The 54,253-nt window shown below is 65.5% G+C and carries 60 protein-coding genes; 22 read left to right on the forward strand and 38 right to left on the reverse strand.

The features are described 5' to 3' along the window. Positions 1–507: 507 nt before the first annotated feature. The 8 genes from I6N89_RS19780 to I6N89_RS19815 all read right to left on the reverse strand — a co-directional run bounded on the left by I6N89_RS19780 (position 508) and on the right by I6N89_RS19815 (position 7,601). Positions 508–1,719, reverse strand: coding sequence for a 3-hydroxybenzoate 6-monooxygenase (locus tag I6N89_RS19780; protein ID WP_207020161.1), 1,212 nt, complete (start codon positions 1,717–1,719; stop codon positions 508–510). Between the two features lie 75 nt (positions 1,720–1,794). Further along, positions 1,795–3,057, reverse strand: a complete 1,263-nt coding sequence (locus I6N89_RS19785; protein WP_207020162.1) for a TRAP transporter large permease — start codon at positions 3,055–3,057, stop codon at positions 1,795–1,797. Next, positions 3,054–3,548, reverse strand: a complete 495-nt coding sequence (locus I6N89_RS19790; RefSeq protein WP_207020163.1) for a TRAP transporter small permease — start codon at positions 3,546–3,548, stop codon at positions 3,054–3,056. The genes I6N89_RS19785 and I6N89_RS19790 overlap by 4 nt, the downstream gene beginning before the upstream one ends. Beyond that, complete coding sequence (locus tag I6N89_RS19795) at positions 3,545–4,534, reverse strand: TRAP transporter substrate-binding protein (RefSeq protein WP_207020164.1); 990 nt, start codon at positions 4,532–4,534, stop codon at positions 3,545–3,547. The genes I6N89_RS19790 and I6N89_RS19795 overlap by 4 nt, the downstream gene beginning before the upstream one ends. A gap of 45 nt (positions 4,535–4,579) precedes the next feature. Next, entirely contained in the window at positions 4,580–5,227 is a 648-nt protein-coding gene (gene maiA, locus I6N89_RS19800) for a maleylacetoacetate isomerase (RefSeq protein WP_207020165.1), read from the reverse strand. After that, entirely contained in the window at positions 5,224–5,919 is a 696-nt protein-coding gene (locus tag I6N89_RS19805) for a fumarylacetoacetate hydrolase family protein (RefSeq protein WP_207020166.1), read from the reverse strand. Before I6N89_RS19805 ends, maiA begins: the two co-directional genes overlap by 4 nt. A 36-nt stretch (positions 5,920–5,955) precedes the next feature. Further along, the gene (locus I6N89_RS19810) at positions 5,956–6,519 is read right to left on the reverse strand and encodes a maleylpyruvate isomerase N-terminal domain-containing protein (protein WP_207020167.1); all 564 of its coding nucleotides are present in this window, start codon (positions 6,517–6,519) and stop codon (positions 5,956–5,958) included. 2 nt (positions 6,520–6,521) lie between these two features. Beyond that, the gene (locus I6N89_RS19815) at positions 6,522–7,601 is read right to left on the reverse strand and encodes a cupin domain-containing protein (RefSeq protein WP_207020168.1); all 1,080 of its coding nucleotides are present in this window, start codon (positions 7,599–7,601) and stop codon (positions 6,522–6,524) included. Between the two features lie 161 nt (positions 7,602–7,762). Here I6N89_RS19815 and I6N89_RS19820 point away from each other — a divergent pair, with 161 nt between their 5' ends. After that, entirely contained in the window at positions 7,763–8,260 is a 498-nt protein-coding gene (locus I6N89_RS19820; protein ID WP_207020169.1) for a MarR family winged helix-turn-helix transcriptional regulator, read from the forward strand. Here the strand turns inward: I6N89_RS19820 and I6N89_RS19825 are convergent. Then, positions 8,257–9,117, reverse strand: a complete 861-nt coding sequence (locus tag I6N89_RS19825) for an SDR family oxidoreductase (RefSeq protein ID WP_207020170.1) — start codon at positions 9,115–9,117, stop codon at positions 8,257–8,259. The two genes, I6N89_RS19820 and I6N89_RS19825, sit on opposite strands and share 4 nt — an antisense overlap. A gap of 137 nt (positions 9,118–9,254) precedes the next feature. Here I6N89_RS19825 and I6N89_RS19830 point away from each other — a divergent pair, with 137 nt between their 5' ends. Then, on the forward strand, positions 9,255–9,740 hold the full coding sequence (locus tag I6N89_RS19830) for a transglycosylase SLT domain-containing protein (RefSeq protein ID WP_207020171.1): 486 nt from the start codon (positions 9,255–9,257) through the stop codon (positions 9,738–9,740). A 6-nt stretch (positions 9,741–9,746) separates the two neighbouring features. On the opposite strand, the gene I6N89_RS19835 is transcribed toward I6N89_RS19830, so the two are convergent. The 5 genes from I6N89_RS19835 to I6N89_RS19855 all read right to left on the reverse strand — a co-directional run bounded on the left by I6N89_RS19835 (position 9,747) and on the right by I6N89_RS19855 (position 16,380). Next, positions 9,747–10,997, reverse strand: coding sequence for a PAS domain-containing protein (locus I6N89_RS19835; protein ID WP_207020172.1), 1,251 nt, complete (start codon positions 10,995–10,997; stop codon positions 9,747–9,749). 107 nt (positions 10,998–11,104) lie between these two features. After that, positions 11,105–12,295, reverse strand: coding sequence for an ABC transporter permease (locus tag I6N89_RS19840; protein ID WP_207020173.1), 1,191 nt, complete (start codon positions 12,293–12,295; stop codon positions 11,105–11,107). A 4-nt stretch (positions 12,296–12,299) separates the two neighbouring features. After that, positions 12,300–13,937: an ABC transporter permease gene (locus I6N89_RS19845; protein WP_207020174.1), complete on the reverse strand. Its 1,638-nt coding sequence runs from the start codon at positions 13,935–13,937 to the stop codon at positions 12,300–12,302. Between the two features lie 111 nt (positions 13,938–14,048). Then, positions 14,049–15,155, reverse strand: coding sequence for an extracellular solute-binding protein (locus I6N89_RS19850; RefSeq protein WP_207020175.1), 1,107 nt, complete (start codon positions 15,153–15,155; stop codon positions 14,049–14,051). A 121-nt stretch (positions 15,156–15,276) separates the two neighbouring features. Further along, a complete protein-coding gene (locus tag I6N89_RS19855; protein ID WP_207020176.1) occupies positions 15,277–16,380 on the reverse strand; it encodes an ABC transporter ATP-binding protein in 1,104 nt (367 codons plus the stop codon). Between the two features lie 418 nt (positions 16,381–16,798). Between I6N89_RS19855 and I6N89_RS19860 the strand changes: the two genes are divergently transcribed. From I6N89_RS19860 to I6N89_RS19875, 4 genes are all read left to right on the forward strand, one after another. Then, a complete protein-coding gene (locus I6N89_RS19860) occupies positions 16,799–17,995 on the forward strand; it encodes a M24 family metallopeptidase (protein WP_207020177.1) in 1,197 nt (398 codons plus the stop codon). Between the two features lie 11 nt (positions 17,996–18,006). Then, positions 18,007–19,161, forward strand: a complete 1,155-nt coding sequence (gene argE / locus I6N89_RS19865; RefSeq protein WP_207020178.1) for an acetylornithine deacetylase — start codon at positions 18,007–18,009, stop codon at positions 19,159–19,161. Continuing rightward, positions 19,158–19,796, forward strand: a complete 639-nt coding sequence (locus tag I6N89_RS19870; protein ID WP_207020179.1) for a GntR family transcriptional regulator — start codon at positions 19,158–19,160, stop codon at positions 19,794–19,796. Before argE ends, I6N89_RS19870 begins: the two co-directional genes overlap by 4 nt. 70 nt (positions 19,797–19,866) lie before the next feature. After that, entirely contained in the window at positions 19,867–20,253 is a 387-nt protein-coding gene (locus tag I6N89_RS19875; protein ID WP_207020180.1) for a hypothetical protein, read from the forward strand. 21 nt (positions 20,254–20,274) lie between these two features. Here I6N89_RS19875 and I6N89_RS19880 read toward each other — a convergent pair whose 3' ends face one another. Both I6N89_RS19880 and ribA read right to left on the reverse strand, forming a co-directional pair. Beyond that, positions 20,275–20,775: a L,D-transpeptidase family protein gene (locus tag I6N89_RS19880; protein WP_207020181.1), complete on the reverse strand. Its 501-nt coding sequence runs from the start codon at positions 20,773–20,775 to the stop codon at positions 20,275–20,277. Between the two features lie 73 nt (positions 20,776–20,848). Further along, the gene (gene ribA, locus I6N89_RS19885) at positions 20,849–21,943 is read right to left on the reverse strand and encodes a GTP cyclohydrolase II (protein WP_207020182.1); all 1,095 of its coding nucleotides are present in this window, start codon (positions 21,941–21,943) and stop codon (positions 20,849–20,851) included. 155 nt (positions 21,944–22,098) lie between these two features. Between ribA and I6N89_RS19890 the strand changes: the two genes are divergently transcribed. Continuing rightward, positions 22,099–22,785 carry a response regulator transcription factor gene (locus I6N89_RS19890; RefSeq protein WP_207020183.1) on the forward strand — a complete coding sequence of 229 codons (687 nt, stop codon included), beginning with the start codon at positions 22,099–22,101 and terminating at the stop codon, positions 22,783–22,785. Between the two features lie 458 nt (positions 22,786–23,243). Here I6N89_RS19890 and pnp read toward each other — a convergent pair whose 3' ends face one another. Beyond that, the gene (gene pnp / locus I6N89_RS19895) at positions 23,244–25,397 is read right to left on the reverse strand and encodes a polyribonucleotide nucleotidyltransferase (protein WP_207020184.1); all 2,154 of its coding nucleotides are present in this window, start codon (positions 25,395–25,397) and stop codon (positions 23,244–23,246) included. 191 nt (positions 25,398–25,588) lie between these two features. Continuing rightward, positions 25,589–25,846 carry a DUF6525 family protein gene (locus tag I6N89_RS19900; protein WP_328805906.1) on the reverse strand — a complete coding sequence of 86 codons (258 nt, stop codon included), beginning with the start codon at positions 25,844–25,846 and terminating at the stop codon, positions 25,589–25,591. Positions 25,847–26,062: 216 nt separating this feature from the next. Between I6N89_RS19900 and I6N89_RS19905 the strand changes: the two genes are divergently transcribed. After that, entirely contained in the window at positions 26,063–26,557 is a 495-nt protein-coding gene (locus I6N89_RS19905; protein ID WP_207020185.1) for a DUF3280 domain-containing protein, read from the forward strand. Between the two features lie 82 nt (positions 26,558–26,639). Here the strand turns inward: I6N89_RS19905 and rpsO are convergent, their stop codons facing one another. The 3 genes from rpsO to I6N89_RS19920 all read right to left on the reverse strand — a co-directional run bounded on the left by rpsO (position 26,640) and on the right by I6N89_RS19920 (position 28,699). After that, the gene (gene rpsO / locus I6N89_RS19910; protein WP_076701546.1) at positions 26,640–26,909 is read right to left on the reverse strand and encodes a 30S ribosomal protein S15; all 270 of its coding nucleotides are present in this window, start codon (positions 26,907–26,909) and stop codon (positions 26,640–26,642) included. Between the two features lie 186 nt (positions 26,910–27,095). Next, positions 27,096–28,088 carry a calcium-binding protein gene (locus tag I6N89_RS25795; protein WP_207020186.1) on the reverse strand — a complete coding sequence of 331 codons (993 nt, stop codon included), beginning with the start codon at positions 28,086–28,088 and terminating at the stop codon, positions 27,096–27,098. A 77-nt stretch (positions 28,089–28,165) separates the two neighbouring features. Next, a complete protein-coding gene (locus I6N89_RS19920; protein ID WP_207020187.1) occupies positions 28,166–28,699 on the reverse strand; it encodes a DUF1643 domain-containing protein in 534 nt (177 codons plus the stop codon). Positions 28,700–28,807: 108 nt separating this feature from the next. On the opposite strand from I6N89_RS19920, the gene I6N89_RS19925 reads away from it, so the two are divergent. Beyond that, positions 28,808–29,773 (forward strand): threonine ammonia-lyase, encoded by a 966-nt coding sequence (locus I6N89_RS19925; protein WP_207020188.1) that lies wholly within the window; start codon positions 28,808–28,810, stop codon positions 29,771–29,773. Positions 29,774–29,893: 120 nt separating this feature from the next. Here the strand turns inward: I6N89_RS19925 and I6N89_RS19930 are convergent, their stop codons facing one another. The 5 genes from I6N89_RS19930 to cls all read right to left on the reverse strand — a co-directional run bounded on the left by I6N89_RS19930 (position 29,894) and on the right by cls (position 33,909). Further along, complete coding sequence (locus I6N89_RS19930; protein ID WP_076701529.1) at positions 29,894–30,097, reverse strand: Trm112 family protein; 204 nt, start codon at positions 30,095–30,097, stop codon at positions 29,894–29,896. Further along, a complete protein-coding gene (locus I6N89_RS19935) occupies positions 30,094–30,738 on the reverse strand; it encodes an LON peptidase substrate-binding domain-containing protein (protein WP_207020189.1) in 645 nt (214 codons plus the stop codon). The genes I6N89_RS19930 and I6N89_RS19935 overlap by 4 nt, the downstream gene beginning before the upstream one ends. A gap of 26 nt (positions 30,739–30,764) precedes the next feature. Then, on the reverse strand, positions 30,765–31,682 hold the full coding sequence (trxA, locus tag I6N89_RS19940) for a thioredoxin (RefSeq protein ID WP_207020190.1): 918 nt from the start codon (positions 31,680–31,682) through the stop codon (positions 30,765–30,767). Between the two features lie 119 nt (positions 31,683–31,801). Further along, positions 31,802–32,473 (reverse strand): endonuclease/exonuclease/phosphatase family protein, encoded by a 672-nt coding sequence (locus I6N89_RS19945; RefSeq protein ID WP_207020191.1) that lies wholly within the window; start codon positions 32,471–32,473, stop codon positions 31,802–31,804. A 14-nt stretch (positions 32,474–32,487) separates the two neighbouring features. Next, on the reverse strand, positions 32,488–33,909 hold the full coding sequence (gene cls, locus I6N89_RS19950) for a cardiolipin synthase (RefSeq protein WP_207020192.1): 1,422 nt from the start codon (positions 33,907–33,909) through the stop codon (positions 32,488–32,490). 519 nt (positions 33,910–34,428) lie between these two features. Between cls and I6N89_RS19955 the strand changes: the two genes are divergently transcribed. Both I6N89_RS19955 and I6N89_RS19960 read left to right on the forward strand, forming a co-directional pair. After that, positions 34,429–35,109 (forward strand): hypothetical protein, encoded by a 681-nt coding sequence (locus tag I6N89_RS19955; protein ID WP_207020193.1) that lies wholly within the window; start codon positions 34,429–34,431, stop codon positions 35,107–35,109. Further along, on the forward strand, positions 35,106–35,249 hold the full coding sequence (locus I6N89_RS19960) for a hypothetical protein (RefSeq protein ID WP_207020194.1): 144 nt from the start codon (positions 35,106–35,108) through the stop codon (positions 35,247–35,249). The genes I6N89_RS19955 and I6N89_RS19960 overlap by 4 nt, the downstream gene beginning before the upstream one ends. 181 nt (positions 35,250–35,430) lie before the next feature. Here I6N89_RS19960 and I6N89_RS19965 read toward each other — a convergent pair whose 3' ends face one another. From I6N89_RS19965 to I6N89_RS19985, 5 genes are all read right to left on the reverse strand, one after another. Then, positions 35,431–36,219, reverse strand: coding sequence for an exodeoxyribonuclease III (locus I6N89_RS19965; protein WP_207020195.1), 789 nt, complete (start codon positions 36,217–36,219; stop codon positions 35,431–35,433). A gap of 92 nt (positions 36,220–36,311) precedes the next feature. Further along, entirely contained in the window at positions 36,312–37,550 is a 1,239-nt protein-coding gene (locus I6N89_RS19970; RefSeq protein ID WP_207020196.1) for a Hint domain-containing protein, read from the reverse strand. Between the two features lie 148 nt (positions 37,551–37,698). Beyond that, on the reverse strand, positions 37,699–38,601 hold the full coding sequence (locus I6N89_RS19975) for a DMT family transporter (RefSeq protein ID WP_207020197.1): 903 nt from the start codon (positions 38,599–38,601) through the stop codon (positions 37,699–37,701). Positions 38,602–38,693: 92 nt separating this feature from the next. Further along, positions 38,694–39,233, reverse strand: a complete 540-nt coding sequence (locus I6N89_RS19980; protein ID WP_207020198.1) for a pseudouridine synthase — start codon at positions 39,231–39,233, stop codon at positions 38,694–38,696. After that, positions 39,227–39,688: a nucleoside deaminase gene (locus I6N89_RS19985; protein ID WP_207020199.1), complete on the reverse strand. Its 462-nt coding sequence runs from the start codon at positions 39,686–39,688 to the stop codon at positions 39,227–39,229. Before I6N89_RS19985 ends, I6N89_RS19980 begins: the two co-directional genes overlap by 7 nt. Positions 39,689–39,766: 78 nt before the next feature. Here I6N89_RS19985 and I6N89_RS19990 point away from each other — a divergent pair, with 78 nt between their 5' ends. The 8 genes from I6N89_RS19990 to I6N89_RS20025 all read left to right on the forward strand — a co-directional run bounded on the left by I6N89_RS19990 (position 39,767) and on the right by I6N89_RS20025 (position 47,053). Next, complete coding sequence (locus I6N89_RS19990) at positions 39,767–40,591, forward strand: pseudouridine synthase (protein WP_207020200.1); 825 nt, start codon at positions 39,767–39,769, stop codon at positions 40,589–40,591. A gap of 113 nt (positions 40,592–40,704) precedes the next feature. Then, entirely contained in the window at positions 40,705–40,905 is a 201-nt protein-coding gene (locus I6N89_RS19995; protein ID WP_207020201.1) for a hypothetical protein, read from the forward strand. A 24-nt stretch (positions 40,906–40,929) separates the two neighbouring features. After that, on the forward strand, positions 40,930–41,778 hold the full coding sequence (locus I6N89_RS20000; RefSeq protein ID WP_207020202.1) for a hypothetical protein: 849 nt from the start codon (positions 40,930–40,932) through the stop codon (positions 41,776–41,778). 174 nt (positions 41,779–41,952) lie between these two features. Continuing rightward, positions 41,953–42,852 (forward strand): 5-bromo-4-chloroindolyl phosphate hydrolysis family protein, encoded by a 900-nt coding sequence (locus I6N89_RS20005; RefSeq protein ID WP_207020203.1) that lies wholly within the window; start codon positions 41,953–41,955, stop codon positions 42,850–42,852. A gap of 37 nt (positions 42,853–42,889) precedes the next feature. Further along, a complete protein-coding gene (locus I6N89_RS20010; RefSeq protein WP_207020204.1) occupies positions 42,890–44,092 on the forward strand; it encodes a toxic anion resistance protein in 1,203 nt (400 codons plus the stop codon). Between the two features lie 3 nt (positions 44,093–44,095). Beyond that, on the forward strand, positions 44,096–45,076 hold the full coding sequence (locus tag I6N89_RS20015; protein ID WP_207020205.1) for a DUF2927 domain-containing protein: 981 nt from the start codon (positions 44,096–44,098) through the stop codon (positions 45,074–45,076). Continuing rightward, positions 45,076–45,753 carry a DUF6338 family protein gene (locus I6N89_RS20020; RefSeq protein ID WP_207020206.1) on the forward strand — a complete coding sequence of 226 codons (678 nt, stop codon included), beginning with the start codon at positions 45,076–45,078 and terminating at the stop codon, positions 45,751–45,753. Before I6N89_RS20015 ends, I6N89_RS20020 begins: the two co-directional genes overlap by 1 nt. Positions 45,754–45,919: 166 nt before the next feature. Further along, positions 45,920–47,053, forward strand: coding sequence for an SPFH domain-containing protein (locus tag I6N89_RS20025; RefSeq protein WP_207020207.1), 1,134 nt, complete (start codon positions 45,920–45,922; stop codon positions 47,051–47,053). A 33-nt stretch (positions 47,054–47,086) separates the two neighbouring features. Here I6N89_RS20025 and I6N89_RS20030 read toward each other — a convergent pair whose 3' ends face one another. Together I6N89_RS20030 and I6N89_RS20035 are read right to left on the reverse strand one after the other, a co-directional pair. Then, positions 47,087–47,374, reverse strand: a complete 288-nt coding sequence (locus I6N89_RS20030; RefSeq protein WP_207020208.1) for a cupin domain-containing protein — start codon at positions 47,372–47,374, stop codon at positions 47,087–47,089. Further along, on the reverse strand, positions 47,361–47,963 hold the full coding sequence (locus I6N89_RS20035; protein ID WP_328805907.1) for a hypothetical protein: 603 nt from the start codon (positions 47,961–47,963) through the stop codon (positions 47,361–47,363). Before I6N89_RS20035 ends, I6N89_RS20030 begins: the two co-directional genes overlap by 14 nt. 129 nt (positions 47,964–48,092) lie before the next feature. Here I6N89_RS20035 and I6N89_RS20040 point away from each other — a divergent pair, with 129 nt between their 5' ends. Beyond that, positions 48,093–49,178, forward strand: coding sequence for a TFIIB-type zinc finger domain-containing protein (locus tag I6N89_RS20040; RefSeq protein WP_207020209.1), 1,086 nt, complete (start codon positions 48,093–48,095; stop codon positions 49,176–49,178). Between the two features lie 92 nt (positions 49,179–49,270). Here the strand turns inward: I6N89_RS20040 and I6N89_RS20045 are convergent, their stop codons facing one another. After that, entirely contained in the window at positions 49,271–49,684 is a 414-nt protein-coding gene (locus tag I6N89_RS20045) for an Hsp20/alpha crystallin family protein (RefSeq protein ID WP_207020210.1), read from the reverse strand. A gap of 133 nt (positions 49,685–49,817) precedes the next feature. Between I6N89_RS20045 and I6N89_RS20050 the strand changes: the two genes are divergently transcribed. Then, positions 49,818–50,717, forward strand: coding sequence for a carbohydrate kinase family protein (locus I6N89_RS20050; RefSeq protein ID WP_207020211.1), 900 nt, complete (start codon positions 49,818–49,820; stop codon positions 50,715–50,717). Beyond that, complete coding sequence (dtd, locus tag I6N89_RS20055; RefSeq protein WP_207020212.1) at positions 50,714–51,157, forward strand: D-aminoacyl-tRNA deacylase; 444 nt, start codon at positions 50,714–50,716, stop codon at positions 51,155–51,157. The genes I6N89_RS20050 and dtd overlap by 4 nt, the downstream gene beginning before the upstream one ends. A gap of 87 nt (positions 51,158–51,244) precedes the next feature. Here the strand turns inward: dtd and I6N89_RS20060 are convergent, their stop codons facing one another. From I6N89_RS20060 to I6N89_RS20075, 4 genes are all read right to left on the reverse strand, one after another. Continuing rightward, positions 51,245–52,198 carry a 2-hydroxyacid dehydrogenase gene (locus tag I6N89_RS20060; protein WP_207020213.1) on the reverse strand — a complete coding sequence of 318 codons (954 nt, stop codon included), beginning with the start codon at positions 52,196–52,198 and terminating at the stop codon, positions 51,245–51,247. Continuing rightward, a complete protein-coding gene (locus tag I6N89_RS20065; protein ID WP_076701428.1) occupies positions 52,195–52,533 on the reverse strand; it encodes a tRNA-binding protein in 339 nt (112 codons plus the stop codon). Before I6N89_RS20065 ends, I6N89_RS20060 begins: the two co-directional genes overlap by 4 nt. After that, the gene (gene proC, locus I6N89_RS20070; RefSeq protein ID WP_207020214.1) at positions 52,526–53,341 is read right to left on the reverse strand and encodes a pyrroline-5-carboxylate reductase; all 816 of its coding nucleotides are present in this window, start codon (positions 53,339–53,341) and stop codon (positions 52,526–52,528) included. The genes I6N89_RS20065 and proC overlap by 8 nt, the downstream gene beginning before the upstream one ends. A gap of 164 nt (positions 53,342–53,505) precedes the next feature. After that, entirely contained in the window at positions 53,506–54,006 is a 501-nt protein-coding gene (locus tag I6N89_RS20075) for a YbjN domain-containing protein (protein WP_076701420.1), read from the reverse strand. Positions 54,007–54,253: the final 247 nt, after the last annotated feature.

Consider the following 54,253-nt stretch of genomic DNA (forward strand, 5'->3'; position numbering starts at 1 on the left):
GAAAATCGCGGCGGCTGATTTGTGGTTAAGGCCGGTCAGTGAGGCGGCGCGATCAGCGGTGATATCGGTTGCGAAGAGGCGCAGAAGATCCCGGAACTTTCTCTCCGAAATTCTCCCCCGAAATAGATACCGGTTTTTCTGAGACATGAGAGCACCTTAGCATACTCTCAGAACACCTCAGCTGGAATAGACCCTTTCAGAAAATCAGAAGCACGACCTAAGCCGGGCCCAGCGGCTGCCCGGGGGATGCCGCACTGACGATCTGAACCCCTTGATTTATCCCGACCAAGTCCGAATGACCTCGAAACGAAGCACGGGTTTCACCAAAGCGGCAGCCCGCCCGGACGGGCAGCCGCTGGGCCCGCCTCTCGGCGTTTGCTTGCAAACGCCTGCCAGCAACACATCGCTTTGCGATGTGTGAGAGGCGGCGCTGCGCGCCTTGTTCCGGGCCAAGGGCACCGTTCAAACGTAGGGTGGGCAATTTGCCCACCCACCGCACCACAACGCTCAGCGCTTGTGCGTCTCCGCCGAGACCGCGCCTTCCAGCCCGGTGGAGCCATAGAGCCAGTCGACGATATCGTACCAGTTCTCCGGCGATTTCGCACTCATCACCGCGTTGCGCAGCTCTGCGTGGGCGCCGGCGGGGTGATAGACATGCTGGCCGATCTCACGCGATTGCAGCTGCACCCGCGCGGTGCGCAGCTCGCGCAGATCCTGATAGGTGCTGAACGCCGTGCCAAGATCGTCATAGGTTTCCATGCAGTGGGCGAGCGCTACCGCGTCCTCCATCGCCATACAGGCGCCCTGTGCGAAATATTGCAGCATCGGGTGCGCCGCATCGCCCAAGAGCACCACGCGCCCGTCGACCCAGTTCGACACCGGATCGCGGTCGCAAAGCACCCAGCGCTTCCAGTTCTGTCCCCGGTCGATAATCTGGCGGGCCACTGGCGCCACATGCTCGAAGCCCAGCTTCACCTCCTCATGGGTGACGCTGACACCCGCCTCGGGCGAGGGTGCGTCGTTGTGATAGGTCACCACGAGGTTGAACTGCTTCCAGCCCTTCAGCGGGTAATGCACGATATGGCATTTCGGCCCCGCCCAAAGCGTCGCCGCGTTCCAGCGCAGATCCTCGGGCATGTCCTCGGTGGGGATCACCGAGCGATAGGTGGTGTGGCCCGAGACGCGCGGCGCACCGTCGCCCACCACCCGCTTGCGGATGTTCGACCACAGCCCGTCGGCGCCCACCAGCATATGGCCGGTGACCCGCTCTCCGTCGGCGAGGATCGCCGTGGCAGTGCTGCCGTCCTGATCGTAATCGACCACCTCGGCGGAGGTGCGCAGCTCGACCAGAGGATGCGCCTCGCAAGCGCGCAGGAAGACCGCATGCAGATCGCCCCGGTGGATCACCGCGTAGGGGTTCTTGAACCGCGCGCGGAAATTGTCGTCGAGCGGGATGCGGGTGATCTCGGTGCCGGCGATGGCGTCCATAAGGCGCAGATTGTCGATGTAGACGGCCATCGCGCGCGCCTCGTCGCCGACGCCGAGATAATCGAACGCGTGAAAGGCGTTGGGGCCAAGCTGAATGCCGGCGCCAATCTCACCCAGCTCGGGCGCGCGCTCCAGCACCAGCGAGCGAAAGCCCTTCTGCGCGAGGCCGATGGCGGTGGCGAGCCCGCCGATACCGCCGCCGGCGATCAGGATGGGAAGGTCTTGGGTCATGACAAATCTCCTCTGTTCGGCCAGGACGGGTCCGGGCCGGAGTTTCTTCGGTCGGGGGGGTTGGGGTGGTCCGCCCTAGAACGGGTGGACCATCCAGGGGATAAGGATCACGGACAGGATAACGAGCACGGTCGCCAGCACATAGGGCACGACCAGCCGCGACAGGGTGAGGATAGGCACCTTCGACAGCGCCGCTGCGATATAGAGTCCGGTGCCCACCGGCGGGGTCAGCAGGCCCAGCACCAGCGTGAGGCTCATCATCACGCCGAACTGGATCGGGTCGATGCCGTATTGCCCGACAGCCACCGGCAGCAGGATCGGCGTCAGGATGATCAGCGCCGCGATGCCATCGAGGAACATGCCCACAGCGGTCAGCGCAACCATGATCAGCAGCATGAAGACGATGGGATCGTCCGACAGCGAGGTGATGAAGGCCGCCACCGCCTGCGGGATCTGGTTATAGGTCAGCACCCAGCCAAAGATTTTGGCCGCCATGATCAGGAACAGAACGATAGCCGAGTTGACGACCGTGCGGTCGATGATCACCGGGATGGATTTCAGCGGAAGCTCTCGGAAGATCAGCCCGCCGAAGATCAGCGCCACCACGATGGCCGCAGCCGCACTTTCGGTCGGGGTGAAGATGCCCGCCGAGATACCGCCCACGATGGTCAGCGGGATCAGCATGGTGGCCAGCCCCGGCAGCGTCGCCTTCCAGCGCGGGATGTCGGGCAGGCCCGATCCCGCCGCCAGCGGGTTGTGATTGCGCCCGGCCTGCCACATGGCAATCGACACCATGAAGACGAAGAGCATCAGCCCCGGCATGATGCCCGCGGTGAACATCTCGGCAATCGAGACCTGCGCGATCACGCCATAGATGATGAACACCATGGAGGGCGGAATGATCGGCCCGAGCAGGCCCGCCGAGGCGGTGAGCCCCGCCGCATAGCCGCGCTTGTAGCCGTCGCGCTCCATCTCGGGCACCACGACGCGGCTCATCACCGCCATCTGCGCGGTGGCCGAGCCCATGATCGCCGCCAGCGCCAGGTTCGAGATCAGGTTCACGATGACCAGATTGTGCGGCACCCGTGTCAGCCAGACCCGCACCGCGAGAATGATCCGCCGCGTCAGCCCGCTTTCGTTCATGATCTCGCCCAGAAGAACAAAGAGCGGAATGGCCAGCAGGTCGAAATTCTCGACCGAGCCGAAGGCGATCTGCGGGATCGCCGAAAGGATCGCCACATTGCCCGAAAACGCCACGAAGGCGAGGGTGGCCCCGATCAGCACGAAGGCGATGGGCATGCCGATGAGCATCAGCCCGAGAAAGACACCGCCGGTCACGCCAGCCTCCCCGTCAGCTTGCCGATGGACTCCGCCAGATGGCCCAGCACATGGATGAGCGCGGTGGCGCAGAAAATCGGAAAAATGTAAAAGAACGGCGCCTTGGGCCAACCGGTGGTGATGATCTGCTCGAACTCGACGGCGGGCGAGCGCACCCAGCCGATGCCTGCGTTCAGCAGGATCGCCAGCATGCCCGCGATCAGCGCCCAGACCAGCGCGTCGATCCAGGGCTGCGCCACGCGGGGCAGCCTGTCGACCAGCAGCGTCACGCCGATCTGCGCCTTGTCGCGGATCGAGATCGAGACCGCCACCAGCGTCAGCCAGACCAGCAGGATCGCCGCCAGCTCCTCGGCATAGACGATGGGTTTGCCGGCGAGATAACGCATCGCCACATTGACCACGATCAGCCCCACAAAGAGGATGACAAGGGCCCGGCTGGCCCAGCGTTCCAGCCGGACCAGCCCGCCCGAAAGAGCGGGAAGGAAGTTCACTCGCTTTGCTCCGCGTCCACTTCGCTCTGGAATTCGGCGATGAGCGGATATTGCGCAAAGCTCGCCTGCACTGCCTCGTCGGCAGCGGCGAAGGCGCTCTCGCCGTCTTCGAGATGCAGGATCTCCAGCTTGCCTTCGAGCGAGGCGAGGTTGCTCTCCTCCGCCGTCACTTGGCTCTCCGAGCCCCAGGCCAGCGCCTCGTCCACGACCTCCTGGAAGGCCGCCTTCTGCTCATCGCTGAGGCTCATCCACGTCGGGTTGGAGACCATCATCACCGCCGGGAAGGCCATGTGGTTGGTGATCGTCAGCCCCTTGGCCACCTCGTCGAACTTGAGGCCCACGAGCGCGTCGAGGTCGATGTCGATGCCGTCGAGCAGGCCGGTTTGCAGCGCCTGATAGACCTGGGTGAGGTTCACCGGGGTCGGCACCGCGCCGACCTCGCCCCACCAGACTTTCATCGCCGGGAAGGGCACGATGCGGATCTTCTTGTCCGCCAGATCCTCGACCGACGCGGCGGGCGCGTCCTGCATCAGGATGTGGCGCATGCCGGCAAAGGTGTAGCCCACGCCGTGCAGGTTGGCGCGTTGCAGCTCTTCCAGCATCTTTTGCGCGGCGGGCAGATCGGCGGCGGCCTGCGCCTCGGTCACGTCGGCAAAGAGATGCGGCGTGAACCAGCCCTGCATCGAAGGCGCGCGCAGGCTTGTGATGGCGGCGGTCATCAGACCGGCATCCAGAAGCCCGGCGGAGAGCTGCTGGAACATCTCCTGTTCCGAGCCGAGCTGGCCGGCAGGAAACACGGCAACGGTCAGATCGCCATCGGTGGCCTCGGGCAGCTTTTCGGCGATGCGGTTGGCGACCTTGGTCCAGACGTGGCTCGGGGGCGTGATCAGCCCCATGCGCAGCTCGCGTGCCTGCGCCGCGCCGGCGGCCACGGAGGCCATCAGCGCGCCGACAAGCGCGGATTTGGTGAATTTCGCGAAGATCATGGAAGCTCCCCCTTCTTCGTGACGGTAAAACAGCGTGGCCTGAAATCAGGCCTCGCTGTCGGGTTGGGTCTTTGGATGCGCATCGGCAAAGGCCGCCAATGCGTTGCACGCCTCGGTGATGCGGTTGACATTGCTCAGCCCCGAGATGTCGACCTTGAACCGCGCGGCGGAAAACACCTGCGGCACCAGGCAGATATCGGCCAGCGAGGGTGTCTCGCCAAAGCAGAAGGTGCTTTGCGGACGGCCCGCCAACAGCGCCTCACAGGCGTTGAGCCCGTCGGCGATCCAGCGCCCGCACCAGGCATCCAGCACGTCCTGATCGGCGTTGAACTCCGCCTTGAGGTAATCGAGCACGCGCAGGTTTTGCAGCGGGTGCACATCGCAGGCGATGACCTGGGAAAAGGCCCGGACCAGCGCGCGCAGGTCCGGATCCTCGGGCACCAGCCTGGCGCCCGGTTTGGTCTCGTCCAGCCATTCGATGATCGCCAGCGACTGGGTGAGGCGGAAATCGCCCTCCTGCAACGCCGGCACCAGCGCCTGCGGGTTCAGCGCGCGGTATTCGGGCGTCTTCTGCTGCCCTCCATCCTTGCGCAGATGCACCGAGGTGAAATCGTACTCGATCCCCTTCAGATTGAAGGCGATGCGGCAGCGATAGGCGCTGGAAGACCGGAAATAGCCGTGGAAGTGGATCATTCCGCCGCACCGATGGTCAGCTTGATCGGGTCCAGCCCGTCGACGCCGCCGGTGATCACATCACCCGCCACAACCGCGCCCACACCCGCCGGCGTGCCGGTCATAATCACGTCGCCCGGTTGCAGGTGGTAAAAGCCCGAGAGGTGCGAGACGATCTCGTCCACCTTCCAGATCAGATCGTTCAGCGTGGCCTCCTGCTTGGTCTCGCCATTTACTTCGAGATGGATCTTTTGCGGGCCGAGCGCCTCGAAATCGGCGGCTTTGGTGATCGGCGCGAAGACGGCGGATTGCTCCACATCCTTGCCCAGATCCCAGGGGCGCTGCTTGGCACGGGCGGCGAGTTGCAGGTCGCGCCGAGTCATGTCGAGCCCGCAGGCATAGCCGTAGATCGCCTTGGCCGCCTCGGCGGTATCGGCTTTGAAGACCGGCGCGCCGATGGCGATCACCAGTTCCATCTCGTAGTGGAAGTTCTCGGTGCCCGGCGGATAGGGGATCTCGGTATCGGTCGCCTGCGTCGTCAGCGCCGATTTGGTGAAGTAGAACGGCGCCTCGCGGTCGACCTCGACCCCCATCTCGGCGGCGTGGGCGGCGTAGTTGCGGCCAACGCAAAAGATGCGGTGAACGGGGTATTCGGCGCTTTCTCCCTTGACCGGTACGGTGGGCCAGGCGGGAGAAGAGAAGAGATTGGTCATGCGTCGTTTCCTTTTGAATTCAGATATTTGCCCAGATCATTCCGGGCGCAGAACGGGCGGCAGGTCGCGCATCCGCGCGCCGTTGCCCAGATCAAGCGCACTCTGCCAGAGCATCCGGGCGCGTTCCATCGCCGTTGCGCGCAACGGGCGCGGGTTTCCATCCGCGCCGGCGCCCTCCAGATCCCAGCCAGCGCCGGGAAGATCGCGCCAGACCACATCGAGATGTACGGCGGAATGGTCGAAGAGATGGCGCAACGCGCGCGGCGGCAGCGTCGCTCCAAGGTCGAGATCCTCGAGCGCGTCCCATTCGGGATCGCGCAGCGGCGGGATCTCTGTGCCGGCGGCTGCGGCCTCGGCCTGACGCGAGATCGCCCGTGCCTGATAAGAGACCGCACAGATCACATGCGCCCGCGTTTTGCCCGCCACCTGCGACGGCGCATAAAGCGCCGCATCGTCCAGCTCATTGAGCTTGCGGGCGAAATAGGCGGTGCCGCTGCGCGCCAGCGCGAGATCCTGCGCCGGCGCCTCGGACGCGTCGTAACGCGCGCCAAGGCCCTGACGCTGGCGCAGGGCGTCCCGCGCCTCGTCGAGCGTGCTCATGCTTACCCCGCGTCTTCGATCTGCGTGCGGTCGAAATGCAGCCGCTCCATGATCGGCGCATCCGAGAAACGGAACAGGTCGAAGGAGGTCTCCGCCTGAAGCGACCACGGCACCCAGGAGGGGATGACGAAGATATCGCCCTTCTCGACCTTGTGCTCGGTGCCGCCCATGACGATGGCGCCCTTGCCCTCGAAGACCTGGAAGACCGTGGAACCGACCTCGCGCCGCAGCGCCGTTTCGGTGCCCGCGCGCAGTCGGTGGAACTCGGCCCGGATGGTCGGCATCACGTCGCCGCCGGTGGTCGGGTTCACATAGCGGATCGCCGCGTGGCCCTGTTCGATCGTGGCGGGATGCCCCTCCTCTTCCAGCAGCAGCTGCTGGGTGAGCGCCGCATCGGTATATTCCCAGCGATAGGCACCGATGGGCGAAGACACGGTGTTCTGAAGCTGCGACAGCGGGCGCAGGCCCGGGTGGCACCAGAGCCGCTCGCCGCGCGAATAGTTGGGCGTGGCATAGTCGGTCACCCGGTCGGAGCCGAACTCGAAAAAGCCCACATCCATCTGATAGGAGAACGGGATATCCAGCCCGTCGATCCAGGCCATCGGCGCATCCAGCTCATTGTGGTGCCCGTGGAAGTTCCAGCCCGGCGTCAGCAGGAAATCGCCGCGCGACATGCGCACCGGATCGCCGTTGACCACGGTCCAGACGCCTTCTCCCTCGACGACGAAGCGGAAGGCGTTCTGCGAGTGGCGGTGTTCGGGGGCGGTTTCCTTGGGCCCGAGATACTGGATCGCGCACCACAGCGTTGGCGAAATGTAAGCCTCGCCGCCGAGCCCGGGGTTGGCGAGCCCGATGGCGCGGCGCTCGCCGCCACGACCCACCGGCACCAGATCGCCCGAGGCCTGCGCCAGCGGGTAGAGATCAGACCATTTCCAGACATGGGCCACCGCCTTGGGGCGCGGATGGCGCGGCATCAGATCGCCGGTCTGGGTCCAGAGCGGGTTCAGATGCTGGGCTTTGAAATCGGCGTAGAGCTGGCGCAGCTCCGGGCTGTCGACAGGCTGCATGGCGTCGGCGTCCATCGGTTCCTCCCTTCGGATGACTCGCATTCTTTAATAGGTAGTATGCGTATCATGTTGCCTCTGTCAATAATGATAAGTACACTTCTTATATTTACACCACCTCCCCGATTTGCCCGGCGCCGTCGCTTGTCGGGTCAAGCGGGTTCGGATAGGGACGACATATGGTGCATGTTTACGATCTGCCCGGACACCTGATCCGCCGCCTTCACCAGATCTCGGTTTCGGCCTTCGCCAGCGAGGCGGCGGCGGAGGGAATCGAGCTGACCCCGGTCCAGTTCGCAGCGCTGAGTATGCTGGCCGAGTATCCCGATATCGACCAGGCGACGCTGGCCGGGCTTGTCGCCTATGACCGCGTGACTCTTGGCGGCGTGGTGAACCGGCTGGAGGCGCGCGGCCTGCTGGAGCGCAAGGTCAGCGCCACCGACCGGCGGGCGCGGCAGATGCGGGTGACCGAGGCCGGGCGGCAGCTGGTGCGCGACGCCCTGCCCGCCATCAAGCGCACGCAGGAGGTGATCCTCAAAGATCTGAACGCCGAGGAGCGCGAGACGCTGCTCGGCCTGCTGCGCAAAATGGCCGATGCCAATAACGGGCTGAGCCGGGCTCCGTTGCGGCTGATAGCCGGAAAGCCCCCCTGCGACGAGCCGGACGAAGCGCCCTAGGCCGGCCCCTCTTCGTCCAGCAGCGCCCGCAGCCCCGCGCGATAATCGGGATAGAGCAGCTCCACCCCGAGCGCCTGCTTGATGCGGCGATTCGAGACACGCTTGTTCTCGGCATAAAAGCTGCGCGCCATCGGGCTCATCTCGGCGGTGTCGAAATCCTCCACTGGCGGTGGCGCGACGCCCAGCAGCTCGGCGGCGTAGAGCAGCACATCCTGCGGCGGCGCCGGATCGTCGTCGCAGAGGTTGTAGGCGGTGCCGGGCGCGGGATGCGCGATGGAGGCCTCGAGCACCTGGGCGATATCGTCGACATGGATGCGGGAGAACACCTGTCCCGGCTTGACGATGCGCCGCGCGGTGCCGCGCCGCACCTTGGCGAAGGGGCCGCGCCCGGGGCCGTAGATCCCCGCGAGGCGGAAGAGGTGCAACGGCAGATCGGGGATCGCCTGCCACGCCGCCTCTGCCTCCGCGCGCGCCCTGCCCCGCGCCGTGCCCGGGCTCAGCGGTGTCTCCTCATCGACCCAGCCGCCATCCTGATCGCCGTAAACCCCTGTGGTGGAAAGATATCCCGCCCAGTCCAGCACCGGCGCCCGCCGCGCGACGGCATCGCCGCAGAGCCGCAGCGACGGGTCGCCCTCGGCATCCGGCCCGGCGGAGATCAGCAGATGACTCGCCCGCTCCAGCGCCGCGTCGACCTGCGCGCGCTCCCACAGGACCGGCTCGATCCCCTGTTCGCGCAGTTTGCCGGCCTTTTCCGGATCGCGGGTGGTGCCGAGAATGGTCCAGCCCTGCGGCAAAAGCCGTTTTGCGAGCGCCTGGGCGGAATAGCCGTGACCGAGGGAGAGAAGCGTCTGTGTCATGGCGCCAAACTGGGCGGCGGCGGCGGGATTTGCAAGCGGCTGGCGCTGAGCGGGGAAGCGCGCATACGGGCGTGCCGGGATAGGCATGGGAGCCGTCTTGCGCTATCGCAGGATCATGTGCCCGTGAGAGACCTCCGATGATCCGATACACCCGACGTGCGAGCCTGGTTCTTTGCCTCGGCGCGCTTGCAGGCTGCGGCGCCCGCCGCAGCGATCCCGAAATCGCCACGTCGGGCCGTTTCGACCCGCCGCTCTATCCCAACGAGACGCCGGCGCTGCGGGCAAAGATCAACAGATGGGCCGATCACTATGAGGTGCCCCGGAAACTGGTGCATCGTCTGGCGATCCGCGAAAGCACCCACAACCCCGCAGCCCGAAACGGCCCCTATTACGGGCTGCTGCAAATCCTGCCCCAGACCGCACGGACGATGGGCTTTCGCGGCAGCGCGCCGGAATTGCTGGATGCGGATACCAACCTGAAATATGGCGTGAAATACCTGCGCGGCGCCTGGCTGCTATCCGATGGCAGCCATGACGAGGCCATCGGCTGGTACGCGCGCGGCTATTACTACGAGGCCAAGCGCCGGGGCATGCTGGTCGAGACCGGGCTGCGCGCCGCCTGACCCAGCTCAGGTCATCGCGCGCAGCATCGCCGTGTTGGACTGGATCACCGTGTTCAGTTCGACGATCTTGGCCAGCCGTGCCTCGATCTCGTCCTGCCCGGCGTCGAGCTGATCGACGATCCCCGAGAGCGAATCCCCCGAGCCGTTGAGCGCCGCGCTTTCGATCTTGCACATCATGCGGGTCGAGCTGAGACCGGTCACATAACGCTTCATGTCGAGCACGCTGCGACCGAGCCTGGTCGCCTCCGTCTCGAGCACTTTCAGCGCATCGGCAGCAAGCTTGTTAAAGGTTTCCGCCTCTTTCTGAAGGGTCTGGCGATCCTCCGTCAGCGCGCTGCTGTCCTGCGCGCCCTTGATATCCTCTTCGAACAGTGCCGACATCTCGCTTTGCATGATCGCGGCACAGACCATGAACTGCCCCTTCTGGATCGTCTCGCGCATCCGCACATAGGTGCTTTCCTTGCCATCGACAAAGTCGCGCACCCAGCTCGCCATCTCGTCGAGCATGGAGCCGTAGTTGACCGAAATGGCACTGATCGGGCCGCCGGCGTTTTCCAGCCGCGAGGCGAGAATACGCATATTCATCGGCACGGTGCGGATCGCCTTGATGATCTCGGTCATCTCGTCGGTTTCCTGTCTGATCTGGATGATCGTCCGCACCATGGTCAGGAAACGCTGCTGGCGCTGATCCAGCGTGGCCCCGATCTGCTTGGCGCGCTCTTCCATCTCGAGCGACAGGGCCGCCGACATGAAGGCGTCGTAATGCTCGAACCCGTGATCGGCGAGTTGGGCGAGCAGCGCCTCGGCGCTTTTGGCCGGCGATACACCCTCCTCGTTCTCGGCGCGGCGCAGTTCGGCATAGATCTCGCGCACCTTGGCGAAAAGCTCGGTATGCGGTTTGACGCGTACCGACAGATAGCCACCTGGAATCGGCCAGGCCACGGCCAGAACCCAGTAGTGCCGCCCGTCCTTGGCCCGGTTCTTGACATAGGCGGCCACCTGCTTGCCGCTTTTCAGCCGCTCCCAATAGAGATGAAACACCCCCTTTGGCATATCGGGGTGGCGGACGAGCTTGTGAGGGGCGCCCTTCAGCTCTGTCCAGCCATAGCCGGAGATGCGGCGGAAAACGGAATTGCCCTCGATGATGACCCCGCGTTCGTCGGTACGCGAGTAGAACAGGTTGGAGGCATCAAACGGAACCTCACCGACCGCACTGCTGCGGGTCGACGAGATGAGGTGAGAATCGTGTTGCGACATCGGGGCCTCGTGCTGTGCCGGGAGCGGCGTTCGCCCCGACCATGCACCCTCCACCCTTTCCAAATCCTCAACGCGGGCGGCATTCTCCGCCCGCGTTGAGGATTATGTCAGCCCGGGCTCAGGCCGCGCAGCCGCTCGGAGCGACGCCGCAGCATCTCGACCGAGGCCAGAAGCAGGATCGAGATACCGACCAGGATCGTCGCCGCGGCGAGGATCGTCGGCGAAATCTGCTCGCGCAGGCCGGTGAACATCTGCCAGGGCAGCGTCTGCAATTCGGCGGAACCGATGAACAGCACCACAACCACCTCGTCGAACGAGGTGATGAAGGCGAAGAGACCGCCCGAGATCACGCCGGGCAGAATGAGCGGCATCTGCACCCGGAAGAAGGTGGTGACCGGATCGGCGCCCATATTCGCCGCAGCCCGGGTCAGCGAGCGGTCGAAGCCCACCAAGGTCGCGGTCACGGTGATGATGACGAAGGGAATGCCCAGCACCGCGTGCGCCAGTACGACGCCCCAGTAGGTGCCGACGATGCCGATCTTGGAGTAGAAGAAATACATCCCGGTGGCGGAGATGATCAGCGGCACGATCATCGGCGAGATCAGGATCGCCATGATGGCGCGCTTGCCGGGCACATGGGATTGCGACAGGCCGATGGCCGCCAGCGTGCCGAGGCTCACCGAGATGATCGTCGCGACGGGCGCGATCAGCAGCGAGTTCTTCACCGCGCGAGTCCATTCCGGGTTGGTCAGGAAGTCGCGGTAATGGCGCAGCGAATAGCCGTCGGGATCGAAGCGCAGCATCTCGGGGGTGAAGGTGAAGAAGTTCTCGGCATTGAAGCTGAGCGGCATCACCACGAGGATCGGCGTGATCAGGAACACGAAGATCGCGCCGCAGATCACCCGGAATCCGTAATGCCACAGCACCTGCCCGGAGGTGAGATAGGGCACCAGCTTGGCCCGGTAGCGGCCAAAGCCGATCCAGTAGGCGAACCAGCCGAAGAACCAGCCGAAGAGCAACCCGACCACCGCACCGGGCAGCGCGCCCAGCAGGTAGCCTGCGATGGCGAACAGCGCGACCAGCCCCCAGCGGGCGGCTTTTTCGCTGTCTTCGCCCAGCAGCGATACGGCCACGAAGCCGATCGCCGCCATGATGATCGCGCCGGCCAGGATGCCGAGCAAGACAGAGCCGTTGGCGGCGCCGACGAAGACACCGGCAAAGGCGCCTGCGGCGGCCAGCACAGGAAGGGTGAAGGAGAGGGGCTTTTCGCCCACGGGTGTGAGGATCACTTCGTTCATGGCCTTACCCCAGCTTCACGTTGTCGATGCCGACGATCTTGTCGTAGGCCCAGTAAAGGATCAGCACCACCGCCAGCAGGATCGTGCCCAGCGCCGCCGCAAGGCCCCAGTTGAGCGAGGACGAGATGTGATAGGCGATCCGGTTCGAGATGAACGTGCCGGTGGTGCCGCCGACGATCTCGGGGGTGATGTAGTAGCCGATGGACAGGATGAAGACGAGGATCGAGCCCGCGCCGATGCCCGGCACCGATTGCGGGAAATAGACCCGCCAGAAGGTCGTCCAGTTGGTGGCGCCGAGCGATTTGGAGGCACGCACGTAGGAGGTGGGGATCGTCGACATCACCGAATACATCGGCAGGATCATGAAGGGCAGCAGGATGTGGGTCATCGCAACGATGGTGCCGAACTGGTTGTTGATCATGGTCAGCCGCGCATCGTCGGCCACCAGCCCCAGCCAGACCAGCACGTCGTTTATGACGCCCTGCTGTTGCAGCATCACCTTCCAGGCCGAGGTCCGCACCAGCAGCGAGGTCCAGAACGGCAGCAGCACCAGGATCATCAGCAGGTTGGCCGAGCGCATCGGCAGGTTCGACAGGATATAGGCGACCGGATAGCCCAGCAGAATGCAGCTGAAAGTGATCACCAGCGACATGAACAGCGTGCGCTGGAAGAGCAGCATATAGATGCGCTCGTTATCGGGCCGCGCTTCGGCGCCGTCCGGCGTGAGCTGCATGTCGATGGAGTTCAGGAAATAGCCCGAGGTATAGTCGGGGCTGTAAAGCTTGATGGTGCGCCAGATATCCGGCTGGAGCCAATCCTCGTCGATCTCTTCAAAGCCATCGCGGAAGGAAACGGTCTCGAACTCCGGGCTGTCGACCAGCGCGTCGGCGGCCTGGAGCATCTCGGCACGCGGGCCGGAATAGCCGCTCATATCACCCGCCGCGAGATCCTGATAGAGCGCGGTATGCACTGCCGACCAGGGCTCTTCGTCGAGCAGGTTGTTGTTCTCTTCGCGCTGCTGGAATTCCGCAAAGATCGCGTATTCGCGCGATGCGGTGGGCAGCAGGTCGGCGATGCCGTCGCGCAGCTCGAACCCGGGCTGGCGGCCTTCTTCGTCCCAGCCCTGCTGTTCGGAAAGCCAGTCGGGATCGCCCATGAGTTCGGCCCAGGGCAGTGCCTCGTCCCAGTCGCCGTTCAGGTCCTCGAACTGGTCCTGATAGACCTCGCCGATATCGTCAAGCCCGCGGCCCGATTTGCGGAACAGCGAGGAGGCGCCGGTCTGCTCGTAGTTCAGACGCGTGCCGAGGCGGGTATGTTCCTTGCGCTCGGCGGCGAGGAAAATGTCGAAATAGGCGGCCTCGAAGGCCGCATCGGAGGGGAGCCCTTCGCCGTCCCAGTCGCCGAGAGTGGCGGTGGTCTTGGGCAGCGTGTCCGACACGATCTGGTTTTCGACCGAGCGGAACAGCATATCCGCGATCGGAGCGATGAACGTGATCAGCACGAAGAGCAGCAGCGGTGCGATCAGCATCAGCGCGCGCATCTTCTGCATGCGCAGGGCGCGGGCCAGGCTTTTCTTTAGCGGCGTGCCGTCTGCGGCCAGCATCGGGCCGGACTTGCTGCCGTCTCCGGTTGCGTCGGTCATGGTGTCCCCGTTTGTTGTTTGGACCACGATCTCTTCGGATCGCCGTGGGACGGGCGCCGCCGCCCATCCCGGAAGCCGAAGGGGCGGGCCGAAGCCCGCCCCCGAAAGCTTTTACTGCGCCAGCCAGGCCTGGAACTTCGCGTCGATATCGTCGCGATAGTCGGCCCAGAACTCATAGTTGTAGAGCAGCGTGTTGGAGGCGTTCTCCGGATCGGTCGGCATGTGCGGAGCCATGGCGATGCCAAGCTCTTCATGATCGCCGACCAGCGGCGCCGAGGACTGACGTGCCGGACCGTAGGAGATGTACTTGGCCTGATCCGCCAGACGCTGGGTGTCGGTGGCGAAGTAGACGAAGTCCTTCACGCGGGCCAGCGCCTCGTCCGACAGACCGGTCGGGATGATCCAGCCGTCGAGGTCGAACACCTGCATGTCCCAAAGCATGCCCACCGGCTGGTCCTGCTCTTCGATCACCGAGAACAGACGGCCGTTATAGGTCGAGCCCATCACGACTTCGCCGTCGGCGAGCAGCTGCGGCGTGTCGGCACCGGCCGACCACCAGACCACCTGGTCCTTGATGGTGTCGAGCTTGGCAAGCGCCTGATCCTGGCCTTCCGGGGTTTCCAGAACGTCGTAGATCTCGTCCTTGGCCACGCCGTCGCAGTAAAGCGCCCATTCCATGTTGTTGATCGGACGCTTCTCGAGCGAACGCTTGCCCGGATAGGTTTCCAGGTCGAACAGCGCGCAGATTTCGGTCGGCGGGGTGTCACCCACGAGGTCGGTACGGTAGCCGACGGTGGTGGAGTACACGATCTGCGGAATGAAGCAGTCCGACACGATCATGTCGCCGAAATCGTCCTCGGCCGAGGTGCCGTCGGGCGCCGGGGCCAGCAGATCGTCGGGATCGTATTCCATCGCCAGGCCCTCGTCGCACAGGCGCATGGCGTCGGCGGCCACAACGTCGACGAGATCCCAGGTGATGTTGCCCGCTTCGTTCATGGCGCGCAGCTTGGCCACAGCCTCGTTCGAGCTTTCATCCCAGGAGATGCTGACATCCGGATGCTCTTCCAGATAGGGCTTTGCATAGGCCTCGTCCTGGCTGCTTTGATAGGCGCCGCCCCAGGACACGAGCGTCATGCTGTCGGCCATCTCCTGCGCGGCCACCGCACCGGCGGCAACGGTGAGCGCCGTCGATGCCAGAAGGGTTTTGGTCAGTTTCATTGGTTACTCCCTTTTCAACCCGTTGTCGTCAGAGACCGGGCCCCGGGTGTCGGCGCCGGCTCCGTTGCGTATGCCGCGGCGCAGATCGGCAGCGATCCTGCGCCGCAAGACACGCTTTAACCTAAAGCGCGTCGAGCGCCCGGCAATCCTGCGGAAGCCAGCCGATCTCGATCTCTTCGCCCGGCTTCAGCCGCACCTGGTCGGGGGCGTTGCGGGTTTTGATAACGAATTCGTCATTGCCGGCAACGCTCAGACGGGTGCGGAAGATGTCGCCCATATAGATGAACTCGAGCACCTTGGCCTTGAGCGTATGGGCACCTTCCTGAAGGCGATCCTTGTTGACCTCTACCCGTTCGGGCCGGATCGAGACACGGGTGCGTTCGCCCACCTCGGTGACATTCACCGGCTGCGCGTCGATCATCTCGCCACCGTCCAGCTTGACGGTGCAGGTATCGCCCTTGATCTCGGTGATCACGCCTTCAAGCGTGTTGTTCTCGCCGATGAACTGCGCCACGAAACTGTTCTGCGGCGCTTCGTAGAGCTCATCCGGCGGCGCCAGCTGCTGAATGCGGCCGTCGTTGAACACGGCAACGCGGTCCGACATGGTCAGCGCCTCGGTCTGGTCGTGGGTCACGTAGACCACGGTGATGCCCAGCTTATGCGCCAGATCGGTGATCTCGAACTGCATCTTCTCGCGCAGCTGCTTGTCGAGCGCGCCGAGCGGTTCGTCCATCAGCACCAGCTCGGGCTCGAAGACCAGCGCGCGCGCCAGTGCGACCCGCTGCTGCTGGCCGCCGGAAAGCTGTGCCGGGCGGCGGCCGCCAAAGGCACCCATCTCGACCATGTCGAGCGCCCGCTTGACCTTGGCCTCGCGGTCGGATTTGCCGATCTTGCGCACCTCCAACGGGAACGACAGGTTCTCGGCAATGGTCATGTGGGGGAACAGCGCGTAATTCTGAAAGACCATCCCGATGCCGCGCTTATGAGGCGGGATGTTGTTGATGCTGACCCCGTCGAGCTTGATCTCGCCATAGGTGGCGGTCTCGAACCCCGCAAGCATCATGAGGCAGGTGGTCTTGCCCGATCCGGACGGCCCCAGCATGGTCAGGAACTCGCCCTTGGGCATGGTTAGGTTCAGATCCTTAACGACGAGCGTCTCGCCGTCATAGCTTTTCTGAACGCGCTCAAAGGCAACGAATGCGTCGCTTGTCCCGGTATCTGGCAAATCCGGCTCCCCGTTTCTGTCTCGCGGATTATCCCCGCTGTCTTGCGACCAGACTAAACCCCGTCAGCCGACGTGTTGCAACAGCCTAGAGGCAATACCAACGCTATCGCCGCCAACACGGGAAACCCGGGCACAAAAACGGCACTTTTCAGACGAAAGCGCCACTCAGCACACGACAATCGGGAAAAAAACCTGCGCATTCTTTACGAAGCGACGCCACGTCAACACGGATTTTACAGAGTTTTCGGCGGCAGAATCGTGAAAAACATCGGGTTTTAACCTCAAGGGTGCACAACTTCTCAGCAGAGGCGACGTTTTTCAGCACTCAGCTCTGCGAGCGACGCCGAATGTCGGTTTTTGACAGCCCCAGTTGTGCACAAGTGGATAGCTGGGGCGAAGACACGACCGGAGACTCGCTATGCGCCAGCACCGATTCCAGAAAGATCTGCCGTTCAGCGAAACGGAATACGAGCGCCGCCTGGCGCTAACCCGTGCTGCCATGGAGCGCGCCGGGATCGAGGTGCTGCTGCTCACCGACCCCGCCAACATGGCGTGGATCACCGCCTATGACGGCTGGTCCTTCTATGTCCATCAGGGCGTGCTTGTGTTCCCCGATGCCGATCCGGTCTGGTGGGGCCGCAACCAGGACACCAACGGTGCCATCCGCACCGTCTGGATGGGCGACGACCGGGTGATCGGCTATGCCGACAACTATGTGCAGTCGACCGAGCGCCACCCGATGGAGGATCTCGCCCAGCGCCTCATCGGCATGGGTCTGGAGGGCGCGCGGCTCGGCGTCGAGATGGAGAATTACTATTTCTCCGCCAAAGCCTATCAGTCTCTCGCTGCCGCCCTGCCCGATGCCACGCTGATCGACGCCACCGCGCTGGTGAACTGGCAGCGCGGCATCAAATCCGCCGAAGAGATCGCCTTCATGCGCAAGGCGGCAAAGATCTCGGAAAAGATCGTCGACGGGTTGCTGGAGCGGGTCGAGCCGGGTGTGCCGAAACACCAGGTGGTGGCCGAGATCCAGCGCGACGCGATCCTCGGCGTGGGCGATGACTGGGGCGATTACGCCTCCATCGTGCCGCTGCTGCCCTCGGGCTCCGACGCAGCCGCCCCGCACCTGACCTGGGACGGGCGCCCCTTCAACAAGGGCGAGGCCACGTTTTTCGAGATCGCCGGCTGCTACCGCCGCTATCACACGCCGTTCTGCCGCACGATCTTTCTCGGCGAGCCGCCGGAGATCTTCCGCAGCGCCGAGGCCGCGCTGGTCGAGGGGCTGGAGGCCGGGCTGGAAGCCGCCCGCGCCGGCAACCGCGCCTGCGACATCGCCGATGCGCTGGCCGCGCCGCTGGAGCGCGCTGGCATCGAACGCGGCGCGCGCTGCGGCTATCCGATCGGCCTCTCCTACCCGCCGGACTGGGGCGAGCGCACCATCTCGATCCGCTCCGAGGACGAAACCGTGCTGCAACCCGGCATGACCTTTCACTTCATGCCAGGCCTCTGGATGTCCGACTGGGGGCTGGAAATCACCGAATCCATCCTGATCACCGAGAACGGCCCGGCGGAATGCTTCTGCGACCGCCCGCGCCAGATGTTCGTCAAACCGTAAAGGACACATCTATGCTGAAAGAGACCGAAGCCCTTCTGGCCGAACTCATCTCCTTCCCCACCGTGTCGAGCGACAGCAATCTCGACATGATGGCGTGGATGGCCAACCGGCTTGAACATCACGGCGCCAAGGTAGAGCTGTTTGCCGACGCCAGCGGCGCCAAGGCTAACATGTTCGCGACCATCGGCCCGGACGTGCCGGGCGGCGTGGTGCTGTCGGGCCATTCCGACGTGGTGCCGGTCACCGATCAGGTCTGGCATTCCAACCCGTTCCAGCTCACCGAGCGCAACGACCGGCTGCATGGGCGCGGCGCCTGCGACATGAAGGGCTTCATCGCCGCCGCCGTCGCCATGGCCGACCCGCTGGCCGAAACCCCGCTGAAGCGCCCGGTGCATCTGTGCTTCACCCATGACGAGGAAGTGGGCTGCATGGGCGCCCGCGCGCTGGTGCCCGAGCTGGAAAAGCGCGGCTATGCACCCCGCATGGCCATTGTCGGCGAGCCCACGGACATGCGCATCATCGAGGGTCACAAGGGCTGCTGCGAATATACCTGCCGTTTCCACGGGCTGGAGGGCCACGGCTCGGCGCCCGAGCGCGGGGTGAACGCGGTCGAATACGCGGTGCGCTATGTCACCCGGCTAATGGCGCTGGCCGAGCAACTGAAAACCCGCGTGCCGGCGAATTCGCGCTTCGATCCGCCCTGGACCACGGTCAATGTCGGGCGGCTCTATGGCGGTGTCGCGCATAATGTGATCCCCGGCTTTGCCGAGGTCGACTGGGAAATGCGCCCGGTACAGGCCTCTGACGCCGGTTTCGTCAAGGAGGCGCTGCACGCCTATGTCGAGACCGAGCTGCTGCCCGCCATGCGCAAGGTGAACCCCGCCGCCCGCATCGAGACCCAGGTGATCGGCGAGGTCGCCGGGCTGGAACCGCTGCCCGAGAACGCCGCCCGCGATCTGGTGGCGCAGCTCACCGGCAACGACGCCTGCGACGTGGTGCCCTTCGGCACCGAGGCGGGGCTCTTCCAGGAGATGGGCATGTCGGTCGTGGTCTGCGGCCCCGGCTCGATCAAGGAGGCGCACAAGCCCGACGAATACGTCTCGCGCGATCAGCTCTCGCAATGCCTGACCATGCTGGAGGGCGTGGCGCGGAGCATCGCGGCGTGAGCGGCGCGGCGCGGCGGTTCCAGCGTCTGCACGCGGAACTGCGCGCCCGCATCTGCCTGCTCGATTACCCGCCGGGCACGCTGCTGTCGGAAACCGCGCTGGCCCAGGAATTCGGCACTTCGCGCACACCGCTGCGCCGGGTGCTGGCGCGGCTCGAGGACGAGGGGTTGGTCGAAAGCCGCCACGGCGTCGGCACGCTGGTGACCGATGTCGAGATCGGCGAGATGGCGCAGGTCTATGCGCTGCGGCTGGAGCTGGCTCAGCTCGCCGGCACGCTCGACCCGCTGCCGGTGACGCCCGAAATGCTCGATGAGGTCGAGCGCTTCGTCGGTCGAGGCGAGACGCTGCTGGCCGCGCCGGAGCCGCGCGGCTTTGCCCAGCTCAATATGGAATATCACAGCTTCGGCCTCTCGCTCACCGGCAACGCGGCGCTGCGCGAGATGACCGAACGACTCTATTTCCGCACCGCGCGGATCTGGCTGAAATCCATCCCGCATATGGATCTGGCCGACGAATGCGCAATCTTTCTCAGCGAGATGCGCGAGACACAGACGGCGCTGCGTGCCGGCGACACTCAGGCCGCCGCCCTCATCCGCCGCGCCCATATCTCGATGAGCGTGCGCCGGATGTCGTAAGCCTGATCTATCGCTTGCCCGGCGCCGCATTCGCGGCAATTCTCCAGAGGACACGAGAAAGGGTGTGTATATGCGAGTCCTGCCAATCGTCGCCGCGCTGCTGCTCTCCGCCGGCACCGCAAGCGCTGAATTTGCCGTTTCCTTCAACTGGGGCGACATCCCGCTTTGTACGAACGGGCGGCCCAACCGGGTCGGCTCTCCGGCCTTCACGATCAAGGATCTGCCCGCCGGGACGACCTCGGTCGAGTTCCGGCTCAAGGATCTAGACGTACCGAGCTACAACCACGGTGGCGGCAAGCTCAAGATCTCCGGCAGCGGCCAGCTGCCTTTCGGCGCGTTCAAATACAAAAGCCCCTGCCCGCCCGGCGGCAGCCACACCTATGAATGGACCGCAACCGCGAAGGCGGGAAACAAGGTCGTGGGCATGGCCAAGGCCCGGCGCGCCTATCCCGAATAGCCCGGCGGAACCGGCAGCGCCTTACCCCGCCATGGTCTCCGGCACGATGAGCCGGGTGCCGGGGGCAGCCAGCACCGCGATCTGGCGCAGATGATCGCGGCGGAACGCGATGCAGCCCTCTGTCGGAAAGCCCGGCCTCCGCCACTGGTGCAGAAAGATCGCCGAGCCGCGCCCCGGCACCGCGTCAGGCCAGTTCCAGTCGGTCAGCAGCACGATATCATAGAGCGGATCGGCACGGCGCATGCACTCGTGACTGGGCGCATAGGGCGCGCGCACCAGCGTGTTATAGGCGGGATCGCCGGCATCGTCGGACCAGAGATCGCCGGGAAGGATCGGATCGGCCCAGGGCGCGGGCCGCGCCACCCGGTCGGGCCGGTAGAGCGTACCGACAATGCGGTGCGCGCCCACCGGCGTTGCCCCGTCGCCCTCGCGCTTGTCGGCACGGATCCCGCCGCGCCCGATGGAGCAGGGCCAGACCCGCCCGGCGAACCGCAGACCCAACGATGTCAGAACCATCTCCATAGAAACCTCCGTAGGGTGGGCAATCTGCCCACCTTGCGTTTGTTCTTGAGAATCGGTGGGCAGATTGCCCACCCTACAGCAGATGCCCCGATTTCGCCGCCTTGGTGGCAAGGTAATGCGCGTTGAAGGCGGTCTTGCCCACCTTCAGCGGCACCCGCTCGGCGACGGCGATGCCCGAACGCTCCATCATTGCAAGCTTGTTGGGGTTGTTGGTCAGCAGCCGCACCGCATTGAACCCCATTCGCCGCAGGATCTCGGCCGCCAGCCGGAAATCGCGCTCATCGTCTTCGAAGCCCAGCCGGTGATTGGCCTGCACCGTGTCAAAGCCCTGATCCTGCAACGCATAGGCACGCATCTTGTTGGCAAGCCCGATCCCCCGCCCTTCCTGGTTGAGATAGAGCAGCACGCCCGCGCCCTCCTCGCCCATCCGTGCCAGCGCCGCATGCAGCTGCGGGCCGCAATCGCATTTCAGCGAGCCCAGCACATCGCCAGTGAAACAGGCCGAATGCAGCCGCGCCAGCACCGGCTTGTGACGGTCCGGGCGGCCCACCTCGACGGCGTAATGCTCCTCGGAGCCGTCCGCCGGACGGTAGATGTGCAGCCGCGCATTCTCGGTCGTCTCCAGCGGCACCCGGGCCGAGACCACATGATCGAGATTGGACAAGAGAAGCATCGAGGGCGCCGCCGCAACCCCGTCGACCAGCGTCAGGTTCTCGCGCATCGCCACGCCCATCGGCGCCTCCAGCGGCAGCACCAGCGCCGCCGGCAAAAGCCGCGCGGATTTCGCCAGCCCGATGGCCAGCCGGTGCAGCGCCACATCGCCACCGCGCCGCTCCTTCAGCGGGCCTTTCATCGGCATCGACAGATCGTCCGCCGGATCGGCGATGTTGCGCACCCAGTCAAGATCGGCATCGCGCGGCAGCGCCACCCGCGCCAGATCGCCGTCATAGACCCGCGCCTTCAGCGTCGCCGCCCGCCGCGCCGTCAGCACCAGGTCGAGATCGCCCTCCGCCGCGCGCAGCAGCGCCAGCCGGTCCTCTGTCGCGGTCTCGGCAGCGAGCACCAGCGCGCCCTGCCCGCCTTCGCCCGACAGCACCACCGGCACACCCATGCGCAGATCGGCGCGGGCACGGGCAAGGATCTCCATCAGGTTGGGCGCAAGGGGCATCCGGGCTCTTTCCAAACGGCGGCGCTGAAATAAATCAGCTTGTGCCTTGTAACAAAAGCCTCCGTTCAACACGAGGGCGTGAAACTGGTGCAGCAAATCTTGTCCACACGCAACGGTGTTTCCATGTGAGGGCAAGACGACACGGAGAGATAAAGATGCCTCAGATCAAGAACATCCTTCTGGTGGACGACGATGACGACCTGCGCGAGGCGCTGGCCGAACAGCTGGTGATGACCGAGGATTTCGAGGTCTTCGAGGCCGAGAACGGCGCCGGCGCCATGTCTCGCGTGAAGGAACAGAACTACGAGCTGATCATTCTCGATGTGGGCCTGCCCGACACCGACGGGCGCGAGCTCTGCCGGCTGATGCGCAAGCAGGGCGTCAAGGCGCCGATCATCATGCTGACCGGCCACGACACCGATGCCGACACGATCCTCGGGCTCGATGCCGGCGCCAACGATTACGTCACCAAGCCCTTCAAGTTCCCGGTGCTGCTCGCCCGCATCCGCGCCCAGCTGCGCCAGCACGAGCAATCCGAAGACGCGGTCTTCACCGTCGGCCCCTATACGTTCCGCCCGTCGATGAAGCTGCTGGTGACCGAGGACGACCGCAAGATCCGTCTCACCGAGAAGGAAACCAACATTCTCAAGTTCCTCTACCGCGCCACCGAGGGCGTGGTGGCGCGCGACGTGCTGCTGCATGAGGTCTGGGGCTACAATGCCGGGGTGACCACCCACACGCTCGAGACGCATATCTACCGCCTGCGCCAGAAAATCGAGCCCGATCCGTCAAATGCCCGCATTCTCGTCACGGAATCGGGGGGATATCGGCTCGTCGCCTGAAAATGTGCCGATTTGCGCACAGCCGGCACAATTCTGCCGAGTATCAAAAGGTCCTACTTCCCGCTTGACGCAGATCAAAGTAGTATCCATCTGGTATAATATTACCGACGCCAAGAGTTCCCGTTGCATGTGCGGGTTATCGCATGCACCTCCCTGTTGGACCTGGCCGGGCTTTTTGCCCGGCCTTTTTTTTGCCTATTTCGCCCGGCACCGCGGCGGCCTTGCCCGCCTCGCAGGAAATCCTGCAAAAACAAGGGCCCCGGCATCCCCGCCGAGGCCCTCCAACCGCGCGAGTCCGTGAGTGGGGCGGCAGAACCATTTACGGCGACCAGATCAACAGCCAGATCTGAAGAAACCGATAATTTCTCCCATCCCGGCCCAAAAAACCGAAATGGTCCGGCCACAAAAAACGCCCCGGCATTTCGACCGGGGCGTTTCGTGTTTCTCGGAAGGGCGCCTTACTCGGCGGCGTCGTCTTCCTTTTTCTTTTTCGCTTCCGGCGGCAGCTCTTCGCCGGTTTCCTGGTCGACCATCTTCATCGCCAGGCGCACCTTGCCACGGTCGTCGAAGCCCAGAAGCTTCACATAGACCTCCTGGCCTTCCTTCAGCACGTCCGAGGGGTGGTTCAGGCGGCGGTTCTCGATCTGGGACACATGCACCAGACCGTCGCGCTTGCCGAAGAAGTTCACGAAGGCGCCGAAATCGACGATCTTCACGACCTTGCCCTTGTAGACCTTGCCCTCTTCCGGCTCGGCCACGATCGAGTGGATCATGTCATAGGCCTTCTGGATGGCTTCGCCGTTGGGCGAGGCGATCTTGATCAGGCCCTCGTCGTTGATGTCGACCTTGGCGCCCGACACTTCGACGATCTCGCGGATGACCTTGCCGCCCGAGCCGATCACTTCGCGGATCTTGTCGGTGGGGATCTGCATCATCTCGATGCGCGGCGCGTGCACGGAGAATTCCGCCGCTTCGGTCAGTGCCTTGGACATCTCGCCGAGGATGTGCATCCGGCCTTCCTTGGCCTGTGCCAGCGCCTGCTTCATGATCTCGGGCGTGATGCCCGCGACCTTGATGTCCATCTGAAGCGAGGTGATGCCGTTCTCGGTGCCAGCAACCTTGAAGTCCATGTCGCCGAGGTGATCCTCGTCGCCGAGGATGTCGGTCAGCACGGCCCAGTCGCCATCGTCTTCGAGCACCAGGCCCATGGCCACACCGGCCACCGGCGCCTTGAGCGGCACGCCGGCATCCATCATCGACAGCGAGCCGCCGCAGACGGAGGCCATCGAGGAGGAGCCGTTCGACTCGGTGATCTCCGACACCACACGGATCGTGTAGGGGAAATCGGTCGCCGCCGGCAGCACCGCCTGAAGCGCGCGCCATGCCAGCTTGCCGTGGCCGATCTCGCGGCGGCCCGGGGAGCCGACGCGGCCCACTTCACCGACCGAATAGGGCGGGAAGTTGTAATGCAGCAGGAAGTTCGAGCGGAAATTGCCGTGCAGCGCGTCGATGATCTGCTCGTCGTCGCCGGTGCCCAGCGTGGTCACGACCATCGCCTGGGTCTCGCCACGGGTGAAGAGCGACGAGCCGTGGGTCCGCGGCAGCACACCGGTTTCAGACACGATCGGGCGCACCTGATCCAGCGCGCGGCCGTCGATGCGGCGCTTGTTCTTCACCACATCGGCGCGCAGCACCGTCGATTCCAGCTTTTTCAGCGCCGAGCCGAGATTGGCGTCTTCCAGCTGCTCTTCGCTGAGCTGGGACTTGATCTCTTCCTTGGCGGCGGAAACGGCGGCGACGCGTTCCTGCTTGTCGGTGATCGCGTAAGCGGCGCGCATCTTGTCTTCGCCGAGGCCTTTGACCACTTCGTACAGCGCCGAGTAATCCGGCGGCTGGAAGTCGAAGGGCTCTTTCGCGGCGGATTCGGCCAGCGAGATGATCAGGTCGATGACCGGCTGGATCTGCTCATGCGCAAAGGTCACGGCGCCCAGCATCTCGTCTTCGGTCAGCTCGTAGGCTTCCGATTCCACCATCATCACGGCGTCTTTGGTGCCGGCGACCACGAGGTCGAGACGCTGCTCGGGGTTGTTGCGCAGCCCCTGCATATCGTCGACGGTCGGGTTCAGCACATACTCGCCATCCTCGAAACCGACGCGGGCACCGGCGATCGGGCCCATGAAGGGCACGCCCGAGATGGTCAGCGCGGCGGAGGCGGCGATCATCGCGACGATGTCGGGATCGTTGACCAGATCGTGGCTCAGCACGGTGCACATCACCAGCACTTCATGCTTGAAGCCGGGGACGAAGAGCGGGCGGATCGGACGGTCGATCAGGCGCGCGGTCAGCGTTTCCTTCTCGGTCGGACGCGCCTCGCGCTTGAAGAAGCCGCCGGGAACTTTGCCCGCGGCATAGTATTTTTCCTGATAGTGGACGGTCAGCGGAAAGAAATCCTGACCGGGCTTCGGCTCTTTTGCAAAAGTCACGTTGGCCATGACAGAGGTTTCGCCCAGAGTGGCGATCACCGAACCGTCGGCCTGACGGGCAACCTTGCCCGTTTCCAGAGTGAGGGTTTCCTCCCCCCACTGCATGCTTTTCTTCGAAATATTGAACATTTTCGTATCCTGTGAGGGAGCACTCCCGGGCCCTCCCGGGTCTCCCGTTTTCATGGCGGCCCCATTGCCGCCGCCCCCTATCCTCCTGCACGCGCCCGGGGGCCAAGGGCGTCACGTCTCAGATGGCGCGGCCATACAGTGTTTCCCCCAAAATGAAAAGAAAAACCCTCGTGACAGGGCGGAACGGCACGTCAATCGGCGGTATCGCGCGCCAGCAGCGCCTGCTCCGCGCGGTCGAGCCGGGCCAGCGCCTCCTCGACCGTGCCGCCCCGGGCGCGCACCTTGCGCCATATGGCGAGGCTGGAGGCCGGCGACCAGGGGCGCGCCGCCTCGGCCAGCCAGCGCCGCAGCGGCGCCGGCAGCGCATCGAAGCGCCGCATCGGATCGCCCGCGCGATGCCGGCGCCGGAGCCGGGTGGCGCCGCAATTGGTGCCCTGCCGCCGGCTCACCGGAGCGGCTCCGGTCGGATGCGGGGCGACGGCGTGGGGTGCGAGAGGCTGGGCAAGGGCATCTCCAGTTATGGTATGTTATATCATACCAGATATGCCATTTTCGCCGCGCCTGCCAAGAGGTTTCACCCCGGCACCACCGACGAATGGCTGTGCCGACGCAAGGCGCCCTGCCTGCTACACTGCCTTTGTCGCCTGTCCACCCGGAGACCCGCCATGTTCGCCCGTCTTCTTTGCCTCTTCTGCCTCATGGCGCTGCCGTTGCGCGCCGATCCGCTGCCGGTGGCGGTGTTCGATCTCAGCTTCATCAATTTCAGCCAGGAGGTCGAATTCGGCGAAAAGAACGAGGCCGAGCATGCGCGCATCGCGATGCTCACCACGCATCTGCGCCAGCGCCTGGCGGAGAGCGGGCGTTATGCGCTGCTCGACACCGCGCCGCTGGCGGCGGATCTCGACAAACATGGCGAGGTTTTCACCTGCAACCATTGCGAGGCGGCGATGGCGCGCAAGATCGGCGCAGCGCGGTCGTTTTCCGGCGCGGTGCAGAAACTGTCGGTTCTGGTGCAGACGGTCATCCTGCGCGAGCGCAATGCCGAGACCGGCGAGGTGGTCGCGCTCTATCAGACCGATATTCGCGGCAATACCGATATCGCCTGGCGCCGGGGCATGGATTTCCTGATCGACGAGCGGCTGCTCACCGGCCCGCCCTAAGACCTGCGGCAACGCAAAACGCCCGCTCCTCTCGGAACGGGCGTTCGGAATCGTAGGGTGGGCAATCTGCCCACCGATGCCTTTAGCGGCGGATGCCCAGACGCTTGATGAGGTCGAGGTAACGGCCCTCGTCCTTGCCCTTCAGGTAGTCCAGCAGCTTGCGGCGCTGAGCCACCAGCTTCAGAAGGCCACGACGCGAGTGGTTGTCCTTCTTGTGGGTCTTGAAGTGCTCGGTCAGGGTGGAAATACGGCTGGTCAGGATGGCCACCTGCACCTCGGGCGAACCGGTGTCGCCTTCCTTGGTGGCGTATTCCTTCATCAGCTTGTTTTTTTCTTCGACGGTGATCGACATCGGGGTCTCCTTCAAAGGTTGGTGTGGATGGCGCAAGCCGGGATGTCGTCCAGCAGGGCCCATGGAGAAACCCACCCCCTCGCGGGGCGGATGCGGGCGTATAGGGCGATTCCACGCAGATGAAAAGAAAATTCCGGCGCGGCGGGGCCCCTGCCCCTTCGCCACAGACGGCGGTGCGCCGCGGGATCAGGCGCCCAGCGCGGCAGCCGAGCTTTCGCCCAGCAATACGATGCTGTCGAGCGCCGGCGCATCGGCATCGGGCATGATCGCCAGCGGCGCGCCGTCGAGCAGGAGCTCGGTCATGCCCGGGGTCTCGGCACTGGGGCGCAGCGCCAGATCCGGAGGCGCGGCGCCGCCGCTGTCGTCGTAAAAGACCAGCATCCGATCCTCGGTCTGGTCGAAATCCGTCAGGATCGGCGCCGCGCCTTCGGCGATCCAGCGCCCGAGGACAAAGCTGTCGGCCCCATCGCCGCCGGTGGCGACATCGCCGGCGCCGATCTCCAGCGTGTCGTCGCCATCGCCGCCATTGAGAAAATCCGCATCGTCACGGTCGATGCCGTCGCCATCCCGCTCGACACCGGAGAGCAGATCACCGTCCCAGCCGCCGAAGAGCGTGTCGGCGCCGGGCCCGCCGATCAGCGTATCCGCCCCCTCGCGCCCGTGCAGCGCATCGTTGCCGCTGCCGCCCAGCAGCAGATCGCCGGAGAGCCCGCCCTGCAATTCATCCGCGTCCTCGCCGCCGTCGAGCGTGCCGCCACCGTCATGGGCGAACAGCGCATCGCGCCCCTCGAGCCCCATGAGCAGGTCGGTGCCCGCATCGCCATGCAGCGTGTCGTTGCCGGCGCCGCCGATCACCGTATCGGCGCCGTCGCCGCCCACCAGCTCGTCATCGGCGCCAAGCCCGTCGACCAGATCGTCGCCGGCCCCGCCGCCGAGAAGATCGGTCTCGGGCGTGCCGGTCAGCGTGTCGTCGCCATCGCCGCCGGTGGCAATCAGCCCGCCATTCGGGGCCAGCCCGGCCTCATCCGCGGCCTCGTCATCGGCGAGAGTACCGCCGGTATCCTCAGGATCGCCGCCCCCCTCGTCTTCGCCGGACTGATCGACAGACGGGTCCTGCGTGCCGATGATCGCCACCGACCCCAGCACCATCATCCCCATCAAACCGGCAAGCCAGAGCATCCGCCATCCTCGCAAAACAGGCACCGAAGATCTTCCCCGATCCCCGGACACCGTTCAACGGATATCGCAGAGCGAGGTTAACAGGCCGGAAACGCCGCCCCGCCATAGCGCTCTTCCAAGGGCCAGGGCACCGGCATCACCTTATAAGAGACATAGAGCGGGTGGCGCGGGTGCCCCTCGCGGGTCAACCCCAGATGATGCAGCGCCCCGCCCAGCGCCGCCGCCATCTCAGGACCGCGCCCGAGATGCGCGCCATGCACACCCCAGGCGGCCAGCGTCATCTCTGCCGCGCCCTGCCAGTCGCGCAGCAGCGCGTCATTCTCCGGCCCCACCGGGGCGGTCGCGCGGCGCAGATCCTTGGGCCGCGTGGCGCGCCAGGCAAAGAGATTGGCGATGCGCATGGCCCCGAAGCCCAGTTGTACCGCCCGGCGCTGGCAGCGCTCGATGGTGGGGTCGTTGCGCAGCTCGTCGGCGGTCGAGGGGTTCAGCATGATATAGAGCAGCGACGGCCCCTCGCGCCAGCGCCGCTCCAGCCCATAGCGATAGCGTTCGCAGGGCGAGTACAGCGCCCGCGACACCACGCCCTCTGCCTCATGTGTCCGCTCGATCATGGCGCCGGACCCTGCCCCGCGTCGCGCCGGGCCGCAAGCCCCGTTGACAGCCCCCGGCCCCGGGCGCACGTTGCCGCCAACGACAGCCGACAGCCGACAGGATACCCCATGGACATCACCCGCATCGAAGCCGCCGCCACGCGGCTGGCCGGCCACGCCCGGCGCACGCCGCTGCTCTCCTCGCCCTTTCTCGACGAGATCGCCGGGCGGCGCGTGCTGGTGAAGGCGGAATGCCTGCAACATACCGGCAGCTTCAAGTTCCGCGGCGGCTGGTCGGCGATCTCGGCGCTCGATCCGGAGATCCGCGCGCGCGGCGTGATCGCGTTCTCCTCGGGCAACCACGCGCAGGGTATTGCCGCCGCCGCCCGCGCGCATGGCATTCCCGCGGTGATCATCATGCCCTCGGACGCGCCGGCGGCGAAGGTCGCGGGCACCAAAGGGCTCGGCGCCGAGGTCGTGCCCTATGATCGTGCCACCGAGGATCGCGACGCGCTCGGCGCAAAACTCGCCGCCGAGCGCGGGCTGACGCTGATCAAGCCCTTCGACGAGCCGCTGGTGATCGCCGGTCAGGGCACCTGCGGGCTGGAGATCGCCGAGCAGGCCGCCGAGGCCGGCGTGACCGAGGCGGATGTGATCGTCTGTTGCGGCGGCGGCGGGCTGACCTCCGGCATCGCACTGGCGCTGGAGGCCAAGGCGCCGGGGCTGCGGGTGCGCCCGGCAGAGCCCGAGGGCTTTGACGACGTGCGCCGCTCGCTGGCCTCCGGCGCGATCGAGCGCAATGCGCAGCTTTCGGGCAATATCTGCGATGCGATCATCACGCCGCAGCCGGGCAATCTGACCTTTCCGATCATGCACCGTCTTTGTGGGCCCGGCCTTGCCGTCACCGAGGAGGAGGCGTTGCGGGCGATGCAGGCGGCGTTCCGCCATCTCAAGATCGTCGCCGAGCCGGGCGGCGCGGTGGCACTCGCCTCGGCGCTCTTCCGTCCCGACGAGATCGCGGGGGACGCGGTGATCTGCACGGTATCCGGCGGCAATGTCGATCCGGCGGTGTTTGCCCGGGCGCTGACGATGTGAGGATCGGCGCGGGCGTCTAGGTCGGTGGGCAGATTGCCCGTCCTAAGATGCTATGCCGGCACGAGCCGCGCCTAGGACATTGTTCAACCTTAGGGCGGGCAATCTGCCCACCATGCGCCGTCAATCGTCGAGCCGCCGCGCCTCGTCGACCAGCATCACCGGGATGCCGTCGCGGATCGGATAGGCGAGCTCGGCGGCGCGGCTTACCAGTTCCTGCCGCTCGGCATCGTATTCGAGCGTGCTCTGGCTCGCCGGGCAGATCAGCGCTTCCAGCATCCGCCGGTCAAACGCAGGCGCCGGGGGCGGCGTCACGGTCTCTGTCATTGTATGATATCCTCTCCGCCGCCCCGCAGGGCGTATTCGATCAATGTCACCAGCGTCTCGCGCCGGGTCTGTAGCGATGGCGCCTCGAGCAGCGCCTGCTTGTCCTCGACCTCGAATTCCAGAAGCATCGAGAGCGAGTTGATCAAAAGCTCGTCCTCCGCCTCTTTCAGCGTGTCCCAGTCGGCGGAGAGCCCCCGCGCATCGAAATACCGATCGAGCAGCTTCAGGAAGCCCGCCCGGTCGAAACAGCCATCGCTCTCGGTGCCGGACTGGTCGCGCTCGAACCCCTCCCAGCTCACCTCGCAGCGGCGGTAAGGGGTGAAGCCCTCGACCTCCGTCAGCACCCGAAAGCGCGACAGGCCGGTGAGGGTGATCATGTAGCGCCCGTCCTCGGTTTCCGAGAACTGCGTGACGCGCCCGGCACAGCCGATGCGGTGCAGACCGGTGCCGCCGTCGCGCTCGGCCATGCTGTCGGGCTGGATCATGCCAATGAGCCGCGTCTCGCTCTTCAGCGCGTCGTCGAGCATCGCCAGATAGCGCGGCTCGAAGATGTGCAGCGGCAGGCGCGCGCGCGGCAGCAGCAGCGCGCCCGGAAGCGGAAAGATCGGGATCGTGCCCGGCAGGTCAAAACGTCTGGACATGCCCACGAATTAGCCCGCCACACGCGTCAGGCAAATATCATCGAGCTGAGCTTGCGCCGCCCGTTCAGCACCACCGGATCGTTCGGCTTCAGCGCCTCGAAAATGGTGAAGAGCTGCGCCTTTGCGGCGCCGTCGTTCCACTCGCGATCACGCCGGAACAGCTCCAGAAGCTGCGCCACCGCGCCCTCGGCATCGCCACCGGCATAAAGCGCCTGCGCCAGATCGAAACGGGCCTGATGATCGGCGGGATCGGCCTCGACCTTGGCCAGGAGATCGCCCACCGGGCCGGCATCGGCGGCCTGCTTGGCCAGCTCAAGCTGCGCATGCGCGGCTTCCAGCTCGGGGCTCTCGGAGATCGCGATGGGGGCGCCGTTCAGGATCGCCTCCGCCTGCTCAAGATCCTCCATGGCGATATGCGCCCGCACAAAGCCACCATAGGCGCGTGCGTTCTCGGGCTCTTCGCCGAGGATCGCGGCAAAGGTCTGCGCCGCGTCGGTGGCTGCGCCCTGCTCCAGCATCTCCTCGGCCGCCTCGATGGCATCGTCGAGCCCGCCGCCGCCGGCCTCGCCGCCCGCCGCCTGCACGACGCGGTCGATGAAGGCCTTGAGTTCAGAGCCCGGCAGCGCGCCCTGAAAGCCGTCGACCGGCTGGCCCTGCCAGAAGGCGTAGACCGTCGGGATCGACTGGATGCGCAGCTGGCCCGCGATCATCTGATTCTCGTCGACATTGACCTTGGCCATCACCACGGCGCCCTTGGCCGCCTTGACCGCCTCTTCCAGCGCCGGGCCGAGCTGTTTGCAAGGGCCGCACCACGGCGCCCAGAAGTCGACGATGACCGGGACCTCCTGCGACTTCTCCACCACCTCGGCCATGAAATTGGCCTCGGACACCTCTTTGATCAGATCGCCCGTCGGCGCCTGCGTATTACCACCCAGTTCCAGCATCCTGTCCTCCGCTGCTGCGGTCACTTTGCCCAGAGAAATGGCCCATGACCCCGGATGTTGCAAGGGCCGCGCCCTGCGGCATGGGGATCGCGGCCGTCATTCGCGCGGCACGCGCCCTCTCAGCCCGGCCCGAGTTCCGCCCAGATCGGCAGGTGATCGGAAGCGACCCGCGCCGGGCCCGATCGCTCCACCCCCATGCCTTCCAGCGCCAGCCCGGTGCCATAGGCAAAGCCGTCGAGCGCCACGAAGGGGCGCGCAGCGTGATAGCTGCGCCCGGGCAGGACCAGCCGGAAATCCCGCTCCCAGGGCTCGTAGCCGCGGATATCGGACCATTCGTTGAAATCGCCGGCGATGAAGGCGCGGGCCTCGCGCCCGCTGAGCTCTTCGCGGATCGCGGTCATCTGCAACAGCCGGTAGCGGCGCATCAGCCCCAGATGCGCGCCCACCAGCGTCATGCCCCCGACCTCTACCAGCACGGCGCCGCGCGGCTCCAGCCCCGGCAGATCGAGCCGCTTCACGCTTTCCGCCTCCAGCCCGCGGCGCAGTAGCACCGCGTTGCCGTGCCAGCCGAGGCTGACATCGTTCACCGCCAGATCGACCACCTCGTAATCGGTCTCCTGCGAGATCAGGAAACGCGGGATCGCCGCCGGGCGGGCGCCGAGTCGCAGATCGGCCTCCTGCAACATCACCACATCGGCGCCAATGCCGTTCAGAACCTTCAGGATCCGCGCCGGGTCGCGGCGCCGGTCGAGCCCCACCGCCTTGCGGATATTGTAGCTTGCGATCTTCAACCGCGTATTCTCCCTCACAGCACCGGTGCCATCAGCCGCGCCACCAACGCCCCGGCGCGCAGCCAGAGCGGCCGCTGGCCGAGCGTCTGGGTCATCGGCTCGGCGGCGGCAAAATCCGCCTCCAGCATCGCCGCGACCTCGCCGGCAAAGTCATGATCGAACACCGCCGCCATGGTCTCGAAATTGAGCCGGAACGAGCGATTGTCGAGATTGGCGGTGCCGATGCCCACGAGCCGGTCGTCGGTCAGCACCAGTTTCTGATGCATGAAGCCCGGCTTGTAGCGATAGATCTTGACGCCGGCGTCGCGCACCTCGTCGAAATAGGCAAAGGCCGCCAGCCAGGTCGGCCAGTGATCGCGGCTGTCGGGGATCAGCACGCGCACATCGCAGCCCCGCAGCGCCGCCGTTTTCAGCGCCGAGAGAATGTCGCCATCGGGCACGAAATAGGGCGAGGCGATCCAGACCCGCTCGCGCGCGTCCGAGATCGCGGCGAAATAGAACAGTGCCCCGGTGTCGAGCGTATCGACCGGGCCGCAGGGCACGATCACCGCATCCGCGCCTTCGTCGCGAGGCGCCGGCGTCCAGAACAGTGACGGGCCCAGCGCCTCGCCGGTGGCCCAGTGCCAGTCCTCGATATAGGCGAGCTGGAGCTGCGCCACGGCGGGGCCGGCAAGCTTCAGATGGGTGTCGCGCCAGGCGCCGAATTTCGGATTCAGCCCGCGATAGGTGTCGGACATGTTGAGCCCGCCGAGAAACCCCTCGCGCCCGTCCACGATCACCGTCTTGCGGTGGTTGCGGAAATTGACCTGAAAGCGCGAGGTCGGCCCGCGGGCGCTGCGCGGGTCGAGCACCTCCACCCCGGCTTTGATTAGCCGCGCCCGCCACGATGCCGAGAGCCCATAGCTGCCCACACCGTCATAGATCACCCGCACCGTGACGCCGCGCCCGGCGGCGGCAATGAGCCGGTCGGCGAGCGCCCCGCCCGTCTCGTCGTCGACGATGGTGTAATACTGCACCAGCACATAGTCTTCCGCCCGGTCGATGGCGGCGAAGATCGCCGGAAACACCGCGTCGCCGTCGACCAGCAGCTCCAGCGCGTTGCCGCCCACCACGGGCAGCCCGGCCAGCCGCTCGAACAGCCGGTACTCGGGCCGCTGCTCGCGGGGACGCACCGCCTGCGCATAGGATTCCAGCCGCTTCATCGCCTCGTGGCTGGCGCGGCGCTGTTTGGTGTAGCCATGCAGCTTGTGGTGGCCGAAGAACAGGTAGGCGGGCAGCGCGAACCAGGGCGAGGAGAGCAGGAAGACCACCCAGGCCACCGAGCCTTGCGGCGTGCGGGCGTGCCGCAGCACCCGCCAGACGGCGACGCCCACGGCGAGCGGCAGCAGGATGGCAATGGCGACGGACCAGAGGATGCGCAGGTCGGAAAAGATCATGGGCTCGCTTGTACAGGGCTTTGTCCAACCCTGACAGGGGGCTTGGGTTCCAGTGGTTCGCGATGCGGGAAGACGGAAAACATCCTTCACAAGACGGCCTCCTATACGCGGGCGACTGCGGCAATCAACTCCTTGCGGTGTGGCGAAGGTTTCCTTCGAGCCCACTCTAATGAATGCTGCGCTGCGCACGAACGTCTGCTCTAGGGAGGCAGGTCAAAAACGTAACAAGATCAAAGGTGGTTTTGCCTGGGGTTTGTGACACATGATTTTTCAATGAGCACGGGCACTGGACACATCGTGGCAAAAACGACCGTTTGTGACAGAAGGGTCGCCGCACTCCACTTCCCGCGTGTTCTCGATGTCGTCGTCCCGATGCAGACTTCTATCATTCTCACACCCCGTTCGCCAGGTCGCGAATGTCTTGGAATGAGATTTTCACTTGCCAAATGTATTGGAATGCGTTTTACTCATTCCAAGCGAGAAGCAAGGCCCATGCGAGCAAAAGAACTAGTCCCGATTATGGCAGAGATTTACGGCGTCCCCTTCGAGACGGCGTTCATGATCGACCGCTCGCTGTCCGAGGCCGGTCTGCGTGCCAAGGGCCGAGGCCGCAGCCTTCCCGAGATGACCCGCCGCGAAGCGATCATTTTCCTGATTGCCTGCATGGTTACGCTCAAGGCCACCAAGGCTGGGCAGGAGGTTCAGCCCTGGTTGTCCGCTGATGGCTGGATCAATGACGAGATCGAGCCTGGCGACTACCCGTCCGAGGACTACGCCGCGATGGGGCTGGAAGCGCCCCAAGAGATGATCGACAAGGACGCGGCCAAGGGGCCGATCATCAAGAATTACTACATGCAAGAGGTGGTCAAGCTTCTCGACTATCAGCCGGCAGATGAAGACGGCTTGCCCGCGCGGATCAACATGATCGACTGTCTTCTAGCGGTCTGCGACCTTCTGGAAGATACGGGCACAGACGCGGGCCATTTCAAATTCGAGATCAGCGTTTCGCACGGATGGGCAGCAATCTCCGTCAATGAGCGGTTCTCTGGTGGTTACTCCGAAATTCGCTTTCAGACCGACGCTGGGGCCGACGATCCGGTGTCGTATGAGACGCAAATCAGCAAGTCGGCGGTGGTCTATGGTGACGCACTACTGGCGCTGGTGGTGCGAACGGCCCGTGAAAATGGAGGGCGCTCATGAAAGACCTCGGGCACTACACGTTCGAGTTTGAACGGGCGGACATGAAAATCCGTTTCAGTGCGGGGGGCACCGTTGCTCTCATCACGGCACTGGCCTTAGCCGGCCTCGTGATCGCGTTTGTCCTACTCAAGTATCTCTAGGCTCGCCGCATCGCCTTGGCCCAACCTTCAATAAAAGAACGTTTTTCCTTTCAATGGGAAAGCTGACGTTGGTGCAGTCGCTGCGAAAGCACACTATCTCCGCATAGCGCGCGCTCCGACCATATTGTCAGGAACCTGCCAAAAACAGCCCGCCCGTTACCACCCTACGCCTTCCCCCGCCTCAGAGATCGAAGGTCGCAAACACCGGCGCATGATCGGAGGGCTTTTCCCAGCCGCGCGCGGCGCGCAGGATGCGGCTGTTGTGGCCGGCGCTCGCGATATCCGGCGTCGCCCAGATGTGATCGAGCCGCCGGCCCTTGTCCGCGGCGTCCCAGTCACGGGCGCGGTAGGACCACCAGGAATAAAGCTGCCCCTCGGGGATATCCTTGCGGGTGATGTCCACCCAGCCGCCCGCTTCCTGCGTGGCGCCCAGCGCCTCGACCTCGATCGGGGTGTGCGAGACCACCTTGAGCAGTTGCTTGTGCGACCACACATCGTCCTCGCGCGGGGCGATGTTGAGATCGCCCACCAGGATCGCCTTGCCGGGCCGCTCGCCGGCGAACCAGTCGCGCATCTCGGCGAGGTAGTCGAGCTTCTGGCCGAATTTCTCGTTCACGGCGCGGTCGGGCACATCGCCGCCCGCGGGCACGTAGAAATTATGGATCGTCACACCGTTTTCCAGCTCGGCGGCGATGTGGCGGGCGTGGCCGAGCCCGGCGAAATCCATGTCGCCGAGATCGCGCAGCGGCTGTTTCGACAGGATCGCCACACCGTTATACCCCTTCTGGCCGCGCGCCACGATATGGCCATAGCCGAGCTCGCGGAACTGCTCCATCGGGATCTTGTCGACCGGGCTCTTGCACTCTTGCAGGCAGAGCACGTCGGGGGCTTCTTCGGCGAGCAGCTTGGCCACCAGAGCCTCGCGCAGGCGGACGGAGTTGATATTCCAGGTGGCCAGTGTGAACGGCATGTCTCTCTCCTTGATCGCGCGGAGAAACTCGCACCGGCGCGGCACGGGCGCAACCCGGCTTATGCGCCGTCATGCCATCACAAGAAAGCCGCTCAGCCGTTGCCCGCCATGGCCAGCGGCGGCGCATAGAGCGCGGCAACCTCTGCCTCTGCCTCGGACCCCGAGACCACGCGGCGCGCCGGGATGCGGGCCATGCCCTGCAATTCGGCGGGAATACCGGCGAGGCGGATGGTGTAATCGGTCACCAGCAACGTCTCGACCCAGGCGCCATTGGCGCGGATCAGCTCATGCGCGCCCAATAGCAGGTGGAAGTAATGCGCCAGCCGGCAACCCGGGCGTTCGCTCACCCCGGCCAGACCACCGAGCTTTTTGGCGGCGACCAGAAGGCGCGGATTGTCCTGCGGTATCGCGATCCGGTGCTGCGGCGACACGCGCAGCTCGCGCTCTGGAAAGCCCGGACCCAGCGCGTGCTTGCGCAGGCGGACAGGCTTCATCCGATGCGGCCCGTCGCGGAACCGATAGGTGGAGGAGCTGCTGAAAAGCAGCGGCTGCATGCCGTGATCGAGGGTCAGCAGCCGGTCGCCCGGGCGCAGCGTCTCGACCCGGCGGGGGCCACCCTCGGTCTCGATCAGCGTGCCCTGCAACAGGCAGACCGCGCCGGACTCGAAGGTGAAATTCGACGAGGACAGCGAAGCGTAGTTGAGCCATCGCACCTGTGTCACCGAGCCGTCGGGCAGCGAGATCAGCGTGCCCCAGTTGCCATCGTCGCTGAGATAGGGCGCCAACTCGTCATAGGTGGTGATGCCGGGGTAGTTGATCGCCAGGATATCGCCGTCGGCGGCGCTGTAATCCTCGATATAGTTGGTGCCGCTGTCGGCGGAGATGACGAAGACGTCGGCGCCGCCATGGCCATAGATCGTATCGGTTCCGGAGCCGATTTCGATCCGGTCGTTGTCGGCGCCGGCATAGACCAGATCGTCGCCGTCGCCATCGCGCAGGACGTCGTCGCCGTCGTCGCCATAGATCGTGTCGTTGCCGGCGCCGCCCTCCACGGTATCGTCGCCGGTATCGCCGTGCAGGCTGTCGGCGCCATCGCCCCCCGAGATCGAGTCGCCGTCGGCGCCGCCCGCGACGGTGTCGTTGCCCTCGCCGGTATCGACGACATCGTTGCCATCGCCCGCCTCGACGCTGTCGTCGCCGATGCCGCCGTCGATGGTGTCGGCGCCTTCGTAACCGACGATGGTGTCTCTGCCATCGCCGCCGGAGATCGAATCGTCGCCCGACGTGCCGTCGATCCAGTCGTTACCGCTGGTGCCCGAGATTGTTGCCATTGACCTGCCCGCTTTGCCTGTCGTCCCGATATAGGCGACGAGATCTTAATGCGTTGTTTCCTTTCGCTTACCGCATTTTTCGAATCGTGAACAGGGCACCGCTGGCAAGGCGGTGCGCGGTGCGACGAAAAAGCCGCGCCAGCGGTGCTTAGAGCGCCAGGACCAGAACCAGGATCGACAGCGCCAGAAAACCGATCCCGGCCAGTTCCCGGCGGGTGACGCGCTCCTTGAAGAACATCACCGAGGCGATCAGCGAAAAGACCAGCTCCACCTGCCCCAGCGCCTGCACATAGGCGGCGTTTTGCAGGGTGAAGGCGGTGAACCAGCACAGGCTGCCGGCCATCGAGGTCAGCCCCACCCAGATCGCCACCTTGCGCGCCCGCCAGACGGCGGTGATCTGCCCGGGCTCGGCAAAGCGCATCCAGAGCGCCATCGCCAGGAATTGCGACAGCACCACGCAGCACAGCGTGACCGAGGCGCGCAGCAGCGGGTCATCGACATCGAGCTGCAACGATGCGCCGCGATAGCCCACCGCCGAGAAGGCAAAGAAGAGACCCGAGGCAAGCCCCAACGCCACCGCCCGGTTGCCGAGCCGGCGCAGCCAGTGTCCGCTCACCCCCGGCATGTCCGACAGCAGCAGCACGCCCACCAGCCCGATGAGGATTGCCCACCAGCCCACCGGCGACAGCCCCTCGCCCAGCAGCACCAGACCGACCAGCGCGGTCTGGATGACCTCGGTCTTCTTGAAGGTGATGCCCACCGCGAAGTTGCGCTGCCGGAACAGCGCCACCACACAGATCGTCGCCAGGATCTGCCCGGTGCCGCCGGTCAGCGCATAGGCCCAGAAGAGCGGACCGAGCGCCGGCACGCTTTGTCCCGTCAGCGCGATATAGAGCCCGGTGATCAGCAGCGCCGGCGGGAAGGCATAGGCAAAGCGGGCAAAGGTGCTGCCGGTGGCGCTGAGGCCGCCCATGCTCAGCACCTTCTGCACCATGAAGCGCAGGGTCTGAAAAAAGGCGGCGGCGATGGTGACGATGATCCAGAGGTCCATGTCGCCACGCTATGGCGCGATTTCTCCGGAAAGACCAGATACATACGGCAGACGGTCATACAATCTGTCGCGCAACCGCCGCAGCGGCCCGCTCAGAGCGCGCGCCATTCTCCGGGCGCGAGCCCTGTCACCGTCCAGTCGCCCACCGACCAGCGCACCAGCCGCAGGCAGGGCAGGCCCACATGCGCCACCATGCGCCGCACCTGGCGGTTGCGGCCCTCGGTGATCGTCACCTCCAGCCAGGCATCGGGCACGGTCTTGCGGAACCGCACCGGCGGCACGCGCGGCCAGAGATCGGGTGCCGGCAGGCGGCGCAGCTTGGCGGGCCGGGTCGGCCCGTCCTTCAGCGTCACGCCGGCGCGGAGCTGCGCGAGCTGTGCCTCCTGCGGATCGCCCTCGACCTGCACCAGATAGGTCTTGGGCTTCCTGAATTTCGGATGCGCAATGCGGGCCTGCAAGCGTCCGTCATCGGTGAGCAGCAAAAGCCCCTCGCTGTCGCGGTCGAGCCGCCCGGCGGGATAGACCTTCGGCACGTCGATATAATCCGACAGAGTGGCGCGCGGGCTGTCGGCGGTGCCCTTGTCGGTGAACTGCGACAGCACGCCGAAGGGCTTGTTGAAGAGAATCAGCATCCCGACTCGCGCCTGTCTGCAAAAAAGCCCTTCAGCAGCTTTTCCGCCTCTTTTGCCGCAATCCCGTCATAAACCTCCGGCGCGTGATGGCATTGCGGATGCGAAAACACCCGCGCGCCCTGCGCAACGCCGCCGGATTTCGGATCGCCCGCGCCGTAGTAGAGCCGCGCGATCCGGGCAAAGGAAATCGCCGCCGCGCACATCGGGCAAGGCTCAAGCGTCACGTAAAGGTGATGCCCCGGCAACCGCTCCGATCCTGCCGCCGCGCAGGCAGCGCGCAGGGCCAGCACCTCGGCATGGGCGGTGGGATCGTTGAGCTCGCGTGTCCGGTTGCCGGCGGCAGCGACCACCGTCCCCGAGGGTGAAACGACCACCGCACCCACCGGCACCTCGCCGCGCGCGGCGGCGGCCCGGGCCTCGGAGAGCGCCTGATCCATGTGACTGCGAAAGCTCATGCGCGCGGTGATAGCCGAGCCGCGCGGCTTTGGCGAGGCGGCTTCCCCCGGGCACCGCTTTGCAGTATGGCGAGAGACATGACAAAGCCCCCTGCCCGCCCGACCAAAGACCCCAAGACCCCGCCCGGCGACCGCATCGCCAAGGTGCTGGCACGCGCCGGCGTCGCCAGCCGTCGCGAGGCGGAGCGCATGATCGAGATGGGCCGCGTGACGGTGAATGGCGAGACCATCACCCGCGCCGCGCTGAATGTCACCGAAAAGGACAAAATCACCATAGATGGCAAGCCTTTGGAGGCACCGCAGGCGCCGCGCATGTGGCTCTACCACAAGCCGCCGGGGCTGGTGACGACGACGAAGGACGAGCAGGGCCGGCGTACGATCTATGACGATTTGCCCGACGACATGCCCCGGGTGATGAGCGTCGGGCGGCTCGACCTCAACTCCGAGGGGCTGCTGCTGCTGACCAATGACGGCGGCATCAAGCGCAAGCTGGAATTGCCGGCGACCGGCTGGCTGCGGAAATACCGCGTCCGGGTCAATGGGCGGCCCACGGAGGAGATGCTGGCGCCGCTGCGCACTGGGCTGGTGATCGACGGTCAGGCCTTCCAGCCGATGCAGGTGGCGCTCGACCGGCAGCAGGGGGCGAATGCCTGGCTGACCATCGGGCTGCGCGAGGGCAAGAACCGCGAGATCCGCCGCGCCATGACCGATATCGGGCTGACCGTGAACCGGCTGATCCGGGTCTCCTACGGACCGTTCCAGCTTGGCCAGCTGAAGCCCGGCGAAGTGCAGGAACTGCGCGGCCGGGTGATCCGCGACCAGCTCGGTCTTGACGGCGCAAAGCCCGACCGGCCGCAGCCGACGCGCCGGCGCAAACCGCGCGGCGCGTCCGGAAAAGGCTGATCGCGCAGCGCGCCACACGCGCTGCTAAGCCTTCATTTACTTTGACGAAAATTGGGCGACCTTTTCACGAAAGCCGCCGCTTTTTCGCCCGGATTCCGGGTCAGGATCTTCGCATGATGACGACGATCCTGGCCCTGCTCATTCTGACCGCCACGACCCTGCTGGTTCTCGGGAACCTGCGGATGGTCGCGCATGACACCTATGAGGCGCTGTCCAGCGCCGCCAGCCGCATCCGGCAGAGCGGCAACCCGAAGGCCAAGCTCGCCTTTGCCGCCCTCTGGGTGCTGATCTTCGCCCTGAGCTACCTTCTCTGAGCGGCGCGAAAGGAGCCTGAGGTCATGGCCAACATCGACTACGGAGTATATCGCGACGACGGCATGGGCCCGCTCGATTCCGGTCTGGCGGTGCTCTTCCTCGCGGCCTTTCCGATGGTCCTGCTGCTGTTTCAGGGCAGCGCAACCTCGGCCTTTGCCGCCGTGCTGCAACTGTCGCTCTTCATCATGGCCCTGCGGCTCATCCATCGCGGTCAAAAGCTGCAAAACGCCTATGACAGCGCCGAGATCGCCCGCGCCCCGCGGATCCCGCGCAAAATCCTCGGTGCGGTGCTGATCGGCATCATGGTGACAATCCTCGCCGGGCACCATTTCTATTCGCTGCTGCTGCCGATTGGGTTTGGTGCGCTGGCCGCTGCGCTGAGCATCGCGGCCTTCGGCATCGACCCGCTGAAGAACAAGGGCGACATTGACGCGGTCAGCGCCGCGCCGCACACACCCATCTCGCGCACCTCGGAAGCAGTGCTGGAGCGAATCGAGGCCACGCTCGACAGCATGGTGCAGGACGTGGCCGCGCTCGACGACAGCGACCTGACCCGCCAGATCGAGGCGCTGAAGACCGGCGCCATGGGCCTGATCGCGGCGCTTTGTGCCGAAAACCCCGATATCAAGCAGCTGCGCAAGCCGGTCGTAAAATTCGTCGAGCTGCTTCGGCAGGAAAACGCTCGTCTCATCGGCGCCTGGGAAGCGGGAGATCGCCACCGCGCCCGCCGCCGCTATCTGGCACGCATCACGGTTCTGGGCCAAGCCTTTGAAGAGCGGGCAAGAAAATCGGTCACAAGCGCCGGTCGCGACGCGTTCGAATTGGAGGCGGACCTGCTCTGGCATCGCATGCGCATAGACCTTGTGGCCTGAGCCGGATCTGCGGTCTTTCCCCCTAGCAAGTTCGCGCCTTTCCCCCTAAGTTTTCTCCGAAACGAGAAAATCCCGGAGGCGGCATGTCTGGCACAGCCTTGCAGAAGGTGGCCTATGTACTTCTGATCGTGCTCCTTTTCGGGGTCACGTCCGGCTGGCTGGGCGGGCTCTGAGATGGCCCAACGATTTGGCGGAAAATACAGTCCCGACGCGGCGGAAGCAGCAGAAAACGCCCCCGACGAACCGATCCGGCCCAGTCATTACAACGGCGCCAAGGTCGATCCGGTGGGTGCGCGTTCGAACGTGCTTTTCGTGCCGCCCATCGTGCTGGCCGCAACCTCGCTCAACGACGGCGCGGTGGGGCTCGTCACGGGCCTGGCCGGCGCCGGAGCTTTGCTGCTCGGCGCCTGGCTGCTGCGCGACGGGCTGCGGGCGCAGGCCGCCTATGACGAGCGCCGCGTGGCGCGCCGTCCCGCAATCCCGCGCAAGATCTTTGCCGCCGCGCTGGCGGGCGCCGGCGTTGCCGTCGCCGCGTTCAAGGCCGAGCCGGGCGTCGTCGCCCCCGCGCTTTACGGGCTCTCGGCGGTTGTGCTGCATCTCGGCGCCTTCGGCATCGACCCGATGAAAAACAAGGGGATGGAAGGCATCGACACCTTCCAGCAGGATCGCGTCGCCCGTGTCGTAGACGAGGCCGAATCCTATCTCAGCGCCATGGACGAGGCGGTGAAACGCGCCGGCGACCGTCAGGTCGAGGCCCGCGTCGAGCGCTTTCACCATAAGGTCTCGCAGCTCATCCGCACCGTCGAAGAAGATCCGCGCGACCTGACCTCGGCGCGCAAATATCTCGGCGTCTACCTGATGGGCGCCCGCGACGCGGCGGTGAAATTCGCCGATATCTACTGCCGGACGCAGGACCGCGCCGCGAAAAGCGATTTCATGATGCTATTGACCGATCTCGAAGAGGGGTTCGGTCAGAAAAATGAAAAACTCCTGCTCGATAACAATGCCGACCTGACCGTCGAAATCGAGGTTTTGCGGGATCGGCTGCAACGGGAAGGCGTCCGGCTGAGTTGAGTTGGAGCGCCGCAACAAAATATGTGGGGAAGACCGGATGTCTGAAAATGTGAAAGCCGAGGCCGAAAAGGCGCTGGCGATGGTCGATGAGGTGAACGCGGTGGTCCTGCCGGAGCCGTCGCAGGCGGATGCGGTGGTGCCACTCTCCGACGCCGCCCCCGAGGTCGGCGAAGAGATCCGCTCGCGCATGGCAGAGATCGACATGGGCGACACCAACTCCATCGTCTCTTTCGGCTCGGCGGCGCAATCCGAGTTGCAGGAAATCTCCCAAGCGATGCTCGACGGCGTGCGTAACAAAGATGTCGGTCCGGCGGGCGACAGCCTGCGCGGCATCGTCACCACGATCCGGGGTTTTTCGGTCTCCGAGCTCGACGTGCGCCGCGATCGTAGCTGGTGGGAAAAGTTGATCGGCCGCGCCGCGCCCTTCGCCAAGTTCACCGCGCGCTACGAAGAGGTGCAGGGACAGATCGACAAGATCACCGACAACCTGCTCAAGCATGAGCATACGCTGCTGAAGGACATCAAGTCGCTCGACCTGCTCTACGACAAGACGCTGCAATTCTACGACGAGCTGGCGCTCTACATCGCCGCCGGCGAGGAAAAGCTGAAGGAGCTGGACGGCACCCTCATCCCCGCCAAAGAGGCCGAGGTGCAAGCGGCGGCCGAGAACGATCAGGTGATGAAGGCGCAGGAGCTGCGCGACCTGCGCGCTGCGCGCGACGATCTCGAACGCCGGGTGCACGACCTGAAACTCACCCGCCAGGTCACCATGCAGTCCCTGCCCTCGATCCGGCTGGTGCAGGAGAACGACAAGTCGCTGGTCACCAAGATCAACTCGACCCTGGTCAACACCGTGCCGCTCTGGGAAACCCAGCTGGCGCAGGCGGTCACCATCCAGCGCTCCGCCGAGGCGGCAGCGGCGGTGCGTGACGCCAACGACCTCACCAACGAGCTGCTGACCGCAAATGCCAAGAACCTGCGCGACAGCAACAAGGTGATCCGCGAGGAGATGGAGCGCGGCGTCTTCGATATCGAAGCGGTGAAACAGGCCAATGCCGACCTGATCGGCACCATCCAGGAATCGCTCCAGATCGCCGACGAGGGCAAGGCGCGCCGCGCCAAGGCCGAGGAAGAGCTGAAGAAGATGGAACACGAGCTGCGCGACACGCTGGCCGCCGCCAAGGCGCGCCGCGACGGCGTCGGCGACAATGCCGGCACCTCCGTGCCGGCGGGCGCCTGAGCCATGCGCGGGGGCTGGCGCCGCGCGGCGCTCGCCATTTCGCTGCTCGCAGGTCTCGCGGCCTGCGAGTCCTCGACGCTTGCCCCCCGCAAGACCGAAGTGCCGCCGCATGCGCGGCCCTCTGAACTTCGCCCCGCCGGCCCGTCATCCGAGGTGCCGCGCGAACCGTCGCTGGCAAGCCACGATCTCGAAGTCTATTACGCCCGCGTGCAGGCCGATCTGCTGGCCCAAGGGCTGCTGCGCACCGATGGCGGCGGCCCGGACACCCCCTATACCGACACGATGCTGGCACGGAATTTCGAACGTATCGCGCTGGCCGAGGAATACGAGCGCGGCGCCGGGCTGCGCCCCTCGCGCGGCGAGCTGGGACGGGTGAAGAAATGGACCAAGCCGGTGCGCGTCTCCGCCGAGTTTGGCGCACTGGTTCCCGAGGATCAGCGGGTGCAGGACCGCAACATGCTGATTCAATACGTGAACCGGCTGAACCGGACCACCGGGCATCCGATCTCGATGACCACGGGTGCGGCGAATTTCCATGTCCTCTTCATGTCAGAGGACGATAAGGCGCAGATCGCCCCGCGCATTCGACAGCTTGTGCCCGATGTGAACCCGACGGCGCTGGAGGTTTTCGAGAACCTGCCGCGCTCGATTCACTGTCTGGTCATTGCATTTTCCGAGAACCCCGGCGGCTATGCCTATGGCCAGGCCATCGCGGTGATCCGCTCGGAACATCCCGACCTGCTGCGCCGCTCCTGCATCCATGAAGAGGTGGCGCAGGGTCTGGGCCTCGGCAACGACTCGCCCGAGGCGCGGCCCTCGATCTTCAACGACGACGACGAGTTTGCCCTTCTCACCACCCATGACGAGATGCTGCTGAAAATCCTCTACGATCCCCAGCTGAAGCCGGGCATGGACGCCGACACCGCGCGCCCCATCGTCAAGGATCTGGCGGCACAGCTCGCGGGCGGCCTCGGGCCGAGCTGATGGTCCAGCTTCTATCGCCGGAAACCTTCGAGTTCTTCGCGCGATATCTTCTTGCGGGCTATGTCGTCATATTCGTGCGCTCGGCTTTCGTTCTCGGCCTGCGACCGAAACCCGCCGAATTGCTGATCGAAGCCGTTATCCTGAGCCTTGTCGCGCAGTTTTTCGCGCTTGGCGTCGAAACACTGCACCAATCTTTCGTGAAATCCGCCTGGGCGCTGGCGAGCCTGCCCAACGCGCTGCTCGAACCGTCTGAAACGCTCAAGCTTGTTGTTCGCGTGCTGATCGTGCCCTCAGCTCTCGGCGTAATGTTGGGGCTGTTCTTGCAGTCCAACTGGCGTAACGGGGTATTGAAGCGGTTTTCGCTGCCGGTGGTACATCCTGTCAGGAAAGCGCATGACTACGCTTTTGGCCATGAGCGGCCTCCGGGACTGGTGGAAATCACCTTCGAGGACGGAACAAAGATCGGCGGATGGTTCGGAGAAAACTCTCTGGCGGCTACCGATGACACTCGAAGTGACCTATATCTCGAAAGAGCATATGTTATTGATGACAATGGCGACTGGAAAGAACCCAACGAACCGCGTGCTATTCTGGTCAGTCTGAAAAACGTTCGGTCGATAGAGTTCCTGCTGGAAGAGGACAAAAGCGATGGTGACGAAGAGAACGATGCTGGTTGATGGCTACAGTGCAAAACCAAGCGCGTCCCATGGCACTGCGTCGCGCGACTCGGTAGAAAAGGGCCTTCAGGCACGAGGCTCGTCCACCTCCCCCCCTCCGACGGCGGCACAGCTTCCGAAGGGGTCTCAATCGACAGTCAAACCTCCCAAACGGGGCTAAATAAATATGGGCATTCTGGATTTCCTCTCGGGCCAGTTCATCGACGTGATCCACTGGGTGGACGACACCCGCGACACGATGGTCTGGCGCTTCGAGCGCGAGGGGCACGAGATCAAATACGGCGCCAAGCTGACCGTGCGCGAGGGGCAGTCGGCGGTGTTCGTGCATGAGGGGCAGCTGGCGGATGTGTTCACGCCCGGTCTCTACATGCTCGAGACCAACAACATGCCGATCATGACCTCGCTCCAGCACTGGGATCACGGCTTCCGTTCGCCCTTCAAGTCCGAGATCTATTTCGTCAACACGACGCGGTTCAACGGGCTGAAATGGGGCACCAAGAACCCGATCATCTGCCGCGACCCGGAATTCGGCCCGGTGCGGCTGCGCGCCTTCGGCACCTATTCGGTGCGCGTCGCCGACGCGGCGAAATTCCTCACCGAGATCGTCGGCACCGATGGCGAATTCACCTCGGACGAGATCAGCTTTCAGATCCGCAATATCATCGTGCAGGAATTCTCGCGGCTGATCGCGGGCTCGGGCATTCCCGTGCTCGACATGGCGGCCAACACCGCCGATCTGGGCAAGATGCTGGCCGAAGGGATCTCCGCCACCATCGCCGAATACGGGCTGACCCTGCCCGAGCTCTATATCGAGAACATCACGCTCCCCGACGCAGTGGAAAAGGCGATGGACAAGCGCACCTCGATGGGGGTGATCGGCAATCTCGACGCCTATACCAAGTTCCAGGCCGCCGAGGCGCTGGGGGCCGAGGGCTCCGCCGCCGGTCAGGCAATGGGCACCGGGTTCGGCGCCGGGCTCGGCATGTCGATGGGCGCGCAGATGAGCGGCGCGCAGGCCGGCCCCTGGGGCGCCCGCCCGGCGGCGGCGTCACAACCCGCCGCATCGGCCCCGCCGCCGCCTCCCCCGCCGCCGGTGGAGCATGTCTGGCACATCGCCGAGAACGGCCAGACCAGCGGCCCGTTCTCCAAGGCGCGGCTGGGCCGCATGGTGACCGAGGGCGGGCTGACCCGCGAAACCTATGTCTGGACCCAGGGCCAGGACGGCTGGCAAAGGGCCGAAGACGTGACCGAGCTGGCGCAGCTCTTCACCGTCATGCCGCCGCCGCCCCCGGGCGCGTGACGGGCGTGGGCGGCCTGCCCGCCCTCCGCCTGCTCAAAGGATTTCCACCTCGACAAAGCTCATCGGCGCGTCGCCCGCGTTGATGACATTGTGCTCGGTGCCCTTGTTGCGGCGATAGGCCTGCCCCGCCGGGGTGAACACATCGCGGGTCTCACCGCCCGGCAGCTCCAGCCGCATGGTCAGATCGGTCACCGCGACGATCACGTAATCATGCGCGTGCACATGCCAGCCGGTTTCCGCGCCGGGGGCGAAATCGAAGCGCGTGGTGCGGGTCTTGTCATCCGACAGCAGCGCGGTGGCGACGGCTTCAGTTCTGGCCATGGTCAGAGTCCTTTTCGATTTCGAAAGACGCGGGAACCACACGTTCCGGCAGCTTGCTCATCAGCATCGGCCCCATGCAACCGTCGCTTGGAAACGGCACATCGTCGTCGCGCACCGCCGGGAAGGGCCGCGACGGCTCGACCTGAGAGCTGACAACCAGCCGCCCGTCGAGGCAGAGATCCTGCGCCGCATTGCCGATATTGAAGCCAAAGCCCCCCGGCCCGCAATCGGTGCCGGCGCCATCCATGTTCCAGGCCTGCGGCATCGGGTTGCCCGGGCCGAACACGGTGAATTCCGACCCCGAGGGGCGGAAGCTCAGCGACCAGGTGGTCTCTTCGTTCAGCATGCCAAGCGCCCAGCGGCCGATGGGCTCGTTATCGCGATAGCCCTCGATCACGAAACAGGTCAGGTCGCTCGCCCGCACCTCCTCGCGCCCCAGCAGCGCCGCATCGAAGGACAGCGCACCGCGCATGGCATAGCCGCCGGACCCCTGCCACTCGAACCGGTAGCTGGCGTTCTCCGCCCACGCCGGCGCCGCGCCAAGGCCCAGACCAGCCACCAGGAAAACCGTCCAAATCCGCTGTCTCACACGCCCCTCATTCGCCGTGTCGCCGTCTGTGTCGGCGCCACCCTACTCAGCGCCGCGGCAAAGGAAAACCGGGTTCCATCCCCCCGGCATCCGCCCTAGGGTCGCGCTGCCGAACCACCGGGGGCGAGGATGACCGAAGAACACCGTTTTCCCTGCGAACAATGCGGCGCCGATTACCGCTACGATCCCGCCAAGGGCCAGCTTGTCTGCGACCATTGCGGCGACGTGAAGGAGATCGGCGAGACCGGCCCCTGGAAGAAGGGCATCCGCGAGCTTGATTTCCGCGCCGCGCTCGACAATCTCCTGCCCTTGCAGGAGATGGAGGATCTGCGCGTCACTCAATGCCCCAATTGCGGGGCGGAGGTGGAGTTCGATCCCGACAGTCACGCCACCGAATGCCCGTTCTGCGCGACACCCGTGGTCACCGACACCGGCACGCACCGGCAGATCAAGCCGCGCGGGCTGCTGCCCTTCGCGCTCGACGAGGCGGCGGCGCGCGAGGCGATGACGCAATGGCTGGGGCGGCTCTGGTTCGCGCCGAACGGGCTTCAGGACTATGCCCGCAAGGGCCGCAAGATGCAGGGCATCTATGTGCCCTACTGGACCTTCGACGCGCAGACCGCTTCGGATTACCGGGGCGAGCGCGGCACGGTCTATTACGAAACCCGGCAGGTGGTGCGCGACGGCAAGACCCAGACCGTGCGGGTGGCCAAGGTGCGCTGGCGCGCCGCCTCCGGCCGGGTGGCGCGGTTCTTCGACGATGTGCTGGTGCTGGCCTCGCGCTCGCTGCCCAAGCGCTTCACCGACGCGCTGGAGCCCTGGGATCTGAGCCGGATGGAGCCCTATCAGCCGGAATTCCTCGCCGGATTCCGCGCCGAGGGCTATCAGGTCGATCTCGACGAGGGCTATCAGGAGGCCCGCGCCCTGATGGACCGGCAGATCGAGCGCGACGTGAAATTCGACATCGGCGGCGACCGCCAGCGCATCCACCGCATCGACACCGCCGTGTCGGACGTAACCTTCAAGCATATCCTGCTGCCGGTCTGGATGGCGGCCTATAAATATCGCGGCGAGACCTACCGCTTTGTGGTGAACGGCACCACCGGGCGGGTGCAGGGCGAACGGCCCTGGTCGGCCTGGAAGATCGCCTTTGCGGTGCTGCTCGGACTCATCGTGGCGGGGGTCGTGGGCTATGTCGCGGCACAGAGCCAGTAGATACGAATGAAGGGCGGGCATCGCTGCCCACCCTTCCACGGCAACCCGAGAACAAGCCTCGGGGAAGGCGGGACGGGGATCACCGCCTCAGCCTATCCTCTGGTCACCGCGATCCTTTTGGCCTTGCCGGTCTCCGGCGCCTTGCGCGGCACCGTGACCTGAAGCACGCCGTCCTTCATCTGCGCCTCGGCGCGACCGGCATCGGCATCGCCCGGCAGGCGGAACGAGCGGCGGAACGCGCCGTATTCCCGTTCCGAGAAATACCAGGTGTCACCCTTGTCCTCGCGGGTCTCGGATTTCTCGCCGATCACCGTCAGAACGCCGTCATCCACCGTCAACTCGACCGCGTCCTCGGGCACGCCGGGCAGCTCCACCGAGATCCGGTAAGCGTTGTCGTTCGACGAGGCATCGGAAGCTGGCGAGAGCCATTCCGAGAGCTTTGTGCTCAGACCCTTCAGCGGTGCGTAGAGATGCGGCCAGAGGCCTGTTTGTGTGGTTTCAACCATGACAGACACCTCCTTTCCTTACGCTTGGGATTATCCCGCAACCTGCCGCACGGCGCCATGATCCTGCGCAAATCGCGGCCTTGTGCCGGCGGAATTCCCGGGGCAGTTTGCGGTAACAAAACGGGGAAACACCATGATCCTATGCTGCGGAGAATCGCTGATCGACATGCTGCCGCGCACCGCCACCACCGGCGAGGCGGCCTTTGCGCCGGTGCCGGGCGGCGCGGTGTTCAACACCGCCATCGCGCTGGGGCGGCTGGGCGCGCCGGCGGGCTATTTCGGCGGGCTCTCCACCGATCTCTTCGGCGATGCGCTGGCCGGGGCGCTCACCGCCTCGCGGGTCGATTTCACGCTTTGTCCGCGATCGGCGCGGCCCACAACGCTGGCCTTCGTCACGCTCACCGACGGTCACGCGCAATACGCCTTCTATGACGAGGCCACAGCCGGGCGGATGCTGGGCGAGGCCGATCTGCCGGAACTGGGCGACAACGTCGATGCGCTGTTTTTCGGCGGTATCAGCCTCGTCGCCGAGCCCGCCGCCGAGGCCTATGCGGCGCTCTGCGCGCGGGCGGGCGACAGGCTGGTGATGATCGACCCGAATATCCGCCCGGGCTTCATCAGTGACGAGGCACGCTACCGGGCACGGCTGTCACACATGCTGGCGCGGGCGGATGTGGTAAAGATCTCCGACGAAGATATGGCGTGGCTCGGCACCACGCCCGCCGAGCTGATCGCCGGCGGCGCGGCGCTGGTGCTGGAGACGCGCGGCGCCGAGGGTGTGCTGGCGCTGACCGCCGCGGGCTCGATGGAGGTGCCGGCGGAGAAGGCCGAGGTGGTCGATACGGTCGGCGCGGGCGACACGTTCAACGCGGGGCTGCTGGCCGGGCTGGCGCGCGAGGGGCTGCTGAGCCGCGCCGCGCTGCGCGATGCATCGCTTGATGCGCTGCGCCCCTGCGTGACGCTGGGCGCGCGGGCGGCGGCGGTGACCGTCAGCCGCGCCGGCGCCAACCCGCCCTGGGTGTCCGAGCTGTGAGGGTTCTGATCCAGCGCGTCTCGGAAGCGCGGGTGAGTGTGGGCGGCGCCGTGCTGGGCGAGGTCGGGCCCGGGCTGCTGGTGCTGGTTTGCGCCATGCAGGGCGATGGCGAGGCGCAGGCGGAGAAGCTGGCGGCGAAAGTCGCCAAGCTGCGCATCTTCAAGGACGATGAGGGGCGGATGAACCGCTCAGTCCGCGATATCGGCGGCGCCGCGCTGGTGGTGAGCCAGTTCACCCTGTCCGCCGACACACGCAGCGGCAACCGCCCCGGATTTTCGGCCGCCGCCGCACCCGAGATCGGGGAGCGGCTCTACGAGCATTTCGCCGCGCGGCTTCAGGCCGAGGGCGTGCCGGTCGCCACCGGCCGCTTCGGCGCCGACATGCAGGTGGCACTGGTCAATGACGGGCCGGTGACGATCTGGATGGACAGCGATGGGTGACGGTGTGGTGGGCAAATTGCCCACCCTATGAGTGAGCCGCACCACGGCAATGCTCCCCCGTAGGGCGGGTTTCCAACCCACCACACCTCACACCGGGTTCGGCACCGGCTCTCCGGCGAAGAACGCCCGCAGGTTCGCCACCGCCATCCGGCCCATATCCTCGCGCACCTCCAGCGCCGCCGTGCCGAGATGCGGCAGCAGTACGGCATTTTCCAGCGCCAGCAGCGCTTCGGGCACACGCGGCTCGTGCTCGTAGACATCCAGCCCCGCACCGGCGATGGCGCCCGCCTCCAGCGCCGCAATCAGTGCCGCCTCGTCGACGATATCGCCCCGCGCGATATTGATCAGATGCGCCGAGGGCTTCATCGCCGCCAGCACGCCCGCGCTCACCAGGTGATGGGTCTCGGGGCTGGCGGGCACCGAGACCACGAGCACATCCACCGCCGCCGCCAGCTCTTCCGGCGAGGCGCAACGGGTGGCGGGGAAGTCGAGCGTCTTTTCCGAGCGGCTGGCATAGGCGACCTCCATGCCAAAGCCGAAATGGCAGCGCCGGGCGATGGCCTGGCCGATCCGGCCCATCCCGAGAATGCCGACACGCTTGCCGGTCATATGCAGCCCAAGCATCTGCACCGGGTGCCAGCCCTGCCAGCCGCCCGAGCGGACCAACCGCTCGCCCTCGCCTGCGCGGCGGCAGCTCATCAGCATCAGCGTCATGGCGATATCGGCGGTGGCATCGGTCACCGCGCCGGGGGTGTTGGTCACCACCAGCCCCGCCGCCTTTGCCGCGGCCACGTCGATGTGATTGTAGCCGACCCCGAAATTGGCGAGGATTCCGGCGCGCGGCGTGCCCGCCTCGGCAAAGACATCGGCGGCGAAGACATCGCCCAGCGTCACCAGCGCCCCGTCATACTCGGCGAGCGCCTCCAGCATCTCGTCGCGGCTGAGCGGATCGGGCCGGTCGCGATAGGTCACATCGAAGAGGCCGCGCGCCTCGGCGACCACGCTTTCGGGCAGGTTGCGGGCGATAAGGATGCGGGTCAATGCAGCCGCGCCCCGAGGGGCACCTCCTGATCGGGGCCGGCCAGCACCACCGCGCCGGCCTCATCCATGAAACCCAGCGTCAGGCATTCCGACATGAACGGCCCGATCTGGCGCGGCGGGAAGTTCACCACCGCCATGACCTGCCGCCCGACCAGCGTTTCCGGATCGTAATGCACGGTGATCTGCGCCGAGCATTTCTTTTCCCCGATCTCGGGGCCGAAATCGATCCAGAGCTTGATCGCGGGCTTGCGCGCCTCCGGGAAGGGCTCGGCCCGGATCACCCGGCCCACGCGGATATCGACTTTCAGGAAGTCATCGAAACTTGCTTCAGCCATTTGCCAGCTCCCGCGAGCGGTCCGCGGCGGCGGCCACCGTCGCCTTGATCAGCGGCGGCAGGCCGGTCTCGGCGTCCATCAGCACCTCCAGCCCGGCCTGCGTCGTGCCATTGGGCGAGGTCACGTTGCGGCGCAACTGGGCGGGGTCTTCATCGGCCTGCATGGCCAGCGCCCCTGCCCCCGCGACCGTCGCCCTGGCCAGCGTCATCGCCAGCTCCGGCGCCAGCCCCTGCGCCTCGCCCGCCGCGGCGAGGCATTCGATCATGTGGAACACATAGGCCGGCCCCGAGCCGCTGACGCCGGTCACCGCATCCATCTGCGCCTCGGTCTCGAGCCGCACGACCCCGCCCACGGCGGAGAGCAGCTCTTCGGCCTGCGCCATCTGCGCGGCGGAGGCGTGGGCGTTGCCGACAATCGCGGTGATCCCCTGCCCCACGGCGGCGGGGGTGTTGGGCATGGCGCGGATGACCGGGGTCTCGGCGCCCAGCATGCGCTCATAGCTGCCGATGAGAATGCCCGCCGCCACCGACAGGAACAGTGTGCCGCCATTGCCGAGCGGCACCAGCGAGGGCAGTGCTTCGGTCATCATCTGCGGCTTGACCGCCACCAGCACGATGGCCGGATCGGCGGGCAACTCTTCGTTCAGCCGCACGCCCTGCGCCTTGAGCCAGTCGGACGGGTGCGGATCCGAGACCCAGACCGATGTTGCGGGCAACCCGCGTTTCAGCCAGCCTTCGAGCATGGCCGAGCCCATCTTGCCACAGCCCAGAAGCACGAGCCCCCGGCGCGCGATATCCCCATTCTGCATGATGTCTGTCTCCTAACGTCGGCGCCAATCTGTCGCGCCGCGCGTCGGGATTCAAGCATGGAGGCGTTGCAGGACGCGGCAAAGGTCGCAGCCAGAGCGATTGGCATGCCGCCGCGACCGCCCCAAGATTTTTCGTACGAAAAATCTTGGGGCCAGCGTGTAGGTCAGGCCCGGCCGTAGGCCTCGGCGATGGCGATCTGGATCGCTTCGGAGGCGGGTTTGCCCGCCCAGGCGATGAGCTGGAACGCCGGGTAATAGCGTTCCGACGACAGCACCGCCGCGGAGATCATCGTGTCGATCTGCTCGGGGCTGGCGCTCTGCCCGCCCGCGAGCACCAGCCCGTAGCGGTAGACCATCAGCTTGTGCTCCGCCCAGTAGCTGAACGAGCCCGCCCAGCATTGATCGTTGGCGGCGTTCAGCCCGGCATAGAGCTCGGGCAGGGTCTGCTCCGGCGGCTCCATCTCGAAGGTGCAGATCAGGCGCAGGGTCTCGTCATAGGGCGACCAGGCGAGCGTGATCGAATAGGTGCGCCACTGCCCTTCCACCGCCATGGCGATCTGATCCTCTGCAACGCGGTCAAAATCCCATTCGTGATGTTCGGCCAGCGTTTCGACGATGTCGATGGGGTGAATCTCGTCGCTCAGAAACTCTTCGGACAGTGCCATGCGCCACCTCTTTCTGCTCGTAGCGCCGGGGAAATGGCTGCGCCCCAAGCGCTAGCTGACTGCTCTAGGGGCTGGGAGTTGTTCCCCTCCCCTAGCTACATATCGTGCATGTGGCGGGCAGCTTCTGTAAAGCGAAATATTCGCGAGCCACGCAATAAGTTGTGGATGACTGACTGCCGCGCCCAAGATGGCGGCTGTGGATATGTGGGCAAGTCGGGGGATAATCCCGGGATGACCCGGCGATCCC

The sequence above is a fragment of the Salipiger abyssi genome, assembly GCF_017311415.1.
Taxonomy (GTDB): Bacteria; Pseudomonadota; Alphaproteobacteria; order Rhodobacterales; family Rhodobacteraceae; genus Salipiger; species Salipiger abyssi_A.

Coding starts and splice junctions, on each gene's coding strand:
- I6N89_RS19845 (WP_207020174.1), bottom strand. CDS start 13,937: ATGACCGACGCAACCGGAGACGGCAGCAAGTCCGGCCCGATGCTGGCC.
- I6N89_RS20000 (WP_207020202.1), top strand. CDS start 40,930: ATGGCCAACATCGACTACGGAGTATATCGCGACGACGGCATGGGCCCG.
- I6N89_RS19905 (WP_207020185.1), top strand. CDS start 26,063: ATGTTCGCCCGTCTTCTTTGCCTCTTCTGCCTCATGGCGCTGCCGTTG.
- I6N89_RS19860 (WP_207020177.1), top strand. CDS start 16,799: ATGCGCCAGCACCGATTCCAGAAAGATCTGCCGTTCAGCGAAACGGAA.
- I6N89_RS20005 (WP_207020203.1), top strand. CDS start 41,953: ATGGCCCAACGATTTGGCGGAAAATACAGTCCCGACGCGGCGGAAGCA.
- I6N89_RS19835 (WP_207020172.1), bottom strand. CDS start 10,997: ATGTCGCAACACGATTCTCACCTCATCTCGTCGACCCGCAGCAGTGCG.
- I6N89_RS19995 (WP_207020201.1), top strand. CDS start 40,705: ATGATGACGACGATCCTGGCCCTGCTCATTCTGACCGCCACGACCCTG.
- I6N89_RS20025 (WP_207020207.1), top strand. CDS start 45,920: ATGGGCATTCTGGATTTCCTCTCGGGCCAGTTCATCGACGTGATCCAC.
- I6N89_RS19810 (WP_207020167.1), bottom strand. CDS start 6,519: ATGAGCACGCTCGACGAGGCGCGGGACGCCCTGCGCCAGCGTCAGGGC.
- I6N89_RS19955 (WP_207020193.1), top strand. CDS start 34,429: ATGGCAGAGATTTACGGCGTCCCCTTCGAGACGGCGTTCATGATCGAC.
- cls (WP_207020192.1), bottom strand. CDS start 33,909: ATGATCTTTTCCGACCTGCGCATCCTCTGGTCCGTCGCCATTGCCATC.
- I6N89_RS19880 (WP_207020181.1), bottom strand. CDS start 20,775: ATGGAGATGGTTCTGACATCGTTGGGTCTGCGGTTCGCCGGGCGGGTC.
- I6N89_RS19840 (WP_207020173.1), bottom strand. CDS start 12,295: ATGAACGAAGTGATCCTCACACCCGTGGGCGAAAAGCCCCTCTCCTTC.
- I6N89_RS19805 (WP_207020166.1), bottom strand. CDS start 5,919: ATGACCAATCTCTTCTCTTCTCCCGCCTGGCCCACCGTACCGGTCAAG.
- I6N89_RS20065 (WP_076701428.1), bottom strand. CDS start 52,533: ATGGCTGAAGCAAGTTTCGATGACTTCCTGAAAGTCGATATCCGCGTG.
- I6N89_RS19980 (WP_207020198.1), bottom strand. CDS start 39,233: ATGCTGATTCTCTTCAACAAGCCCTTCGGCGTGCTGTCGCAGTTCACC.
- I6N89_RS20010 (WP_207020204.1), top strand. CDS start 42,890: ATGTCTGAAAATGTGAAAGCCGAGGCCGAAAAGGCGCTGGCGATGGTC.
- I6N89_RS19920 (WP_207020187.1), bottom strand. CDS start 28,699: ATGATCGAGCGGACACATGAGGCAGAGGGCGTGGTGTCGCGGGCGCTG.
- I6N89_RS19935 (WP_207020189.1), bottom strand. CDS start 30,738: ATGTCCAGACGTTTTGACCTGCCGGGCACGATCCCGATCTTTCCGCTT.
- I6N89_RS19990 (WP_207020200.1), top strand. CDS start 39,767: ATGACAAAGCCCCCTGCCCGCCCGACCAAAGACCCCAAGACCCCGCCC.
- I6N89_RS19875 (WP_207020180.1), top strand. CDS start 19,867: ATGCGAGTCCTGCCAATCGTCGCCGCGCTGCTGCTCTCCGCCGGCACC.
- maiA (WP_207020165.1), bottom strand. CDS start 5,227: ATGATCCACTTCCACGGCTATTTCCGGTCTTCCAGCGCCTATCGCTGC.
- I6N89_RS19795 (WP_207020164.1), bottom strand. CDS start 4,534: ATGATCTTCGCGAAATTCACCAAATCCGCGCTTGTCGGCGCGCTGATG.
- I6N89_RS20015 (WP_207020205.1), top strand. CDS start 44,096: ATGCGCGGGGGCTGGCGCCGCGCGGCGCTCGCCATTTCGCTGCTCGCA.
- I6N89_RS19960 (WP_207020194.1), top strand. CDS start 35,106: ATGAAAGACCTCGGGCACTACACGTTCGAGTTTGAACGGGCGGACATG.
- I6N89_RS19825 (WP_207020170.1), bottom strand. CDS start 9,117: ATGACACAGACGCTTCTCTCCCTCGGTCACGGCTATTCCGCCCAGGCG.
- ribA (WP_207020182.1), bottom strand. CDS start 21,943: ATGCCCCTTGCGCCCAACCTGATGGAGATCCTTGCCCGTGCCCGCGCC.
- I6N89_RS19830 (WP_207020171.1), top strand. CDS start 9,255: ATGATCCGATACACCCGACGTGCGAGCCTGGTTCTTTGCCTCGGCGCG.
- argE (WP_207020178.1), top strand. CDS start 18,007: ATGCTGAAAGAGACCGAAGCCCTTCTGGCCGAACTCATCTCCTTCCCC.
- I6N89_RS20050 (WP_207020211.1), top strand. CDS start 49,818: ATGATCCTATGCTGCGGAGAATCGCTGATCGACATGCTGCCGCGCACC.
- pnp (WP_207020184.1), bottom strand. CDS start 25,397: ATGTTCAATATTTCGAAGAAAAGCATGCAGTGGGGGGAGGAAACCCTC.
- I6N89_RS19970 (WP_207020196.1), bottom strand. CDS start 37,550: ATGGCAACAATCTCGGGCACCAGCGGTAACGACTGGATCGACGGCACG.
- I6N89_RS19925 (WP_207020188.1), top strand. CDS start 28,808: ATGGACATCACCCGCATCGAAGCCGCCGCCACGCGGCTGGCCGGCCAC.
- I6N89_RS20030 (WP_207020208.1), bottom strand. CDS start 47,374: ATGGCCAGAACTGAAGCCGTCGCCACCGCGCTGCTGTCGGATGACAAG.
- I6N89_RS19820 (WP_207020169.1), top strand. CDS start 7,763: ATGGTGCATGTTTACGATCTGCCCGGACACCTGATCCGCCGCCTTCAC.
- rpsO (WP_076701546.1), bottom strand. CDS start 26,909: ATGTCGATCACCGTCGAAGAAAAAAACAAGCTGATGAAGGAATACGCC.
- trxA (WP_207020190.1), bottom strand. CDS start 31,682: ATGCTGGAACTGGGTGGTAATACGCAGGCGCCGACGGGCGATCTGATC.
- I6N89_RS20020 (WP_207020206.1), top strand. CDS start 45,076: ATGGTCCAGCTTCTATCGCCGGAAACCTTCGAGTTCTTCGCGCGATAT.
- I6N89_RS19975 (WP_207020197.1), bottom strand. CDS start 38,601: ATGGACCTCTGGATCATCGTCACCATCGCCGCCGCCTTTTTTCAGACC.
- I6N89_RS19930 (WP_076701529.1), bottom strand. CDS start 30,097: ATGACAGAGACCGTGACGCCGCCCCCGGCGCCTGCGTTTGACCGGCGG.
- I6N89_RS19985 (WP_207020199.1), bottom strand. CDS start 39,688: ATGAGCTTTCGCAGTCACATGGATCAGGCGCTCTCCGAGGCCCGGGCC.
- I6N89_RS19965 (WP_207020195.1), bottom strand. CDS start 36,219: ATGCCGTTCACACTGGCCACCTGGAATATCAACTCCGTCCGCCTGCGC.
- I6N89_RS19780 (WP_207020161.1), bottom strand. CDS start 1,719: ATGACCCAAGACCTTCCCATCCTGATCGCCGGCGGCGGTATCGGCGGG.
- I6N89_RS19890 (WP_207020183.1), top strand. CDS start 22,099: ATGCCTCAGATCAAGAACATCCTTCTGGTGGACGACGATGACGACCTG.
- I6N89_RS20045 (WP_207020210.1), bottom strand. CDS start 49,684: ATGGTTGAAACCACACAAACAGGCCTCTGGCCGCATCTCTACGCACCG.
- I6N89_RS20075 (WP_076701420.1), bottom strand. CDS start 54,006: ATGGCACTGTCCGAAGAGTTTCTGAGCGACGAGATTCACCCCATCGAC.
- I6N89_RS20040 (WP_207020209.1), top strand. CDS start 48,093: ATGACCGAAGAACACCGTTTTCCCTGCGAACAATGCGGCGCCGATTAC.
- I6N89_RS19815 (WP_207020168.1), bottom strand. CDS start 7,601: ATGGACGCCGACGCCATGCAGCCTGTCGACAGCCCGGAGCTGCGCCAG.
- I6N89_RS25795 (WP_207020186.1), bottom strand. CDS start 28,088: ATGCTCTGGCTTGCCGGTTTGATGGGGATGATGGTGCTGGGGTCGGTG.
- I6N89_RS19850 (WP_207020175.1), bottom strand. CDS start 15,155: ATGAAACTGACCAAAACCCTTCTGGCATCGACGGCGCTCACCGTTGCC.
- proC (WP_207020214.1), bottom strand. CDS start 53,341: ATGCAGAATGGGGATATCGCGCGCCGGGGGCTCGTGCTTCTGGGCTGT.